Here is a 57671-nt window from a genome sequence, read left to right on the forward strand (position 1 = left end):
GTTTCGTCAACATCAGCCACTAAAGGCATAGCGCTTGGCGGAGCCACATACTACTGGGACTACTATCCTGTAGCCACTACTAACACCGTACCTTATACGATGTCTATCGAAACCGGTAATGCACCTGTCGGTAATCACCTTCTTCAGATTGAGTGCCCGGTATTTGCCGTTGACTACAGCGCAGCTGTAGCTGTATTGACTTATAAAGTTAAGATTGTTGAGTCGGCCGATGAGATTCCTTCGCCTGATGCACCAGCACCCGAAACTCCTGAGGTAAAGGCTCAATAAGAACTGATTGCTACTTAATTAGACTATAATGTCACAGAGGGTCGGCATAATGATTGCCGGCCCTTTGTGTTATATGGGGAGTTGCGACTTTATTTCGTCGAGTTTCCCGGCCCTTTGTGTTATATGGGAAGTTGCGACTTTATTTCGTCGAGCTTCACAAGTTTGCTTACTATTGCGTAGATGGTAAGGCCCGCCGGAGAGTGAATCTGCAATTTTGAAGCAATATTGCGGCGGTGGGTCATGACTGTATTTACCGATACATTCATCTCGGTGGCAATCTCCTTGTTTGACAACCCTTTGACGATGCCAGTCACGACATCCTTTTCACGTTGGCTGAGAACCTTTTGTCCTTCATCGCTTTCATCCTCAAGAAGTTGCGACAGGGTGGCCGTTATCGTGTCGATTGAGTCGTAAATCGATATGGTCTTGTCGTAGACTCGGGCTGTGCCTATGGGGAGGGCCGTGGTGTAGACGGCTATGATGAACATTCTCGATGGTGATGTCGATTTAAGCTCCTTGACTTTTTGTGCGTCTATCGTCAGCGGATCGACTATCAGAATCAAAGGCATCAGTTTACCGAGCTGCTCATCAATCCTTTCCGGATCGATCTCCTTTGCGGTTACATGTATGTCACGCAGCTTGGCGAGAATTGCGGCAAGTCCGGTCGTGACTATGACCGATGATGATGCTATGGCTATGTCAACGTGCTTCATCGCGGTTGTGCTGTTGTTGCAGTTCAATCATTGTCACCAACGGTATGAGTATGTGGTTCTCAATGTCCTTGTGAGTGTCCAAATCCTCCTCGGCGTTGTATATGTCGACAAGCACATCATACATTCGGTTAGGCATCGAAGTGGTGTAGAAGCGGAGTATGATGTTTTTCAGCTCGCTTAGCTTTTCACCCACTTCGTCGTGGTTACGTTGAAATGTGTGTATGCTGTAGTTTGATTTTTCCCCTGCCATTAGAGCCTTTATGTGGGGGAAAACCTTGGTTTCTTCATATTTGAAGTGCTTCTTCACCTCTTCGATATAACTGTCAAAGAATGAAATAATGGCAGGGTTTATGTCATTATGACACTCGTCGAGAGCGTTGAGCAGATTCTGCCTGATGTGCGGGAACTTGTAGCCGAGGAAATAGTCGTGACTGTTGTGCAGAAAATCGACAATTGCAGTGGGCGACACCTTTTCAAGTCGCTCCGAGTCAATTTTGCCGGTCATTATGAAGTTGATTATGAATAGAAAGACATCGGTGTCGATGTCGTTTTCACGGCACACTTCGTCAATGTGCTTGCTTTGGAACCCGAGCGGAATTCCGAATCGGCTTAGGATGGGCAGGATGTTGTAATCTTCCTTGACAAGGTCTATAACACTGTCTTTTCCTGTAAATTGTCTTACGAGTTTCATAACGGCTCAAAGTTAGCAATAAATCATGACCGCAGCAAATTTTATTAAGAAAGATTCTAAATAACGGTGAAGGCCGGGAATGTCGTAAAAATGAATTATCTTTGCTTTAGCAATTTATATTTAACAGTCATGGTCGAAGATAAGTTAAGTGAACTTTATTGCAGTTATTCGGGGCATCGTCCCGACTCGGTAGTGCTGCTTCCCGGTGCCGGATCCAATAGGCGTTACTATCGTCTTGGCCCTGATCCGTCGCTTATAGGAGTGGCCGGAACTTCGAGGGATGAGAATGAGGCGTTCATATATCTGAGCAAACACTTTTCGGAAAAAGGATTGCCGGTGCCGCGTGTATATGGTCACAGCGACGACATGATGATCTACATTCAGGATGACCTGGGCTCATCCTCGTTGTTTGATTTCATCGCCCCGGGACGGTTAAACGGAGAGTGGAATGACGGGATTGTGTCGCTTCTTGAGAGAACCGTAAGGGTTCTTCCCGATTTTCAGTGGAAGGGTGCCGAGGGACTCGACTTCAGCCGATGCTATCCTGTAGACTCAATGAACAAGCGGGCTGTAATGTGGGACTTGAATTATTTGAAGTACTATTTTCTAAAAACCTCGGGAGTAGAGTTTGACGAGGACAAGCTTGAGGACGATTTCGACCGATTGGCATCCTATATAGTTTCACTTGATACCGGCACGTTCATGTATCGTGACTTTCAGTCGCGCAACGTGATGACTCTTGACGGTCAACCATGGTTTATTGACTTTCAGGGAGGCCGACGGGGGCCGTATCATTACGACATAGTGTCGTTCCTTTGGCAGGCCAAGGCCAATTTCCCCGATTGGCTTCGCGAGCGACTGCTTGATGTCTATATTGAATCGGCGTCGCGTTACATCGCGATTGACAGGCGTCGTTTTGATGAAGAGTTGCGTTACGTGAGGTTGCTGAGGATTCTTCAGGTGCTGGGCGCTTACGGATTCCGTGGGCGTATAGAGCGCAAGCCTCATTTCCTGCAGAGCATTCCCAAGGCTCTTGAAAACTTGCGTGAGCTGTTGACCGAGCCGCTTGATGAATATGCTTATCTTAACAGCGTGCTTAACGAGCTGGTAAAGGAGGAAGCGTCAGATGAGGCTTGCGATGGATTGACAGTGAAGGTGGCGAGCTTCGGATTTCGCAAGCATGGCATTCCTGAGGATAATTCGGGTAATGGAGGCGGATTTGTGTTTGATTGCCGAGCCATCCACAACCCCGGCCGTTACGATGATTACAAGTCGTTGACAGGTCTTGACCGAGAGGTGATTGAGTTCCTTGAACGGGAGGACGACATGCACCGCTTCCTGGAGCATGCTTTTGCACTTGTCGATGCATCGGTTGAGCGTTACATCAAACGTGGCTTTCAACATCTGATGGTGAGCTTCGGATGCACCGGCGGCCAACACCGTTCGGTCTACAGCGCCGAGCGCATGGTCCGTCATCTTCATGAGAAGTATAATGTCAGGGTTGTGGTCGACCATGTAGAGCAGAATATGCATAAAGTGATAAATCCGAAACAGATTAATCGATGAAAGCTATGATATTTGCGGCGGGGCTTGGAACACGCCTGCGTCCGATCACCGATAATAAGCCCAAAGCTCTTGTAGAGGTTGGGGGAGTGCCCATGTTGCGTCGTGTAATTGAGAATTTGAAGCGTTACGGAATTGATGAGATTGTAGTCAATGTGCATCATTTTCCCGATCAGATAAAAGAGTATCTTTCAGTTAACGATAACTTTGGTGTCAAGTTGCACATAAGCGATGAAAGCGACATGCTGTTGGATACCGGAGGCGGCATATTGAAAGCTCGTGAGTGGCTTGACGGCGATGAACCTTTTCTTGTACATAACGCCGACATATTGACCGATGTCGACCTGGGAGAGATGATTCAGCGTCATCGCGAATCGGATGCTGATGCAACGCTCCTTGTCGCACAACGCACGACATCAAGATATTTGTTGATGGACAATGTTATGAGGATGCATGGATGGACCAATGTTAAAACCGGCGAGGTGAAGCCCGCCGGAATCGATATAGCCGATTACAGGGCCTATGCATTCGGAGGGATACACATTGTGTCGCCGTTGCTGTTTGACGACTTGGAGCGATACGGGCGCAAAGCCGATGTTTTTTCAATAATGCCTTTCTACATCGAAGCTTGTGACACAAAAAAAATAGCAGGTTATGAACCTGCTATTGACCATAATTGGTTTGATATAGGCAAGCCTGGAACATTAAAGGCGGCTTGCGAATGGGTCAAAGATTCTCTTTAAGATATTTGGCCACTTTATCGGGAGTGGGGTTCACGGCAACAATTATGCCGTTGGCATCGATGAGATATGTGCCTCCGGCCGCATTGGAGATGCGATACTTTGTCCATATCTGATTCTTGTCGTTGAGCTCGACGAGATTGATCCACGGGTAACCGTCCTTCGCGATAGCCTTTTCCATATCCTCGGTGTTATTCTCCTCGCGGGCTACTCCCACAACAGTGAAACCTTTGTCCTTATAAGCTTCATATAGTGGAATTATTTGCTTTGAGTTTACGCGACAAGGACCGCACCATGAAGCCCAAAGGTCAAGCAATGTGACTTTGCCTTTGGCAAGCGAGGAGAGTGTCATCTCTTTTCCGTTAAGGTCGGGTGCCGAGAAGTCGATGAAATGCGTTCCGGGGTTAATGCTTCCGGCCGATGCGATTGTAGCCAGTTCCAATGAATAGGGATGTTCGGGTTCCCATCCGGCATAGCACTCATTGTAGGCCTCGACTATATCGTCAATTTTGTTTCCGCTATATATCGCGAGGCTCTTCAATATGCTTAGTCCGGGAATCGACTTATGTGTTTTGGCATAGTCGATCTTCCATTTGCGAATATTGTCACTGATGGCAAATGCTTGGTCATTGATTGCATTGCCTTCGGGGGTGTACTGTTTCTTGATGTTTTCCAATGAATCACGTTTATGATATAACGCATTACGCATCTCAGGCGTTGTGTCATCCCGCGACAGTTGATTCATAAGCTCCATGTATTCGTCGGTGAACAATTTATTCTCATTGAATAATGAATCCATCAGAGCGTTTGTAGAGTCAAAGGCATTGGCGAAAAGAGTGTGGCGCTTATTATTATAATCATTCAGGATTTCGTTCATTTCGCCTCCCTTTATATCTATTTTAGGCTGTTCGCCATCATGGGTGACAGCTATGTCGATATCGTTGTTCTCGGCAATGAAATCGAGGCTGTGAAAAGCGGATTGACGGTATTCATTACCATCGATAAGATTATATGTTTCAGGCCAATCGCAATACAGGTCATAGTGGAATTTGCCGTTGTTGACGGGAATTACTACAAACATTGATATCGGCATTTCTCCTTCTTTCTTCAATATGAAGTTTGAGCAGTTGGCGTCGTCGGTTGTGCCGGATATGTGGCAGTGTATTTTGCTCTTGATCGGATTTTGGCCCAATTGAATTCCCGATATTTTGAATCCGTTTTCACTGCCCTCGGCAAAATTTATTATTGAATCATTGGCTTCAAGAGGTGCAAATTTCAAGACCAATGGAACGGAACCGGATTCAGGCATATAACATTCTTCGCCGAGTGTATATCCATAGGACGCCAATACCGGATATTCCCGACCCGATTGTTGTCCGATTATCTTAGTGCCTTTATCAAGCGCCACCCAGTAATTGGGTCGGCTATAGAAGCTTCCGTTTATTATAGTAGCCGTGTCGCTCAATAATATCGAATTTATATTGAATGACATTGTATTCTTTTCGGAATATCGCGGCTGATCAATCAATTTCGTTTCAGCAGATGCATTTGCTGTTAATGACGCCAAGGCCAGTGAAATCAATAATGTTTTCATTTGTGATGATATTAATGATTGGGATTATATTATTGTAGACGCATACTCAGGCATAATGTTACAGAGATTTTTACATGCGAGGGATTTTTAACAACATTTAACTCTATTATCTTACGACCACTTTGTTGCTTGTGCCGTCGACAATTACAATGTATATTGTTGCCGGAAGCCCCGATGTGCCATGAATGCGTTGTCCCGAGATGTTGAATATGTCAAGCTCCCGGTAATCGCCTTCGATGATTATTTCTCCTATTCCGCCATAGACATTGATTTGCGGCGTTACATCATCGATTATATCTTCAATGTCGGTCATGCCCGCTGTTCCGTATACGGCGTATGCTCCGGCGGGTAGCGTAACGCTTTTGCCCGACAGTGACGGTTCTACACCATAGCTTGCGCTGAGCAGATGATATTGAGCCGCATCCTTGGTAAAGGGTACCTCGATGGCCTTGCTTCCCGAGATGTTGGGGTTCACTATGCAGTAGAGCTCATCGGTGCCGTTGGATAGTTTTATGGTTCGTCCGTTGGCCCAATTACTTTCGTCGCATGACATGACTGTGGTTACGCCTTCTTTAAACATCTGCGGGTTGCCGTTGCGTATTGCACACAGTTCGCTGTAGGATTGCTTCAATCCGGCACGGTCGGGGTCGTTGAGATAGTTCCACACCACTTTCTTGGGTGATGTGTTGTTAGAGCCGTCGCCGTTCTTGGTGGTTTCATCGGCTCCGAACTCCTGGAACTGCCATATCATGTGTGCTCCTGGCGACATCAGCATCATTGCCGCCACCGAGCCGAGTCTTCGCATTGTCATGGCGACATTGCCTTTTATGCCGGTGTTGCCCCATTGTGCGCACTTGTAGGCCATGCGCTCTTCGTCATGGCTTTCGGAATAGGATACGGTTGAGCCCCAGATGCGGTTATCGTCGAGCGGAGCGTAGAATCGGTTGAGATTGGAACCGCTTTGCCATCCCATTGCAAATTGACATGAGGCATTGTTGATATTGGCCCAGTTGGTTTCCTTGTCCTCAGCCATTTCATTCTCCTCCTTAGCTCCTGCGAGATCCTCGTTGATGAAGTAGGCGTCGGGCTTTACTGTTCGCATTGCATCGTGAAGCTCCTTCATGCGTGCTACTCGGCTGGCGTTGTAGGCATTGGTCTTATCTTCAGTTACGCCCGACCATGTGTTGGTCGACTGATTGTAGGTGGCGTTGTAGCTTTGGTTGGAGCCAAGACCCTTCACGAGGTCAAATCGGAATCCGTCGACATTATAGCTGGTGAGCCAGTAGATGAGCGCATCCTTGAATTGCTGCTGCACAAGCTGATTGTCCTGGTTCCAGTCGTTGAGAACACTGTAGGAGTGGGGTGCAGTTCCGTTGTAGAACGGATTGCGGTCTATGTCATACATGCGGTACCAAGGGTGAAGTCCGTCACTTTGATTGAACACGACATCGAGAATCACCGCCATGCCACGTTCATGTATGGCGTCCACGAGTTTTCGATAGTCATCGGGTGTCCCGTAGGCTTTGTCAGGAGCGAAATAGAAATTAGGGTTATATCCCCAGGAGTTGTTGCCGTTGAACTCCATTACGGGCAGAAGTTCTATGGCATTCACGCCAAGCTCCTTAAGATAATCGAGCTTTTCCATGACTCCGGCTATCGTGCCGTTGCCGAGCGATTGACCTTCCGAGCCGTTGAAGTCGCGAATAAGAAGCTCGTATATGACCAATGCGCTTTGGTCGACGCCTTTGAAATTCTTTATCTTCCATTCATAGTCGTTTATTGACGAATTGTAGACGGCAAGAGGCACATCGTTAACTTTGTCCGATGGATAGGGCGGCATGTCGGGAAATACGGTAGGGGAGATGTAACGGTCGTTCCACGGGTCGAGGACAAGATTGGCATACGGGTCGCCCACCTTGTATTGTCCGTCGACAAGATAGTAGTAGGGATAATCGGTGTCGGCGGCGAGTCCGCTTACGGTAGCCCAGAAGTAGCGATTACCGTTATAGTCCTGATAGTGCATCGGTAAGGAAGTGGCTATGTCGTAGTCGTTCCACGAGCCAACGATCAATACATTGGATTTGTCAGGTGCTGCAAGACAGAATGTCACGCTGCCGTCAGAGTTGGCTTTTGCTCCCATTTGCGGTATGCCGCCTGGATAATCGGTTTGAGTAGATTGACCGAGATAGGTTATCGTGGAGGTCTGCGTTGCGGTCTTTGTGCCTGAAGTTGCGCGGGCGATTATATTATATGTGCCCGGAGTGTTTATTGCAATCGTTTTAGTCAGTGCCGTAGTGCTTTTTGCCGACGCTACGGGCGTGGATGTCATTGAATTCAGGTATATGTCGATGTCGGCCGACGATGTAGTAGTTGCCGTGAATGTTATGTCACGTGCCTGTGTTATGTATTCACTTTCGGCCGATGATGTAAGTGTAAGCTCAAATTCATTGTCTTGAACCACATTTACAAATATGTCACCGCCGTCGGCCGTTTTTCCTTCTTTTGAGCCGTTGGCGTTACGGAACACAAATGCGAGTTTCTCTACCTCAACGGCATCGGTTATTCCGTAATACTCGTTGATTCCCGGTATTGTCAGCTGCCATGTGTTGGCCGACACATAGGATAGCTTGTATTTGGCGCTATTGTCAAGCCATTGTGGAGCGTATTCCCATTTTGTAGAGCCTTTTCTTATAATTCCGGTGTGGGCATATACAGGCGTTGACGAAGTGAGTCCCATCAGGCCTTTGTTGCCTTGATCGGCATGAAATGTGATTACAATCGGATTGCTTGAACGTTGCACGATTGCCGGCGAAGTGGTTATGAGCTGAGCGTTTGCAGCATGGCAGGGCAATAATATTATTGCCAGAAGCAGATAGTAGAGATGTTTCATTCAAAAAAATCGCTATAAGAAAATAATTTACAAAATTGCACATATTTTTTGACTTGTCAAGACCAATGCGATGTGTTATTGAGCATATAAGGCATGAAAAAAGGAGGCAACCATAGGCGCCTCCTTTATATTTATCAAGTTTGTGTCGTTGTTACAGAAGATTTATCGAGCGTTTTATGAATTCGCTCAAGTCATGACCCTTCAGAAGTCCGTTGCCGAGCAGGGCAAGGTCGATAAGCTGCTTTACTATCGGTTGAGTTGCCGCATATTGGCCTATCATTTCGGTTTCCTCTTTGCGCAGTTTGTCGGCTTCGCCTTCAAGTTCCGAAACCTTCTTGTTGTCATCGTCGCTTAATTTGCCATCCTTTGCAGCTTCACGTATTGTCGTGATTTCGGCATTTGTCTTGTCGATTGACGAGGTTATCGGGCTAATCTTTTCGGCGATTGATTTGTCGGCATCGTCACGAATCTGCTTGATGAGCTTATGCTCGGTGTTGACAATCAGGTTGTAGCTGTCGGGGAGTTCGCTGTAGAAACTCATTCCGGGCTGCATTGCCGCCATGTCCTTCATGCGTCGCATATACTCGTTCTGAGTGATGACGAGCGGAGCAGCGTCGGCTGAAAGCGATTCAAATGAAACGAGGAATTCAGCCTTGTCGACAGCGGGAATCTGTGAACGGAATACATTTGTAAGGATGTTGCGTTGTGCGGCTGTCAAGTCATCGGCCTTCTTATCTTCCTTGCGGATAAGATTGTCGATTACATCAGAGTCGACACGCACAAAGTGTGACTTCTCAAGCTTCTGCTCAAGCAATCCTATGAAGTGACTGTCGAGCTGTCCGTCCATTAGCAATACATCGTAGCCCTTGTCGGTTGCTGCAGTGATGTAGTTGTACTGAGCCGTCTTGTCGGTGGCATAAAGGTAGATGATGTTACCCTCCTTGTCGGTCTGGTTGGCCTCGATGAGAGTCTTGTATTCGTCAAGGGTGTAGTATTTGTCGTCGGTGTCCTTGACGAGGACAAATTTCATAGCGGCATCGCGGAACTTTTCATCAGTCAGCATGCCATACTCGATGAATACCTTTATATCGTCCCACTTGCTTTCGTATTCTTCACGATTGTTCTTGAATATCTCCTCAAGGCGTTGAGCGACTTTCTTGGTGATGTAGGATGATATCTTCTTCACCGCAGTGTCACTTTGCAGATAAGAACGTGAAACGTTCAGCGGTATGTCGGGAGAGTCGATCACACCCTGCATCAGCATCATGAATTCAGGAACTACGCCTTCAACCGAGTCGGTCACAAACACCTGATTGCAATAGAGCTGGATGCGGTTGCGCGAGATGTCGATGTTGTTCTTGATTTTCGGGAAGTAGAGTATTCCAGTCAAAGTGAAGGGGTAGTCTACATTCAGGTGAATCCAGAACAGAGGATCGTCCTGACCGGGATAGAGCTCGCGATAGAAGTTGCGGTAGTCATCGTCGGTAAGGTCGGCCGGTTTTTTAGTCCATGCGGGTTCGGTGTTGTTGATGACTTTGTCGCGGTCGGTGTCGACATATTTTCCGTCCTTCCACTCCTGTTCCTTTCCTGAAATTACGGGCACGGGCAGGAATCGGCAGTACTTCTTCAACAGAGTGTCGATGCGTGATTGCTCAAGGAACTCCTTGTTTTCGTCGTCGATATAAAGCACGATGTCGGTACCGCGCTCCTTCTTCTCAATCGGCTCCATTGAGTATTCGGGAGAACCGTCGCATACCCAGCTTACGGCTTCGGCACCTTCCTTATAGGAGAGTGTGCGTATTTCCACCTTCTTGGCCACCATGAAAGCCGAATAGAATCCGAGTCCGAAGTGTCCGATTATATTTTCGGCCTTGTCCTTGTACTTGGCAAGGAACTCCTCGGCTCCCGAGAATGCTATCTGGTTTATATATTTTTCGATGTCGTCGGCTGTCATGCCTATACCGTGGTCGCTTACGGTCAGTGTTCCGGCTTCCTTGTCGACAGTCACTTTTACATTCATATCGCCAAGCTCGCCTTTGAATTCACCGAATGACGACAGTGTTTTCAGCTTGTTGGTGGCATCGATGGCGTTGCTCACGAGTTCGCGGAGGAATATCTCATGGTCGCTATAGAGAAACTTTTTGATTACGGGGAAAATATTTTCGGTAGTTACCCCGATTTTACCTTTCTGAGTACTCATATATAATTATGATTTAAAACAATTCTATTACAATAACACATTACAAATAAAATGCCACTTTTATAATGTGACATTTTATCATATAAATTGTTAAGTGATGTGACATTTTTGCACTGTCACTATGACCGGTTTATCATTGCTGTGGTGAAATTGAGTGTTTAAATTCATAACGGCGACTGTTAACGATGCATTGAAGCTATTGTAAATCGGTTTTTATGTTTATCTTTGTACGGAAAAATGTAAACAAAGCTCAAAAATATCTTATGAAAATTTATTCAGCCATAGTGCTTGCTGTCGGTATCGTGTTCGGGGGAGCTGTCAATGCCCAGACGAATGCGAATAAAATGATGATTGATGCGAATAAAAATCTTGACGCCAAGGAGTATGTAACGGCACGTTATAGATATGTCCAGGCCTGCAATGCCTACCTGACATCCAATAATATGCCCGGGGCTGTGAAGGCGGCAGTGAATGCCAGCGCGTTGTATCACCGTGAAAATTATTACAAGGAGGCGTTTGAACTGCTCGGACGAGTGGAGATGTCGCTTAACAAGCTTGAACAGGACAATGGTCGGCCGATGCCTGCCGAACATTATGACTTGAACAAGGAGCGGTTTAAAATGTACATGAAGCTTAAGAATTCGGCCCGTGCACGTGAGCAGCTCGATAAGATGGAGGGCAACCTTAAGGGACTTTCCAACGACTCTCTTATGACCGACCTCATGTCGGAGCAGGCCGGATACTACTATACATTCGGACAGAATGACCGAGGTGACGCTGCAATGAAGAAACTGATAGCACGCTATCAGGGTCAGAAGGATTATGACAAGATTGCCGAGTGCTACCGAAATCTGATTGGCACGGCATTGAAGTCGGGCAACTCGCGGCTTGTGGCACGAAGCTACGACAATTACATGCTGTGGACCGATTCGGTCAATAAGATCAAGTCAAATGAAGAGCTTGCCGAATTACAGGCAAAATATAACAGCGCACTTGAAGAGATAGATGAGAAGGAGAGTGCCATAATTTCGCGCAAGGCCGTTATCGTGACATTGTGCATAGCGCTCGCCATTCTTGCCGCAGCACTTGTTTTCGGTGCCATAATCCTGTTGCGTTACATTGCGCTTACCCGCAAGCAGAAGAAAGCTATAATTGTGGCAAATGAACATAACGAGCTGAAGACCCGATTCATAAGCAATATATCGGCACAAATGGAGCCTACACTCGACACTCTTGATCAGAAGCAGCCCGGTGTCAAGGCTCTACATGAATTCTCGGAACACATTCAGGAGTTGTCGTCGCTTGAATCATCACTTGGCGAGGCCTACGAATTGCAGGATGTCAATATATTGAATTTCTGTGAGGAGATAATGGATGGAATTCGTGACCGCATTAAGCCCGGTGTAACACTTAGCGTCAATGCTCCTAAGATGAATATCAAGATCGCTCTGGAGCCGCTGACCCATGTGTTGAATCACCTGCTTAACAATGCCGCTCTTTACACTCCCGAGGGAGGCAAGATATCGCTTGAATTTAAAAAGCGCGGTGCTCACACCCATCAGTTCATCGTAACCGACAACGGTGCCGGAATTCCCGAGGAGATACGCCAGCAGATTTTCCGCCCGTTCAGCGAAGTGCGCAATCTCACCGAAGGCGATGGACTGGGTCTGCCCATCTGCTCGTTGATGGCAATAAAGATGAACGGCAAGTTATCGCTTGACGATTCGTTTAACCATGGCGCAAGATTTGTGCTTGAACTCCATTCATGATGAAGGCCGGTGAAGCGGGGCGATTCCTGCAGTGGAGTCTTGTGGTGCTATTCTGCACACTGACTCTAATGACAATGGGGCTCACGGAGCTTGTCCCGCTCTCCGATTGGATGATAAGAGCCCTCGGCATAGTTGCTTTAGTGGCATTGCCGGCAACAGCTTACGGATTTGTGAGGGTATATAAAGAAAAACGCGATTCTCGATGACGGGAATCGCGCTTTTTATGCAGGATTGTAATGTACTATTCGTTTGTCGAGTCAGATGACGACGGTTCTTCGGTGCGAATTTCGGTTACAATCTTGTCATTGTCTTTGTCGTAAGTGACATAGATGAGATTGCCCGGATTGACCGATGCGTTGATTATCATCTCGGCAAGTTCGTCTTCAAGATATTTCTGGATGGCACGCTTCAGCGGACGAGCTCCAAACTGAGTGTCGTAACCTTTTGAGGCGATGAAATTCTTGGCCTCCTCGGTAATCATCAATCGGTAACCCAACGATTCGACACGCTTATAGAATCCGGCGAGTTCGATGTCGATAATCTTGAATATCGCCTCCTTGTCGAGCGCGTCAAACATCACAATGTCATCGACTCGGTTCAGGAATTCAGGCGAGAAGGCTTTGTTCAGGGCTTTCTGTATTATGCCGTGTGAAAACTCCTTGTCGACTTCGCGGGTTGTGAATCCTACGCCCGAACCGAAATCCTTCAACTGTCGGCTTCCGATGTTGGAGGTCATGATGATTATTGTGTTCTTGAAGTCGACACGGCGGCCGAGGCTGTCGGTAAGACGACCTTCGTCAAGAACCTGCAACAAAAGATTGAACACATCGGGGTGTGCCTTCTCGATCTCATCCAGCAGGACGACAGAGTAGGGGTGTGTGCGAACCTTCTCGGTGAGTTGTCCGCCCTCCTCGTATCCAACGTATCCCGGAGGTGCTCCCACGAGTCGTGACACAGTGAATTTCTCCATGTATTCGCTCATGTCGACGCGAATCAGCGTGTCGGCTGAATCAAACAGATATTCGGCCAACTTCTTGGCAAGGTGGGTCTTTCCGACTCCGGTGGGGCCAAGGAACATGAACGTGCCTATGGGCTTGTTGGGGTCCTTGAGGCCTACGCGGTTTCGCTGTATCGCTTTTACAATCTTGTCTATAGCGGCATCCTGACCGATGATTGCTCCTTTCAGTTTCGGACCCATTTCACGTAATCTTATGCCTTCAGCCTGAGCTATGCGCTGCACCGGTACACCGGTCATCATGGCCACAACTTCGGCCACACGCTCCTCATCGACAGTTTCGCGCTGAGAGTTCATCTGGGCTTCCCATTTACGCTTGGCTTCATCAAGCTCAAGCTTTAGGCGATGCTCCTTGTCGCGGAATGATGCTGCATTCTCGAAGTTCTGTGACTGTGCGGCCTTAAGTTTGTTGGCATTGGCCTCGGCAATCTGCTCTTCAAGACGCTCTATCTCCTTGGGCACAACGATGTTGGTGACATGCACGCGTGAACCGGCCTCGTCAAGCGCGTCGATGGCCTTGTCGGGGAAATTTCGATCGCTCACATAGCGGTCGGTTAACTTTACACATGCCTCGATTGCATCGGGTGTGTAATTGACATTGTGATGCTCCTCATATTTATCCTTAATGTTGTTGAGGATGGTCAATGTTTCTTCGGGCGAAGTTGGTTCAACCATCACCTTCTGGAAACGACGCTCAAGAGCACCGTCCTTTTCTATGTTTTTGCGATATTCGTCAATTGTCGTCGCACCTATGCACTGGATTTCTCCTCGGGCGAGGGCGGGTTTCAGCAAATTGGCGGCATCCATCGAGCCCGATGCGTTGCCAGCACCCACTATAGTGTGCAGCTCGTCGATGAACAGGATTATGTCCTTGTTCTTTGAAAGCTCGTTGAGTATCGCCTTTATGCGCTCCTCAAATTGTCCGCGGTATTTCGTGCCTGCTACGATTGACGCCATGTCAAGTGATATCACACGTTTGTCAAACAGGATGCGTGACACTTTACGCTGCACGATGCGCAGAGCGAGTCCTTCGACGATGGCTGATTTACCCACACCGGGTTCGCCTATAAGCACGGGGTTATTTTTCTTGCGGCGGCTGAGAATCTGGGCGAGGCGTTCAATCTCCACCTCTCGTCCGATTACCGGATCAAGACGGCCCTCTTCGGCGGCGCGTGTCATGTCATTGCCAAATTTGTCAAGGACAGGGGTGTCATTTCCACGCTTTGGTGCTGATGACGGGCGCTGCGGAGCCTCGGGGCGGTCGCTGCTGAAGGGCTCTTCCTCGTCATCGTCGTCATCATCGGTGAACGATGCTCCCATCTGAGGCGCATCGGCCACATTGGCGAGAAGACGGTAGAGAGCCTCATAGGTTACGCCCGCGTCGCGGAACATACCCATGATTTCAAGATTCTGAACTTCACTGTTGTGAAATATGGCGAGAAGCAAGTGCTCCGAATCGACTATGTTGCTTTTCAGCATTCGAGCTTCAAGTACGCTCAATTTGATTATGCGGTTGGCCAAGTCGCTGACTGTGAGCATCTCGGTGCTGCCCGGTTGCTCGTAAAGGCTGTTGTCGAGAGCATCGCGCAGCTGATACATCATGTCGGCGCTCAACAGCTTCTGGAGCGTCTGGAATGCGTGGCTTTCATTCTTGGACATGATTGCAAGCAAGAGATGCTCGGCCTTTATCATTGAGCAGTTGTGGCGTGTAGCTTCAATGCGACTTTGGTCAAGCACGTACTTTAATTCATTAGAAAAATTAGTGTCCATGTAATAAATCAGTATATTTTCATTAAAGTTACTACAATAATTGTGCCAAAAACGACTACTTCAGGCAAATTATAGCACTTCAACATAATTTAAACAATCACTGAATTAAAATTACTCATTTTCTCGTAAAAAATATTTATCTTTGTATAAAATTTAACGTATATACCCTTAACGGGCGTAAAGCGATTCTATTCGTTGTGGCTCGGGTATTATGCATATTATTAATAAGACTTTTATATGCTGGACGAAGACAGAATTCTGAAAATTGATATCGAAAGTGAAATGAAGTCGGCCTACATTGACTATTCAATGTCGGTGATTGTGTCACGTGCGCTGCCCGATGTCAGGGACGGCTTGAAGCCGGTACAGCGTCGTGTGCTATATGGGATGAACGAGATGGGTAATACATCGGATCATCCTCATAAGAAGTCGGCCAACTGTGTAGGTGAGGTTATGGGTAAATATCACCCTCACGGTGACTCATCAATCTACGGTACGGTTGTGCGAATGGCTCAGGATTGGGCTATGCGTTATCGATTGGTCGACGGTCACGGAAACTTCGGCTCCATCGACGGTGACGGAGCGGCCGCAATGCGTTACACCGAGGTTAGGCTCGAGCGCATAGGCGAAGAGATGTTGAGTGACATAAATTCGGAAACGGTAGATTTTCAGCCAAACTATGACAATTCACGACTTGAGCCTACAGTGCTTCCTACACGTATCCCCAACTTGCTCGTAAACGGAACATCGGGTATTGCCGTAGGTATGGCTACCAATATGCCGCCTCACAATCTTACCGAGTCATTGAATGCGGCAGTGGCATTGATTGACGACCCCGAGCTTTCAATTGAGGGACTGATGCACTACATCAAGGCTCCCGATTTCCCCACCGGCGGTACGATATACGGATACAACGGTGTCAAGGAGGCTTTTGAAACGGGTCGTGGACGAATCGTGATTCGCGCAAAGGCTGAAATTGAGTCGGAGGCCAATCACGAGGACATTATCATAACCGAGCTTCCTTATAATGTAAACCGCGCCGAACTTATTGAGTATATAGCCAATCTTGTCAATGAAAAGAAGATTGACGGCATTGCCGATATAAACGATGAGAGCGACTATAAGGGAATGCGCATTGTGATTCGCCTGAAGAGCGATGCCAACTCAAACGTTGTCCTTAATAAGCTTTATAAGATGACGGCTTTGCAGTCATCGTTCAGCGTCAACAATGTGGCAATTGTTAACGGTCGCCCCAAGACATTGAATCTTAAGCAAATTCTTGAGGCGTTCATTGCCCATCGTCACGATGTGGTAATCCGTCGCACAAAATTTGAACTCCGAAAAGCCGAAGAGCGCGCTCATATATTAAAGGGCCTTATTATCGCATCGCAGAATATCGATGAGGTGATAAGCATAATCAAGGCTTCGGCCAATCAGGATGCGGCTCGACAGGCTCTTGCCGAACGATTTGACCTTTCGGAACCCCAGACTGCTGCAATCGTCGCCATGCGACTTGGCCAGTTGAGCGGACTGGAGCAGGATAAGCTTCATGCCGCCTATGATGAAATCATTGCCCGCATCGCTGAATTGAACCTTATATTGAGCGATGACCACGTGTGTCGTGAACTTATAAAGAAGGAGCTCATAGAGATACGTGACAAATACGGTGACAAGCGTCGTACCGATATTGACTACATGGCAGGTGACTTCAATGCCGAGGATTTCTATGCCGATGACGACATGATAATCACCATATCGCACATGGGTTACATAAAGCGAACCGCATTGAGTGAATTCCGCGCACAGAACCGTGGCGGTGTGGGTTCACGAGGCAGCGATACACGTGACGAGGATTTCATTGAGCACATATATCCTGCTTCGATGCACAATTATCTGCTGTTCTTCACGCAGAAGGGACGCTGTTACTGGCTTAAAGTTTACGACCTGCCCGAAGGTGCAAAGAACGCCAAGGGTCGTGCCATACAGAATTTGCTCAACATCGAGCCTGATGATGCTGTAAATGCTGTAATCCGAATCAAGAAGCTCGACGATAAGGACTACGTGACATCGCACAACCTCGTGTTTGCGACAAAGCGCGGTATAATCAAGAAGACAAGTCTTGAGGCTTACTCCCGTCCGCGTGCCAATGGCGTGAATGCAATCATAATCCGTGAAGGCGACCAGCTGATCGGCGTTGAATTGACCAATGGAAATTCGGAAGTGCTTCTTGCCAACAGAAACGGCCGTGCGATCCGATTCCCGGAAAATAAGGTGCGTGAGATGGGCCGTATGTCGACCGGTGTAAGAGGAATGACCCTTGACGGTGATGACGATGAGGTTGTAGGCATGATTTGCATGAACGCTGACACCACTAATAACGTTATGGTAATATCGGAAAAGGGCTACGGCAAACGTTCGCCTCTTGAAGATTATCGCGTTACCAACCGAGGTGGAAAGGGTGTAAAGACTATCAACGTTACCGAAAAGACCGGTAAACTTGTAGCCATAGATGCTGTTAATGATGATAACGACCTTGTTATTATCAACAAATCGGGAATAACACTCCGCATCAAGGTTGCCGACATCAGAGTTCAGGGCCGTGCCACCCAGGGTGTAAGGCTCATAAATCTTGAGAAACGTAACGATGAGATAGCTTCGGTGTGCTGCGTTGACTCTGATCCTGAGGAGGAGATAAATGAAAACGTACTTGTCGACGAGTCGGAACAGACTCCGATTCCCGTCGATATCGAGGAGATAACCGATATCGATGAGCCGGTTGACGACGAGGACGAGTTCACTGAAGAACTTCCCGATGACGAACAATAAAAATGAATACTTTTTACTAACAAACCATTAATACAAGTATGAAAAAATTAAGTATCTTAGGTCTTTGCCTATTAGCCGTTGCTTCAGCATCGGCTCAGAAGAGCCTTGTAAAGGAGGTTGAAGGTAAGGCAAAAGGTTTCAATGCCGATTATGCCGCAGCTCGCGATCAGTTGAAGCCCGCTTTGACTAACCCTGAATCCAAGGATGAAGCTCAAACATGGTATGTAGCTGGTACAATTGAGTTTGGCGATTATGACGCTATGCTCGGAAAGAAAGCCGTAGGTCAGCAGGTTGATGAACCGAAGATGGGCCGTGCGCTTCTTGACGGTTACAAGTATTACATGACTGCATTCCCTCTCGACACTGTAGTTGAAAAGGATAAAAACGGTTCTCCGAAACTTAACAAGGACGGAAGCCCCAAGACCAAGACCAAATATTCCAAGGACATGGCCAAGAAGCTTGCCGCTCACTATAACGACTATGTAACAGGCGGACAGCTGCTTTGGGATGCCAAGGACTATGCAGGCGCTTATGATGCATGGAACATATACACAACAATGCCCGAAAATAAATCGCTCGGCGAAGAAGCTCCCAAGGCTCCTGCCGACTCGATAGTAGGTGAAATCCTCTATTTCCAGGGCCTTGCAGCATGGCAGGCTGAAAAGCTCCCCGTTGCTCTTGAATCGTTCAATGCCGCTCGTGCAAAGGGTTACAATACACCTTCCCTCTATGACTATGCAATCAGTGTGGCTGCTCAATCGCAGGACAATGATGCAGTAGTTGCTCTTGCACAGGCTGCCAATGACCTTTATGGTGAAACCGATTCAAAGTATCTGACAATCATCATCAACGACAAGATTAACAACGAGAAGTATGATGAGGCTCAGACTCTGTTGGAGAAGGCAATCGCAGTTTCTCCCCAGAATGCCGAACTTTACGATGTTATGGGTATTTTGTATCAGAGCAAGAAGAACTATGACAAGGCTCGCGAATATATCTCGAAGGCTGTTGAACTTGCTCCCGACAATGCAAAGGCTCACCTCGACCTCGGACGAGTTATCTATGCTCAGGCTGTGACAATCGACGAGGAGAACCAGAACCTCGAGCAGGCCGAATACAACAAGCTTAGAGCCGAGAAGATCGACCCGATGCTTAAGGAAGCCGCTCCCTATCTTGAAAAGGCTCTTAGCGACGAGAACACCGAGAGCGAAGCTCGCCGTCTGCTCCGCAGCCTCTACTATAGCCTTGGTGACGAAACCAATCTCAAGCGTATCGAGGCTATGTAATAAGCGTGTCATTGATTGACATTATAATATCAGGGGAATCGCAATCGTGCGGTTCCCCTTTTTTATTTCGTGATGTTGCGAATAAATAGTAACTTTGTGCTTAAACAATATCATATTAGAATTATAGAGAGATGGCTGACACTATTGCACAATTTGACAACGCTTTGGCTATGTGCCGCGATGTATTCGTCAAGAAACTCAAGGACTACGGTGCTTCATGGCGCATAATGCGACCCGAATCGGTGACCGATCAGATATTCATCAAGGCTACACGTATACGCTCGCTTGAAACCAAAAAGACTTCAAAGGTGGGTGAGGGTATTTTGCCTGAATTCATCGCAATCGTTAATTATGGAGCCATTGGCCTTATTCAGCTTGAACTCGGTTACTGCGACACCGACGACATGGATGTCGACAAGGCCATAGCATTGTATGACCGTCACGTAAGGCGCACGCGCGAACTGATGATTGCCAAGAATCATGACTATGACGAGGCCTGGCGGGGAATGAGGGTTCACTCCTATACCGATATAATACTACAGAAACTTATGCGTACCAAGCAGATTGAGGATAATAACGGTGTCACCATCATGTCGGAGGGCGTCGATGCCAATTACCAGGATATGATGAATTATGCAGTGTTTGCAATAATTAAGCTTACTGAAGATTAATGGTTATGGACATCAGGACATTCTTTGATCGGCACAGGACCGCAATTGTATGGATTTTCCGTCTGATTGTCGGCGGCACGTTTATCATTTCAGGTCTTGCCAAGATGATAGATGTGTGGGGTTCCATCTACAAGATTGAGCAGTATCTTAATGTGTGGGGAGTGCCTCAACCGCGTTCGATAGTATTCTTTGTGGCGTTGATGCTGTCGGGTGTCGAATTCATACTCGGATGCATGCTTGCGACAGGAAGCTACAAGCGGGTTTCCGTTTGGGCCATGACTGCACTTATGGCATTCATGTTGCCGTTGACGCTCTACATTGCCATTGATGACCCGGTGCCTGATTGCGGATGTTTCGGCGACTTCCTCGTAATATCCAACACGGCTACGTTCCTGAAAAACGTATTGCTCGTAGCCATGTTGGTCTATCTGCTGTTCAACAATAATAAGGTTAGCGGCCTCTTTTCCACCTATACGCAATGGCTTGAAGGATTCTTGTGTGTCATATATGTGGCTGTCATAGGATTCTTCGGTTACTCGGTTCAACCCCTTGTCGATTTTCGACCTTATAAGGTGGGAACATCATTGGTGGTTGATGAAGAGAGCGACGACACCGGGCTTGATATTATTTTCGTATATGAGAAGGACGGAAATAGACAGTCATTTTCGGCTGACAATCTGCCCGACAGCACATGGACATTTGTCGACCGTGAAATCGGCTCAAGCAATCTTGTGCACGAGCATGGCGATGGCATAGTGATATATGATGGCGATGACGATGTGACAAGCGAGGTGATACTCGGTGACGGTGAACAGATACTGCTGCTGATACCCGAGATGAACAATATCGACATATCGTCGACCTATCTAATTAATGAAATCGAGCGTTACATCGTTTCTCGCGGAGGTGAGATGATAGGCGTGCTTGGAACCAATGATGACGGTCTTGAACAGTGGCGTGACCTGTCGATGGCCACCTATCCGCTATATACGGCCGATGACACATCGATAAAGGAGCTGGCACGCGGTAATGTCGCCATGGTATACCTTAAGGATGGTATAATTCAATGGAAGCGCACGCTTGTGTCGATTGACAGCGACCTGTTTGCAAGTCCCGACGACAATACACTCGACAACCTGCGCTATTCAGGAACAACCTACTTCTGGTTGTTTACGCTAATTTTCATCGGTCTTGAATTGATTCTGTGGGGAATCGACCGTAGCGGTCACGCAGTTAAATTGCATTTTGCGCGACGGAATCGAAAAAAATGAGTAAATTTGCACAATCATATACCAAAATACTTCAAAATATAATATAACAATGAGAAAGAAAATCGTAGCCGGAAACTGGAAGATGAACACAAATCTCCAGGAAGGTGTGGCTCTTGCCAAGGAAATCAACGAAGCTCTCAAGGCTGCACAGCCCAAGTGTGATGTAATCATCGCTGTTCCTTTCACCCATCTTGCATCTATCAATGCAGTAATCGACCCCGCCAAGCTTGGCCTTGGTGCTGAAAACTGCGCAAATCACAAGTCAGGTGCCTACACAGGTGAAGTTTCAGCTCCCATGGTTGCTTCTACCGGAGCTACTTACGTTATCCTCGGTCACTCGGAGCGTCGTCAATATTACGGTGAAACTTCCGAAATCCTGAAGGAGAAAGTTGCTCTTGCTCTTGAGAACAATCTTACTCCCATCTTCTGCATCGGCGAGGTGCTTGAGGAGCGCGAAAACGGAACTTACAACGAAGTTGTTAAGAAGCAGATCGAAGAGGCTCTCTTCAATCTTTCGGCTGAGGATTTCGGCAAGATCATCCTTGCTTACGAACCCGTTTGGGCAATCGGTACAGGCAAGACTGCAACCGACGACCAGGCCGAGGATATGCACGCATTCATCCGTGGCGTGATTGCCGATCGTTACGGAAAGGAAGTTGCTGAAAACACTTCAATCCTTTACGGTGGAAGCTGCAAGCCTTCAAATGCTCCCCAGCTCTTTGCAAAGCCCGATGTTGACGGTGGTCTTATCGGTGGCGCATCACTTGAATGTGGCTCATTCATGGGCATTGTAAATGCTTTCTAATCGTTGACGCGATAAACTTTATCAAGCCTCCTGTAGAGCACCGCTTTGCAGGAGGCTTACTTTATTCCCGAAACTGTGCCGTAATCTCGCGAATTCTCCGTATATTTGCAACCTAATTATAATTGAGAAATAAAGTGAAGCTACGCACTTACATATCAATGATTATGCTTGGCGGAATCATTACGGCGGCAAATGCCGACAATGATGCTCCGGTGAACCAGGCGCCTATTGTCGGTCACATAGTTTCCGACAGTACCGTAACTCTTACCATGCCTGACGCGCTTTTACAGCGGTTGCAGCCGGTTGAGTCACATGAAAGCGAAACCGTGCGTCCCGTTAACGGGAAAATGGGTGGTTATCGTATTCAGGTGTTTTCCGACAACAATGCACGCACGGCTAAGAGTGAGGCTCGTACCCGAGCCAGAAATGTGAATGCCCGCTTCCCACAGTATCCTACCTATGTCGTCTACAACTCTCCGTTCTGGCGATTGAGGGTGGGGAACTTCCGCACGCAGGAGGAAGCCAACGAAGCGGCTCGGGAACTGAAGGAAGCTTTTCCGAGCTACATGCGTGAAATCCGTGTGGTCCGTGACCGCATAGTTGTATCGTCGGGCGAATAAATATTGTTTCAATGGACAAGGAACAAGTCATCAGTGCTCTGGCTGAGCATTACAGGGCAATTATTGAGCTTATCGGAGAGAATCCTGACCGTGAAGGATTGGTGAAGACTCCCGTTCGTGCCGCCAAGGCTCTCTATTATGCCACTCAAGGTTATCGTGAAAGTGCCGATGAAGTGATGAGGTCGGCTATATTTGATTATTCAGGTTCACAGATTATAATCGTAAAGGATATTGAGTTCTATTCATTCTGTGAGCATCACATATTACCGTTTTTCGGAAAGGTGTCGATTGGTTATCTGCCAAACGGCAATATGATCGGTCTTTCAAAGTTGGCCCGTGTCGTCAACATATATGCACGCCGTCTGCAGGTGCAGGAACGATTCACCGCTGAAGTGTGCCGTGAGGTCTATGACACGCTTAGCGCACATGGTGTGATGGTTGTGTGCAATGCCGAGCATCTGTGCATGAAGATGCGCGGTGTGGAGAAGCAGGATTCATCTACAACAACTATGGAATATATGGGGCGTTTTGCCGAAGATGCCTCGTTGAGAGCCGAATTCCTGTCGTTGCTGAAATCAATGTAAGTCATTTAATGCCGGCTACAACCGATTCGATTACTTGGGGAAAGTGAGTTTTCTCAAGTGAATGTATTTTGTCTTCTATCGATTCGGGAGTGTCGTCGGCTGTCAGCTTGACGGTGGCTTGGAATATTATTTCTCCCTTATCATACTCCTCGTTGACATAGTGTATTGTTATGCCGGTTTCCGGTTCTCGTGCAGCATACACCGCTTCGTGAACGTGACGGCCATACATTCCCTTGCCGCCATATTTGGGCAGTAGCGATGGATGCACGTTTATTATCCTGTCGGGGTAGGCTTGTATAAGGAAATCAGGAAGCATCATCATGAATCCGGCAAGGATTATGTGGCTTATTCCATATTGGCGCAGTGTATTGAGCATTGTGTCGCGATCGTTTATTTCAGCTCTTGTCATCATGGCCACGGGGATGTCGTGATTTTCTCCCCGCTGTATCACCTTTGCCTGAGGGCGGTTGCATACTATCAGGCTCACTTTGACAGGTGCGTGACCGTCACTGAAATGCCGTATTATATTTTCGGCATTTGAACCATTGCCTGATGCAAATATGGCGATGTTGTATATGGTGGATTGCGTCATAGCGTAAAGGTAATAAAAAATCCCGACTATGACAAGCCGGGATTTCAATGTTATAGTGTTGTGACGATTAACCGTATTGTATTGTTCCGTCGGGATTGCGATACAGGTCGAAGCTCTTCTCATACTGGTCCATGGCGCGAAGGCTCATACCCATGCTTGAGAATCCGCCGTCATGATAGAGATTCTGCATCGTTACCTTGCGGGTCAGGTCGCTGAACATTACAATGCAATAGTCGGCGCACTCATCGGCGTTTGCATTGCCGAGTGGCGACATGCGGTTGGCGAAGTCCATAAGCGATTCCATGCCTTTTACGCCGCTTCCGGCTGTGGTGACAGTGGGTGACTGCGATATAGTATTGATGCGCACGTGCTTCTCTCGACCGTATATGTAGCCGAAGCTGCGGGCTATTGATTCGAGAAGAGCCTTTGCATCGGCCATGTCGTTGTAGCCGAACATAGTGCGTTGTGCTGCGATGTACGACAGTGCGAGTATGCTTCCGTAATCGCTTATTGCATCGAGCTTCTTAGCAACCTGAATCATCTTGTGGAACGACACTGCCGAAATGTCGAGTGTCTTGTTCAGCAAATCGTAATCAAGGTCGTCATACAGGCGTTTTTTGCGCACATTGGGCGACATGCCTATTGAGTGAAGTACGAAGTCTATTTTACCTCCCAGAATCTCCATCGACTTGGTAAATACCATTTCGAGGTCTTCGATGTTGGTGGCGTCGGCAGGAATTACTTCAGCGTTTAGTTTCTCGCCGAGTTTGCTCACGTCACCCATTCTTACAGCAACGGGGGTGTTTGACAGAGTGATGACAGCGCCTTCTTCAACAGCCTTCTCGGCGACTTTCCAGGCGATACTCATGTCGTTAAGCGCTCCGAATATAATACCGCGCTTACCTTTCAATAAGTTATAACTCATTAGAATCTATAAATTGTGATTTATGCCTGCAAAGTTAGCTATTTTTTCCGAAATATATAGACATTCAGGGCCGTTACATAGCATTATTGGCGTTATTTGGCCTTTTTTAGCTTGAATCCGGCCTGCAATCCGTCGTAGCTTTGGAGCATTGAGTTGATGCTGTTTAGTGTCGAGTTGCCCGAGAATGACGCAAGTCGGTCGACAATTGTCATCAGTTTTGAAATGTCGAATGTCAATGTCAACTGGTTGCCTGCGAGTGACACGGCTGTGTTCGTGCTGCCTATGTTCACCTTGCCGGCGGCCTTGAACTTGAATATCAGAATACCTTTTTCAGTGCCTTGAGATATTGAACCCGATAGTGATCCGCGTTTGAGCTTCATCGTGAAAGTGCTGTCGCTTGCCACTGTCAATACGAGATTCTCAAGTCCGGCACGTTGGTAGTAGGGCTTTATTTTGTTCTCTATGGTTGCTGACGCAGCGGCGCCTCCGGCTTTCTTCAATAGATTTTCGCTCTTGAAAGTTACGGCAGGGGCGGTGTAGTTCCAGGTTCCTTCAAGATCGGCCGGTGTGACATCCGATTTTCCGAGTACATTTCCGAGAATCGAACCAAGAGCCGAGCCGGTTGAACCTTTGTCGGTATTGGTCGTGTCGTTCTTTGACGCAAGTCCTCTCAACGCCTCTTTCAGGTCGAATGACTGAGCTGAAAGTGACATGGAACACAATAATAATGCAACAATAGTGTAAATAGTCTTCATTTTCGATCAAATAATTTATGATAGTATAATATTCCCAAACGATTCGGGCTGGTGAAATGTTCTTTTTGTCGTGTCAAGCGGCATCCAGCTTAGGAAGTGGGGTTGCGATGTGCCTGATGCGCATTTGTAGAAGTTGCCTTTTATTGTCAGGGGAGTTCCGTCATACTTCAGTCCGAGCATATCGAGAGGAATGGCAATGAGTACATTCCAGGTGAAGAGTCCCTCCAGTTCGCGGAACGGACGATTGCCGCACGATGCGTAACACTTGATGCGTCCTATTGTCGACTCATCGATAAAAGAGCAGGCATTGTCACCGTCGCCCTCACAAATCATGCCTGATATGGTCCCGATACAATTTATCTCAAATGCATAGTATCGGTTGCTTTTGCTGTCAGGCTGCAGATATACGGCTACGCACGAATCTTCATGGACCGGTGTGTTGGGACGGTCGTTGATTGCACGCAGATAATTGCACCTGACGAAGAAGTCGATATAGAGCATGTCATCGGAGTGGGCCATCGAGAAGGTTGTCAAGGGATGGTAGGGAAACTCCTTGTAGTCGATATTGTCGATTGGACGGCGTACACCGTTATCATCAAGAGCGTTTATAATTCCGTCGGTGCTCATTTCCCCCAAATTATCGATGCGGGGTACGATTAGATTGTCGATATTGCTGTTCATTGTATAACGGTTATATAGTCTTTTATGCCCATGATTAATCCGATTATTGCCATGATCAACAGAATGCCTCCTATGATGCGGTTTATCAACCACAGTGAACGCACATTGAAGTGAGAACGCACCTTGTTTACGAAAAATGTAATGGTGAACCACCACAACAAGGCTCCCGAGAATATGGCGATATATCCCGAAATGTAGTGATAATACTTAAATTCAGGCAACAGGAAGTTGAAGCGGGCAAAAAGACCGATTATGAAAAATAGAATAAGCGGGTTGGAGAATGTGAGAAGGAATCCGGTTACGAAGTCCTTCCAGTAGGTGTTGGCTTGTTCGCTTGGAGTTGAAAGCGAGCGAGCGGGATTCTTGCGGAACAGGTAGAATGCAAATGCCGCCAGCACCAGCGAGCCGATTATCTGGAGCAACAGTTGATTAGTTTCAACGAAGTCGGTTATGAACGACAGGCACAATCCCGTGAGCAGGCAATATATCAAGTCGCTGAGTGCGGCTCCGACGCCTGTGAAGAATGCCGGCCACCGTCCCTTGTTGAGCGTACGTTGTATGCACAGCATGCCTATAGGCCCCATCGGTGCCGATATAAGTACACCGATAGCCATTCCGCGAAGCACTATGTATAGGAATGATGCCATATCTCATTCTTTTATCATTCAAAGTTACACGAAATGAATGTAAAATGAAAGAGATTAGGGTAAAAATATATTCACATTAGTAGCTCATATACTCGCGGCGCGCGGCGTCGATGCGCAGCATTATGAACAACAGGAACGTAAATCCCCATAATGAGGAGCCTCCATAGCTGAAAAAGGGCAGAGGAATGCCTATCACAGGGCATAGCCCGATCACCATTCCCACATTGATGGCGAGGTGGAAAATGAAATATGATGCGACACAGTAGGCATATACGCGCCCGAATGTAGTCGGCTGTCGTTCAGCGATGGAGAGTACTCTCAATATTAGAATCAGGAACAGCAGCAGTACGGCTGTAGTGCCTATGAAGCCCTCTTCCTCGCCGATGGTGCAGAATATGAAGTCGGTGTGCTGTTCCGGAACATATTTGAGCTTGGTCTGCGTTCCGTTCAGGAATCCCTTGCCGGCTATTCCGCCCGAACCTATGGCTATCTTGGACTGGTTGACATTGTATCCAGCACCTCTAAGGTCTTCTTCGATACCGAGCGACACCTTGATTCGCTGCTGCTGATGAGGCTTGAGGATGTCGTTGAACACCATGTTGACCGAGAACAGGAATCCTACTGCTACGATGGTGGCTCCGATGGTGACCAATATTTTTCGCGCAGGGAATTTTATCATGAGGATAAGACAGTAGGATATAGCTACACCTATAGCCGAAAGGAAATACACCAATCCCGGTATCTCTACTTCGGCCAACGACAAAATCCATGCGGCTATTCCTGTCACGAGAAACCATAACAACACATTTCGTGCTCCTATCATGTTTCGACAGTAGACAGCGAGCATTCCGGTCATGATCATCTCAATCATGATGAACACCGCTACTTCGCCCGATGGAATGCCGAGTATTATTGTTTCGGTATATTTGACCGAAACGACGAAGAATACAACGGCACATAACGCGGCGGCAAGTACAAGACCGCTCATGCCTTCACGATACAGGACGAAAAACAGTGCGAGGTAGGCAAGAGCCGAACCGGTTTCCTTCTGTGCAAGTATCAGGATGATAGGCAGGAATATTATAATCAGAGCCTTGACATAGTTGCCCGCGCTGAAATTCAGATTGAAATTGTAGGATGAGAATAGTTTGGCGAGTGCAAGAGCGGTAGCGAATTTTGCAAACTCGGCCGGTTGAAGACTCATTGGGCCGAGTACCAGCCACGACCGTGAGCCCTTGATGTCGGGGGCTACGAATATCGTGACGATGAGCAGTAATATCATTAGCCCGTATATAGGATAAGCGTAGGCTTCATATACACGGAAATCTATCAGCAGTATTACCAATCCGGCAAAGAATGCGAGTCCGACCCATCGCAGCTGCTTGCCCGAAAATTCATCAAAAGAGAAAATGGAAGCGTTGTCGAAGTCGTAGCTTGCTGCATATATCGATACGACACCGCCCAATACAAGCAATGCATATATGACGACCGTTACCCAGTCGACATAACGTAGTATTGATGTATTAGTGTTTCTTGACTCCACTGCTTATTATTGTGTTAGATTGTAACATTCGTTCCTCAAGATACTTTCGTTCAGGCGATATCTCTCCGTTGAGATACTTTTCCATCATCAGTGAACCGATGGGAACACCATAGGTTGCTCCGAAGCCGGCATTTTCGACATAGACGCATATCGCGATTTTCGGGTCGTGATAGGGTGCGAAACCTATGAATGCGGAATGGTCCTTTCCATGTGGGTTCTGAGCAGTACCTGTCTTTCCGCACACTTCTATTCCCGGAAGATTGGCAAGACGACATGTACCGCCTGTCACTGCCATGCGCATTCCTTCGGCCACATCCTCGAAGTGCTGACGGTCAATCGTCGGTATGCGCTTCTCCAGATATTGCGACGGCATTACAGTGTCCTGGATTGCCTTGACGACATGGGGAGTTATGAACCATCCTCGGTTGGCTATTGTGGCACACAGGTTGGCTATCTGCAACGGAGTGGCAAGGATCTCACCTTGACCTATGGCTATTGATATGATCGTATTTGCGCTCCATCGTCCTTCGCCGTAAATCTTATTGTAGAATTGAGCGTTGGGGATGAAGCCTCGGCTTTCACCGGGCAAGTCGACTCCGAGCTTGTATCCGTAACCGAGTGACACGAGATGCTTTTTCCACACCTCAAATGCTTCAGCTACCGACCCGTATTTTGCGCGCTTACCGTCAAGCATGCCTTTAAGTCCCCAACAGAAGAATGCGTTGCACGATGTCTGAAGCGCCGGTTTAAGCGCTATGGGGGAGTAGTGGCCGTGACATCCTACACGCAATCCTCCTGAAATGAATCCGTGATAGCAAGGGTAGGTGGTCGACAGCGTGATTATATCCTCTTGTCGCAATATAAGACCTTGCGACGGCTTGAATGTGGAGCCGGGCGGGTAGGCACCCATAAGGGCTCGGTCAAAGAGCGGCTTGTAGAAGTCATCCTTCAGAATACCGTAATTTTTTCCGCGCTCTCGGCCTACAAGCATCTTGGGGTCGTAAGTGGGACTGCTCACCATGGCAAGTATCTCGCCTGTTGCCGGCTCGATTGCAACTATGGCTCCGATCTTGTTGGCCATAAGTTCCTCGCCGTATTTCTGCAGTTCGATGTCGAGGCTCAATGTTAAGTCACGACCCGAAACCGGTGCTACATCATGGGCTCCGTCCTCAAATTTTCCCTGAATGCGTCCGTAAGCGTCACGTATGAGTATCTCCACACCTTTTATGCCGCGCAGATACTCTTCGTAACTTTTCTCGACGCCGAGGTCGCCGCAATAGTCACCCGATGCGTAGTAGTTGTCACGCTCGATGTCACGCGCCGACACTTCACGAATGTTACCAAGCACATTTGCAGCGGCTGAATACATATATTGTCGCAATATGCGCTGCTGGATGAAGAATCCGGGATAACGGTAGAGCTTCTCCTGCAGGCGTCCGTAATCCTGGGCCGATATGTGGGTGATGAAGCGTTGCGGTGTATATGCCGAGTAACCGGGGTTCAATCGGCGGTCCTTCATGTCAAGCAACCGTTTCATGAACTGCTCCTTCGTTATATTCAATGTATTGCAGAAATCAACGGTGTCAAATTCCTGCACATTGCGTGGAATCATCATGACATCGTAGGCCGGCTGATTATACACAACCAGCTCGCCGTTGCGATCGCGAATCATGCCGCGTGACGGATAAAGGGTCTTGCGCATGAATGCATTGGAATCGGCAAACTCCTTATAGCGACTGTCCATCACTTGCAGGCTGAAAAGCCTGATTATGAAAATGATTACAATCACTACTATGAATCCGCCTATTATATATTTGCGTTTCTCGAGGGTGTAGTCTTTTCTCATAGTTTATACACTAACGGCTTTGCGACATAATGCTGTCGAGTCCGAGCAAAAGCAAGAAAGATAAAAGTGTGCTGCACAGAATGCGAAGTGCGAGTTGCAGTACATTGAAGAATGAGAAGGCCTCGATAAGGAAAATAATCGTGCAGTAGAGCAATACGAGAGTAAACAGATACTTGACATAGACTTCCATGCCCAACGACCTGATTGATGGTTCGGGTATTGTCAATTCATCCTCACGCGGGAAATAGAGGTGGAGTATCGAACGGCGTGACATGGCGATTAGCGTGCATGCCAGGGCGTTCATGCCTTGAGTGTTGGCAAAGATGTCGACACTCAATCCTGCAAGGAACGAGAGAGTGAGTACCCAGTTGGTCGATAACGTGATCGGAAGGCTTATTATAAAATAGATGAATACAAAGGGCACGGCTACATTGAACAGGCAGATGTTGTTGAACACAATTGCCTGTGCCAAAACCAGAATGACGAACAGTAATGAAAATTGTACTATGGACTTTGTCATTGCCGATATTGTGGTTGTTAGTCGTTTTCCTCACCTGCGCTTATCGCATTGAGTTCATCTTTTATTTCATTGGTTATTACACGTACAGTGCTCAGTCGACTGAAGTCGGTGAACAGTTTTATACGCAACGCATAGAAGTTGTCGTCATGCTCCTTTTCGTGGCTTATGATGGTTCCCACCGGTATGTCGGGGGGAAACACTGCCGAATATCCGCTTGTGACAATAGTGTCGCCTTTGCGGAATGTTTCATGTCGGGGCATCTCTTCAAGCAATGCTTCATCGGGGCTTTTTCCGTCCCACACGAGCGAGCCGAAATATTCGCGTCCCTTTACCTTACATGACAATCGCATCTTCGGGTTAAGAAGTGAAATCACCCTTGCCGTGTGATCGCCAACAATATTGACCATACCCACGACACCGTTCTGGTCGACTACTCCCATTTCGGGTCTTATAGAGTCGAGGGCTCCTTTTTCGATTGTGATGTAGTTGTGGGTGCGCGATATGCTGTTGCTGATTACATGCGCTATTATGAAGTCATAGGGCATCAATGCGCTGTCCAACTCAATGTCGGCCGCAGTAAGAGCCTCCTGATACTTCTGTATCTGCTTGCGGAGGTCGATTACTTCAAGTTCAAGGCTTGCATTGCGATGTTGCAGATCCTCGTTTATATCGTGAAGATAAAAATAGGATGTGACATTGCTTGTGGCATTGTAGACCATTGAACTGACTTTGTTGGCCGATGTCAGATATATGTAGTGCTGATACGGGTTCTTCTGGAACAGCAGTGTGCAACTGATGACCACATAGAACAGGAATACCAGCCATGAGCTATAGCGTAATATGAAATCAAGTAGATTGCGCATCGATACGTTTTACGCCCGCAAGGGATGTCGCCCGTAAGCGGCATCCCTCATAGGTCGTTATGATTTATTGATAGCGTTCTGTAATTGTAGTAGGCGTGACTATCGAATAAGGAACTTGAACTTGTTGATGTTCTTAAGTGCCACACCTGTACCGCGTGCAACTGCAAGAAGGGGATCCTCGGCTATGTGGAAGGGAATACCGATCTTGTCAACAAGACGCTTGTCAAGACCGCGCAACAATGCACCACCGCCGGCGAGCCATATTCCGTTACGCACGATGTCGGCATACAGTTCGGGAGGTGTCTGCTCAAGTGCGCTAAGCACGGCTGCCTCGATCTTGGATATCGATTTCTCGATACAATGTGAAATTTCCTGGTAGCTTACAGGAACTTCCATAGGCAGTGCCGTCATCTGGTTGGGGCCATGTACGATGTAATCCTCAGGCGGATTCTCAAGTTCGGTCAGTGCCGAGCCTACATTCATCTTGATGAGTTCGGCTGTGCGTTCACCCACTCTTAGGTTGTGGGCGCGACGCATGTGCTCCTGAATGTCGTCGGTGAGGTCGTCACCTGCAATCTGTATACTCTTGTTGCTCACGATGCCGCCGAGCGATATAACTGCGATTTCGGAGCTTCCGCCGCCTATGTCGACAATCATGTTGCCTTCGGGGGCCTGTACATCAAGTCCTATACCGAGGGCTGCTGCCATCGGCTCATATATCATGTATACATCGCGTCCGTCGGCGTGCTCCGATGAGTCACGCACGGCACGTATCTCTACTTCGGTCGAGCCTGAAGGGATGCCGACTACCATGCGGAGCGACGGTGAAAACCAATTGCTCTTGGCGCTTACCTTCTTTACAAGACCGCGAATCATCAATTCAGCGGCGTTGAAGTCGGCGATTACGCCTTTGCGTAACGGACGCACGGTGCGTATGCCGTCGTGCTCTTTGCCTTGCATCTGCTGTGCCTCGTGACCTACGGCAATCAGTTTGCCGGTCTTTGAGTCAAGGGCCACAATCGAAGGCTCGTCGATTACGATTTTATCATTATGGATTATAATCGTATTGGCGGTACCAAGATCGATGGCTATTTCTTTAGTGAAAGAGAAAAGTCCCATTTTAAGTTTTTAAGATTTGCAATTAATGAGGAGAGGGGATGGTGTACTTATGTTAATGCTTGAAGTGACGGATTCCAGTGATGACCATTGCCACACCGTTATTGTCACAATACTCTATGGTTTCGTTGTCGCGAATTGAGCCGCCGGGCTGGATTACAGCATTGATGCCGGCTTCATGCGCTATCTGAACGCAATCGGCAAACGGGAAGAATGCATCCGAAGCCATCACGGCACCGTTGAGGTCAAATCCGAATGACTGAGCCTTTGCGATAGCTTGCTTGAGTGCATCGACGCGTGATGTCTGTCCCACGCCGCTTGCATAAAGCTGACAGCCCTTTGCAAGAACTATAGCATTGCTCTTGGAGTGCTTTACGATTTTGTTGGCAAACAACAAGTCATCGATTTGTGCCGGGTCGACGGGAAGTTTTGTAACCTGCTTGAGGTCGTCCACAGTTTCTACACGCAAGTCACGTTCCTGACCGAGTGCTCCGTTCAGGCATGAGCGGAACTGCATTGTCGATGTGTTGGGACAGTGCTGAACCAGAACTATGCGGTTTTTCTTTTGCTCCAATATGGCAAGTGCCTTGTCATCGTAATGAGGAGCTATTATTACTTCAAAGAATATCTTGTTGATCTCCTCGGCTGCTGCTTCATCGACTGTTCCGTTGGTGATGAGCACGCCGCCAAATGCCGACACGGGGTCGCCGGCGAGAGCGTCACGCCAAGCTTCGGCTATGGTTGCGCGGGTAGCGATGCCACAGGCGTTGTTATGCTTCAATATGGCGAATGTGGGCTGCTCGAACTCGGCAATCAGACTTACTGCCGCATCGATGTCGAGCAGATTGTTGTAGGATATCTCTTTGCCGTGAAGCTGTGTGAACATCTTATTGAAATCGCCGAAGAAGTAGCCGCGCTGATGGGGATTTTCGCCATAACGCATTGCCTTGGCCCCGTCGATTGCAACGCGAAGTGCCGACGGACCGTTTTCTTCGTCAAAGTAATTGAAGATGGAGCTGTCGTAGCTTGAGCTTACGGCAAAAGCCTCTTTTGCAAACCAACGGCGTTGGTCGATTGAAGATTGTGCGCCGTTCTCACGAAGCAGGCTTGCAAGAGGTGCATACTGAGCCTTTGATGCTACGATGATGACGTCACGGTAGTTCTTTGCGGCTGCGCGAATCAGCGATATGCCGCCTATATCTATTTTTTCGATAATATCCTCGTGCGATGCTCCTGAAGCAACTGTGTCGACAAAAGGATAGAGGTCGACTATTACGAGGTCAATCGATGGAATTTCATATTGCTTTATCTGCTCGCGGTCGCTTTCATTCTCACGACGGTTAAGGATACCGCCGAATACTTTGGGATGAAGTGTCTTTACTCGTCCGCCGAGTATCGAAGGATAACCTGTAAGGTCCTCAACGGCTTGACACGGGTAGCCAAGACTTTCTATAAATGACTGAGTGCCACCTGTTGACAGGAATTGTACACCTTCTTTGTTGAGCAACGCAAGAATCTCGTCAAGGCCGTCCTTATGATAGACAGAAACGAGAGCAGTTTTAATCTTCTTTATGTCCGACATGCTGTAAAAATCTTTATTATGCGATTCAGACTGCAAAATTATTAAAAATCTGCTTAACTACCTATCTATTTGTTCAATATTATTTACAAAAATGTTTAATACCGATTAATGCTGTGTTTATCTGTACATAAGGACGGCCTTGCCATGATTCGGGGGTCTTAGACGGGGTCTTAACCGCAGTGGAAATAGCGTGTTACGAGTTCCTGCATTATCTTGGGATTGTTATTGGCATGTTTCAGCAGCTCTGTGTCATTGTATTCACGGAGCTTCTGTATTATGCCGCCGATCATGCGCGGACTGAATACATCATATTTTTGATATATGTCACGTTGCTTCTGAAGCATGTCGGCCGATTCGGTGCAGTTGGCCGGCAGCTGGGCGAGTGACGTTAGCTTTTCTGAGTTCTCGCTGTCGTGGATGTTTACGTTTACGCAGGTCTTATCGGCGATTTCAAGAGCTTTCTCTGTCTCGAATCCGTGACGACAGGCCACTGCAAGTCCGGCGAGGAGCTGATATATGTCGGCCGATCCGTCGGGCGAGCGCATCTCCACGGTCTGTTTCTGAGTAGTGTCATAGTGGCTTGAATTGCCCTTGTGGTTGGCTATCGCGCACATGTCGACCGATGTGTTCCATCCGAGCGGTACTCTCACGAGAACTGAGCGGTTGCGATCGCCCCAGCATATATTGGTGGGAGCCTCCTGATGCGGCACGAGTCGGAAGTAGGAGGTGGGGTTGGTATTTCCGAAAGCCGTTATCGACGGTGCAAGTGTCATCATGCCGGCTATCGCCTTGCGTGCTTCTTCTGAAAGTTTTCCGTCATTCAGCATCATGTTTTTTCCGTCACGCATCAGTCGCATGTGTACATGTAGTCCCGATCCGGCTTTTCCTGTGGTGATCTTGGGCGAGAAGGTGATGTTGAATCCGTTTTTGTAACCGAGATTCCTGATGACCCATTTCGCCAACATGAGTTGGTCGGCGGCGTCTTCGGCGGGTACAGGAAGGAATTCAATCTCATTCTGCTCGTAGATGGTGTTGTTGAGCGTGAAATTTCCCACTTCTGAGTGTCCGTACTTTATTTGTCCGCCGGTCTGTGCTATGTATGACATGCACTTTGTGCGCAGGTCATTGAATTTGGCAAAGGGTGCCGATTCGTGATAGCCTTTTTGGTCGGTAGCAGGGTAGGCTCCGTCGCGCGGGGCGATGACATAGTATTCAAGTTCGCCCATGGCTTCAAATTCCATGCCCGTGACATCGCGGAATGCCTTGCACGCTTTGTGAAGGGTGTATTCTGGGGAGCTTTCAAGCGGCTTTCCGTCTTTGTCAAAATACGAACACAACATCGTTACCGTAGGTATCTCGGCAAACGGGTCGCGGAACGCGGTGCTGTATCTCGGCAATACGTAGAGGTCGCTGCTTCCCGCTTCGATGAAGGGGAACAGGCTTGAGCCGTCGACTCTTTCGCCACATGTCAGTATGGCGTCAAGATAGCTGAGGTTGTTGATTACGAAATTAAGTGTTTTCAGCCTCCCGTCACCTGCGGGATACATGAAGTTCACCATTTCGATTCCTTCGGTTTCGACATAATGGATTATGTCGGCTTTGGTAAACTCCTTGTTGCTTTTTTTTAGGGTCGCAACGAGATGGTTGCGGCTCATGATTATGCTTTTGTCCATGGTAAAATTAATAATAGATTAACAACCTAAAATTACTAATAATATTCCAAATCCAAAAAGCATATAGTTAAAATTAACACTAAATATAGGTAATTGTCATCAATTGTATTATTGCAATGACTGATACACGGCATCGGCGCAACGCTCTCCGTCGATTGCGGCTGAAACTATTCCACCTGCATAACCTGCGCCTTCACCGCAGGGGAACAGCCCGTTGAGGCGTATGTGCCGCAGACTTTCAGGATCTCGGCTTATCCTGACAGGCGATGATGTTCTCGTTTCACAACCGATGAGCACTGCATCGTTGGTGAGGAAACCGTTGGCTTTGCGACCGAAATCAATGAATCCTTTTTGGAGCCGTGACGCAACGGGGCGGGGAAGCAAAAGGTCGATTCGGGCCGTATGTATTCCCGGAGCGTAGGATGTCGGAGGCAGGTCGCGTGACGGCTTGCTTTGGGTGAAGTCAATCATGCGTTGTGCCGGAGCATTCTGTGTCTTTCCTGCATCCTCGAAAAACCGTGTTTCGATATCCTCCTGATATTTCATCATCTTCAGCGGGTCGTCGGCTTTTCCGTTGTCGATGTCTTCGGGAAGAATCTCCACAACCATTCCCGAATTGGCCCATCGGGTGCCTCGCGATGAAGGCGACATGCCGTTCACTACCAATTGGCCCGGAGAACTTGCTGCCGGAATTATGAATCCGCCCGGACACATGCAGAATGAATATACACCGCGATTGTCGACGCGTGTAAGCATCGAATATTCGGCAGCCGGGAGATACTTTCCTCGTCCGTTAGGATTGTGGTATTGTATGCTGTCGATCAATTGCTGCGGATGTTCAAGGCGCACGCCCACGGCTATGCCCTTGGCTTCCATGTCGACATTTCGATCTTTTAGCATCATGTAGATGTCACGTGCCGAATGTCCGGTGGCCAGAATGACAGGCCCTGCATATTCAGTGCCGTCGGCGGTGGTGACACCTGTTACGGTATCGCCGTCGATATTGAGGTCGGTGACGCGTGTGTTGAAGTGGACTTCGCCGCCGTGTCGTATTATTGTCATGCGCATGGCCTTTATGACATCGGGAAGCTTGTCGGTGCCTATGTGGGGGTGTGCATCCACGAGTATCTCCTCCGATGCTCCGTGACAGTGGAAAACCGACAGTATCTTGTCGACCGATCCGCGTTTTTTGCTGCGGGTATATAGTTTCCCGTCGGAATATGCTCCCGCTCCTCCCTCGCCGAAGCAATAGTTGGAGTCGGGATTCACTATATTCTCACGTGCAATCTTTGCCATGTCCTTGCGTCGTTCGTCGACATCCTTTCCGCGTTCAAGCACAACCGGCTTTAGTCCGAGCTCGATAAGTCGCAGTGCGGCAAAAAGTCCGGCGGGACCGGCTCCTACCACAATCACCTGTTGTGCATCGTCTACATCATGGTAAGTCGGCTTGATGCCTAATGATGTGTTTGACGGCATCTCGTCGATATATATACGCAGGGTTATGTTGACCATCACCTTGCGCTGTCGTGCATCAATCGACCGTTTTACTATTTTTGCGCCTTTTATGCGCTTGCGGTCGATGCGTGACTTAATGGCCGCTTGTGCTATCAGTGTATTCATGTCGGCCGCAATACGCGGTTCGACACGTAAGGCTATCTCTTCAATCATCTTTTTATACAGCCTGTTCTATTGGTTTTATATTCAAGAAACGCTTGTTAAGTATTCTGATTTCAATAATCAGCGTTACGATTGCGGTTACAAATGCTACCAGGTCGGAGCCGCACATGCTTGCCCACACACCGTCAATGCCGTAATACTTTGGAAGTATTATAAGGAATGGTATGAGGAATAGCAATTGTCGGGTCAGCGACAGGAATATCGACAGTTTCGGCTTTCCGATTGACTGAAAGAAGTTTTGTATCACAATCTGGCATCCTACGACAGGATAGAATATGAAGTATATCCTGAATCCGTTACGTGCCATGTCGATAAGGGTGCGGTCCTTGGTGAAGAACGAACTGATTGTGTCGGGAAACGACTCGGTTACAGCAAATCCCACGACGGTTATCGCTATGCCTATCCATATTCCCATGTAGAGCGTGTTTTTAACACGGTCCCATTTGTTGGCTCCGAAATTGAATCCGAGTATAGGCTGCATGCCTTGCGTGACACCAAACACAATCATGACGAAAAACATCGTGGTGCGGTTGATTATTCCGTAAGCACCTACAGCAAGGTTGCCGTCGGCTCCGGCATAGTCAAGGAGTGACTTGTTGATAAACACTACGACAATGCAGGCGCATACATTCATCAGGAATGGCGACAGACCTATAGCGTATATGCGTTGTATTATGGTAGGTGTGAACCAGCGGTTGTTCATCTTGAAGTGGATGAAGCTGCTCTTTGACATGAAGTGAAACAGTACCCAGATGAATGCCGAGAATTGTCCGCATATAGTGGCAATTGCAGCGCCTGAAATGCCCCAGCCAAGTTTGAAAATGAAGATGGGGGCGAGTATGACATTTACAAGCACTGACAGCAGTGCCGATATCATGGCCTTCTTTGGATAGCCGGTAGCTCGCATCAGGTTGTTCAAGCCTATGAATACATAGGAAATCGGTGTACCGTAAAGTATTATTCTCATGAACTCCCTGGCATAGGGAATGGTTTCGGATGTTGCTCCGAAGAAAATCAATATATCGTCGAGGAATATAAGAGTGAGTCCTCCGAACAGTATCGAATGAATAAGACACAGCACCATTACATTGTTGACGACATCGGTTGCACGTGATTCGTTTTTCTGTCCGATGAATATTGAGCTTATCGTGGCGCCACCAACGGCAATCAGCGTACAGAATGCAACGACAAGATTCATCAATGGAAATGTGATGGCAAGTCCGGCTATGGCCATTGGACCCACGCCTTGTCCTATGAATATACTGTCGACTATATTGTATAGCGATGTAGCCACGCTTGCAATGATTGCGGGCACGGAGTATTGAACCAAAAGCTTGCTTATGGATTTTGTTCCTAATGTAAGCGGACTCTCTATTTTAGCCATATACTAATTTTGGTTTTTGCAAAATTAACAAACAAAAGTGCAAGTGAGAGATGTTTTCATATTAAATTTGCATAAAATAATATTTAAGATATAATGAAGAGAAGAGGTGTTTTGTTTGACCTTGACGGCGTTTTGATTGACAGTGAACGCTTATATAGTGAATTTTACGACGGTATAGCCGAGTTATATGATACCGGTGAGGAGAATTTCTCCCTTGCCATAAAAGGTTCTACCATAGAGAAGATTCTTGCCAAGTATTTCCCGTCACCTGAGGCGAGTGCCGATGTGCTTGAGCGTATAAACCGGTTTGAGGCCGAGATGCAATATCCTATATGCGAGGGAGTCATTGAGTTTATAACTGAACTCAAGAACCGCAACATCCCTATGGCCATCGTGACAAGCAGCAGCGAGAATAAGATGCAGCGACTTTATGCACAGCATCCCGAACTCCCTGAATATTTTGATGCAATAGTTACCGGTTCCGATGTTACAAAGTCCAAGCCTGATCCTGAAAGTTACATCATAGGAGCTGAAAGCATAGGTTGCAATCCTGAGGATTGTTTTGTATTTGAGGACTCTATATCGGGTCTTGCTGCAGGTATGGCTTCCGGCGCCACTGTAATCGGTCTGGCCACTACGCTTCCTGCCGATATGCTTAAAGGCAAAGCCCACGAATTGATTGATGGTTTCGCAGGCTTTACCGTTGATGCAATGCTTTCAATCGTAAAATAGACGCTTTTTCAGCATGCCTTGAAACTCATGTCAAGGCCTTTGACTGAATGGGTGAGTGCGCCTACCGATATATAGTCGACGCCACATTCGGCATAGTCACGCAATGTGTCGTAGGTTATGCCGCCCGATGATTCGATTTCGGTGCGACCGTTAATCAGTTTCACAGCCTCGCGTGTACGCTCGGGAGTGAAATTGTCAAGCATTATGCGGTCGACACCGGCTTCAAGCGCTTGATTGATTTCGTCGGTGTTGCGCACTTCCAGCTCTATTTTCAGATCGCGTCCCGTTTCCTTAAGATATTTCTTTGCCGCATCTACGGCCTCCTTTATGCCTCCTGCAAAGTCGACATGGTTATCCTTTATAAGAATCATGTCAAACAATCCTATGCGGTGATTGCAGCCTCCGCCTATCTTTACGGCTTCTTTTTCCAGCATTCTCATGCCGGGTGTGGTTTTGCGGGTGTCAAGAACTTTGGTCTTAAGCCCTTTGAGCTTGTCCTGATAGCGTGCTGTAGTGGTTGCTATTCCACTCATTCGTTGCATTATGTTGAGCATGGTGCGCTCGGTCTGAAGCAGTGATCTTACCGATCCTTCAACCTCAAATGCTATGTCGCCCGGCTTTACTCGTGCTCCGTCCTCGATGAATACGGTCATCTTCAATGACGGATCGAATTTTTCAAATACTTTTCGTGCAATCTCTACACCAGCAAGCACTCCCGGCTCTTTTATTATAAGGCGCTGTTTGCCCATCTCATCGGCGGGAATAGTGCTGAGGGTGGTGTGGTCGCCGTCGCCTACATCCTCGGCGAATGACAGTGTCAGCAAATCATCAATCAGTTCATCTCTCGTTTTCATATCTTATATAATTTGTAACAATGCAAAATTACAAAAAATTCCTAAATAAAGGAGCGATAAGCACAAACTCCGGCCAATCGATGTAATCAATGATTCCGCAAATGATTAAATTTTTTCATTCGCGACATTATGGGGTGAAATATTGCATGATTTTGTTGTAATTTTGCGGTATAAACACTCCATGACATGAAAATAGAACTGATGGTTATAGGCAAGACTTCGGCGCGTTATTTGCAGGAAGGCATTGACAATTATGTCAAAAGGACCAATTATTATATGCCGTTTGACATCCGATATATTCCCGACATCAAGTCGACCAAGGCAATGACCGAGGAGAAGCAGAAGGAGAAGGAGGGCGAGCTTTTCCTTAATGCATTGACTCCCGGTGATGTGCTGGTGCTTTTGGATGAACGGGGAAAGGAGATGACTTCACGTGAATTTGCATCGTATATCGACCGCAAAAGCGTTACCGTGTCAAAGCGGCTTGTGTTTGTCGTCGGCGGCCCATACGGATTTTCTCCTGCAATGTATGAGAGGGCCGATGATAAGATTTCATTGTCCAAGATGACATTTTCGCATGAAATGGTGCGCTTGTTTTTCGTTGAGCAGACCTATCGTGCCATGACGATATTGCGTGGCGAGCCCTATCACCATGATTAGACTATGAGGTCGCGGAATATTGAATCGGATATCAATATTGCCGTTTCCGACAAGCTTAACGATTCATCGGTTTTTATGAGCCGACCGCCGGCGATGTACCGCTTTGCCGATGACAGCAGGTTTTCTACGGTATCGGAGCCGAAACGCAGTCGCATATCGTTGAGGTTGATTCCCTCGCGGGTACGCAATGCCGTTATTATATAGTCATTTAATATGTTTTCGGGCGACTCTTCTTCGACTTCATAGTATGTGTTTGTGCTGTTGATCGACTTTATATAATCTTTTATGCGGTTGCCGTTGGCGCGTCTTATCTTTCCATCAAAGCTGTGGGCCGATACGCCCACCCCTATGTAGGGGGTCATATTCCAATAGTTGCTGTTGTGGCGTGCGCGATGGCCCGGCTTGGCAAAGTTGGAAATTTCATAGTGCTCATATCCGTTTTTACGGAGTGAGTCGGTTAACAGGGCATACATCGACTCGATTGTTTCATCGGAGGCTTCGTTTACCTTGCCGCTTATAAGCTGCGCGTAGAGTCGTGTGCCGGGTTCGTATGACAGATTGTAGGCCGATATGTGAGTCAGTCCGTAACCGATGAGCTTGTTGAGTGAGTAGTTCCACGATTCAAGCGATTGTCCGGGAAGCCCGTATATCAGGTCGCCGCTTATTTCGGTTATACCTCCTGACTTCAGTGTCATCAATGCCTCCTCGGCTCGGGCCGCCGAGTGTCGTCGGTTTATTGCTTTAAGCTCGCTGTCGACAAGCGATTGAATCCCTATGCTTACGCGGTTTATGCCCATGCGGGTTATTGCGTCGACCCATTCAGGAGTTACATCCTCGGGATTGGCTTCAATGGTGAACTCTTCCAATACCGGATGGCCTAACGATTCAACCAGCCTTGACAATGTCGTCACGGGTAGTATTGAAGGTGTGCCTCCGCCTATATATACAGTGCTCAACGGCTCGTTGACTTCATCCTTGCGCAATCGGTATTCTCCGATGAGGGCTGTGACATAGTTTTCGACAGTTTCTATATTGGGTGTCGAACAGAAGTCGCAATAACTGCACTTTGAGTGGCAGTAGGGAATGTGTATGTATAGTCCGGCCATCAGTTTTCTACTGCTTGTCCGCATATAAGCTTGAACTTGCAATACTTGCAGGTGTCACTATGCGGATTGGGGGTGAATGGAATTTCGGGATTGAACAGGTCGCTCAGTTTCGCTGACAATCTCTTCTTGAACTCGTCGTTGTAAATCAGGTAGTCGGTCAACGGCTCTTTCGCTATCTTTACCGGTTGGATGCCGTTGATGCTGAATTGTCGGAAGCAATAGAGCATCGGTTGCAAAGGCCCGTGGTAATTGTTTTTTATCGCGTAGACATTGCTGTAGATGAATAGCTGGAGCACAGCTTTTGCGCGTTTGTTGCTGTCGGTTTTTTCAAACAGATTCACGAAATCCTTGACATCGGTATTGTCGCCGCCGGTTTTATAGTCCACTATGCGCACCCGTTCTATATTGTTGTCGACGATTCGGTCGATACGGTCGATAGTTGATGTGAGATTTACGGTTACTTCATCATTCAGCTTATAGGCGCAACGATATTTCTTTTCTCCCTCCACAAAGTAGAATGGAGTCCACTGTTTTTCAAGTTCAAACAGTTTCTTCATGAAATGCACTATTGTGCGGCCTATAACCAGTGCCTGACCGAATAACGGCGTGTCATTGACATATTCCGAATCGGGATTCGGCGAGCTGTTGGGGAGTTTGTTGTAAACTTCGTTGATTGAGCGTGTTATGAGCCTTTCGAGCTCCACCTTCTCGTTCATGAGCGAATCCAGCAGCTCGGAAGTGATTTTTATTTCCGGTTTGTCGCCTCGACAGCGCTTATACGACAACTCGGCTACACGATGGACTATGGTTCCCAACGTGCTTTCATCCATATAGTCGACGATATCGTCATCAATGTAGAGGTCACACACATATTGCAGATAGAATTGCAGGGGACAGTTTATGTAGCAGTTTATTGATGACGGCGACAGGTAACGCTTTTCATCGCTTGACGCGAGGTATCGGTTGATACGGCTCATTATGTCAGGTGACTTCTTTATCTCAAGCGGTTTGTTCCTGCCAGTGGCGGGTATGTCGAAAAATGCGTTGCGATGACGCACATTCCCGTCGGGATATAGATAAAGGAGCTGATACAGGTAGCGTGACATTTCGCTGCTGCGGGCTCCGGTTGTGCGTGCGTCATATAACAACGTTACGTGCGACGCTCTCGAAATCAAGCGATAGAAGTAGTAGGAGTATATGCACTCCTGAAACTCGATGGTGGCCATGCCGTAGCATCGCCTCAACAGATCGGGAATGAACGATCGTGTATAGTGCTTGCGCGGAAATATGCGCTCGTTCATCGACGGAATTATGATGTTGTCAAAGTCAAGTGCACGGGTTTCGAGTACACCCATGATTTGCAGTCCGTTCAACGGTTCTCCTATGAAGTTTACACTTTCCCCCGAAACTGTCCTTTCAATCAGATGAAAGAATGTGTTCTCCTTCATCGTTATGTTGTATTTTGCGGCAACTCGTGCGAGTTGTTCCACCGATTGCCTGTAACGTGTCAGGAATCCGTGCTCGAGTGCATGCCGCTCCTTGTCGTCGGCTGTATGCTGTAGTCCATCATCGATAAACTGAATCAATGACAATGTGTATTCAAACACTTTACCGGCCTCTTTCAGGTCATCGACAGGATAAAATATTGTCGACAGTTCGGGGAAACGCTCTCTGATGTCCTTTGCCGGTGCTGTAAACAGTCGATTGACATTCAGATACTCCTTTATCGCCTCACAACTCTTGCCGGCTATCGCTGTCAGGAGGGAGTGAGATATGACATCTTTTATGTCCTCATGGAAAAAACACCATTCGCCGCGTATTTTCTTGGCGCGCAGGTGCATCGACACGATGTTGCGCAACAATGCCGCCATGGGAGTAAGTTTTAAAGGATAACCCATGGTGATGTTGACTGAGGTGTAAACCGGAGGCAATGAGTGCAGCAACTCGATAAACAGCTCCTCCGAAGGCAGCACAACGGCGGTGTCGATAGCGTTGGCGGGATTTGACACTGTGCCATCGGCAGCCATGTGTTCAAGCATACGCCCAATGAGCTTCACCTGACCCACATTTGACGGAACACCGACGATCTCTATTTCGGGCAGTGTCGTGACTGGCTCCTGATTCAGGTCGTAGCGTGACGGGAATTTCTTGATGTATTTTTTTACGAAGTGTACCGCTGAGTTGGTTTCGCGGATGAATTCGGGGAAGTTAAGGTCCCAATAGAAATCGGCGATTCCGAGATTCCGCAGGCGCTCGAATATTTTTACCTCAGCAATCGACAGAACATTGAATCCCACGATGACTACACGGGAGTAGGGGATGTCGTCGCGGGTAAGGTGCTTGAGATTATCGGCGGCTTCACGATATTGCATACCTGAATAGCATAGTCCGCGATTGGCAAGGCTTGTCCGGAAGTTGTCGTAAAGCGGAGCCAGCACCTGCCACAGCTTCATGAAATCGTCACGATTCTTGTGAGGCTCTCCGTCATTTGTGACATGAGTCCAGAATCGTTCGCTTGAACCGAGAGGCAGGTTTTCACCCCAATATTCGTTTATTATCTGCTTTTGCTCATCGGTTAGATAGTCGGAGTTTATCTCTTTGAGATGCTTGACATTGGCAAACAGCTCGTGTGCGTCGACCATGTATTTGTCAACATCGTTGAAATCATTGATGAGCATATCGCCCCAGAACACGAAACGGTCAAAATCCTCAATCTCATCGGTCAGCCGGTTGTATTCATTGTAGAGCGTGAAGAGGAGGTCGTAACGTGACGCCTCTATCTTATCGGAAAATTCGGCGATGAAATCACTGATTGTCGTTACTTCAGGTTCAATCATCGGTTGTCCGGCAGGGGTGTGCTCGGTCAGGAATTTGCGAAAGAATGTACCGCTACGCTTATTGGGAAATATGAAGCAATAGTCGAGCATTGCGTCACTTTCGCGGGCGCAATACACTTGTGCTATTTTACTCAGGAACGATTGCATTTTGGGGTCGAGGCTCAACGTTTAAGCAGCAGAATCATCTTTATGGCAAGGTCAAACATCACAATCTTGCCGTTGCCGTTTCCGGCAATGTCCTTGGAGGCGTTGTCAAGTTCAGTCACAATGTCGATTACATTGCGCTCGTTGATGAACCGGGCGAAATTCTTGCTGAATGAGGCCTCCTCGCGATTCAGATAGTTGAGCTGCGGAACGTTGAGATTGTAAATGAAATTCTCGCGTATAAGCCGTTGGCAATAGTCCAAAAACCGCAACTCCTGTTCGCGACCGAGCGATGCTACATCGGTGGCCCATGCTTTAAGCTCCTTGACATGGCGCTGATAGGATTGGCGCATGAGTTCCATGAAGAGTTCAAGGAACCGATGACTCTCCTTGCTTAGGCTTATGCTGTTGATTGCCTTTATCATGTTGCCTTCGGCATTGTGGGCGAGAGCCATTGCATCGGTTTCATCGATTGAGTAACGCGTTATGAGGCTGTTGGCTATCACATCGTCGGGCAGGCGCTTAAGCTCTATTCGCTGTGTGCGTGAATATATCGTGGGGAGTATCGCTTTGGCATTATTGCTGACCATGATGAAGAGAGTATCGCCAAACGGCTCTTCGATTTGCTTCAGCAGCTTGTTGGAAGCGTCGACATTGAGTCGTTCAGGCAACCACAGCAGCACTACCTTGTAGCGTGCCCTGTGAGCCGTGAAGCTCAACTTGTGGACAAGTTGCTCACTTTCGCTTACATAGATGGCGGGCTGTGCATTGGGCGAGTCGAGCGACACAAGCCATTGCTGGAAATCCATGTAGGGATTGTCACGCAGGAAATCACGCCATTCGCCTATGTAGTCGTCCGAAACTACGGCTCCGCTGCTGTTTTTGCGCTTTACGACAGGAAATACGAAGTGAGTGTCGATGTGGTTGAATGACTGATGTTGCAGGCAAGCGGCACACTTTCCGCAACTGTCACCGTCGATGCGGTTTTCGCAGTGTATGTATTGTGCGGCAGCACGTGCCAACGCAAACTTACCTATTCCCGCAGGGCCTTCAAGGAGCAGTGCGTGAGGTATGCGATTGTTGTCAATCATGTCGCGAAGGCGTTGCTTTGCTGATTCGTGTGACGGTATGTCGCTGAATTTCATCGTTGGTATCGTTAGGAGAGATCGGTTAATATATGGAAGCTGCCACGCGCTCCACGCTTCGGGTCGAGTTGAGCGAGTAGAAATGGATGCTCGGAACGCCGTGAGCCATTAAGTCGAGGCACTGGGCCTTGCACCATTCCACACCTACTTCCTTGGCATCGTTGTCGTCCTTGCATTTCATAAGTTCCGACACAAGTTGCATGGGCATGTCGACATGGAATACCTTGGGAAGGATGTTGAGCTGCCCGATTGTGGTGATGGGACGCAGTCCCGGGATTATGGGCACGTTTATTCCGGCTTTGCGACAGCGGTCGACAAAGTCGTAATACTTTGAGTTATCGAAAAACATTTGCGTCACCACATATTCGGCTCCGTTGTCGATCTTCTGTTTCAGATAGGCTATATCCATGTCGAGATTGGGCGACTCGTCATGCTTTTCGGGATAGCCGGCCACGCCGTAACTGAATGTTTCGCCGGTTATGATGTCCATTTTGGTTCCGTCGATGAAATAGCCACGGTTGAATTCATTTATCTGAAGCTGCAACTCCGATGCGTGGGAATATCCGTTTTCATTGGGAATGAAGCGGCTTTCATGCTTGGCCTTGTCGCCACGGAGAATCAATATATTGGTTATGCCGAGAAAATTAAGGTCAATCAAGGCATATTCGGTTTCGATTTTGGAAAATCCGCTGCATATAATGTGGGGTACGGCCGGTATGTTGTATTTCTGTTGTATGGCCGCGGCCACAGCCACAGTCCCGGGACGGCTTCGCTCGCTGACTTTCTGGTAGAGTCCGTCGGGCGTATTTTTATATACCATCTCGCTGCGGTGGGTGGTTATGTTTATAAACAGAGGGTTGAACTCCTTGAGAATGTCGATGTTGCGAAACAGTTGTGCTATGCCTTTGCCTTTCAAGGGCGGAAGCACTTCAAAGGAGAATCCCGTCTTACCATGTGACGCGATTAGTTCGGTAACTTTCATTGATGAATGATTTTATTACAAGCCTAATTTTGATTTTGGCACGGTCGCCTGAAATTCCTTCAGATATTCAGGGGTGGAATAGGCGAGATCAAGGAAGTCGCTGCGCATGAAAGCCCTGTCGGCTAGAGCCATCATTGATGATGCGAGAGGTTTTACTCCCTTGACAAAGGAGGCATTGGGGTGGTTGATTACATCACGCGCTTTGTCGCTTCCGTTGCCGAAAAATACCACGGGACCGCGATTTAGATATTCAATATAGCTGTCATTGTCGAGAATCAACGGACGGGGCGACATGAGTGCCTCAAGAGCGTAGTCGTAGACTGCTGTATAGACCTCCATTCGACGGGCATCGATCATGGGAGCAAACATAACGTTCTCGTCGTAAAATTCACGGAACATGACATCGGCAGTCAACAGCTGCAAAGTGCTTACGCCGATAAGAGGCAAATCGAGCGCGTAGGCAAGACCTTTGGCTTCGGAAAGACCGATGCGCAATCCCGTATAGCTGCCCGGACCGATGCTCACGGCAATCGCCTCAAGCTTTATGTCGTTGAACTTTGCCTGGTCGAGAGCGTCCTTTATGAAGCCGCTCAGCATGGTTGCATGATTATGTCCCGACTCATCGTCACGCTGCATGACAACGAGTCCGTTGTAGGTGAGAGCAACCGAACACACATCGGTTGAAGTTTCAATATTTATTATGGCTGCCATTGTCTGAAAGAAAAATTTACTTACAAAGGTACGATTTATTCTGCTAATACGGGGATTATTTGTAAATTTCCCATCTTTTACAGTCCAAAAACGAGCAAACCCTTTTGTACATTGGCGTGAAGCCATGTGCAAAAGGGTCTATATATGTAGCACTGGAATGGGGTTATCTATATTTAACCTTTTTTAATATTAGCAATAATCTGTTTGATTTTCTGACGAGTAACAATCTCGGTGTCGAGTCTGAAGCCGGCTTTGGCATGTAGGTCATCGGTAAGATCATCCCGTGTGAAGTTAGGCTTGTAGCCTTCTCCCTTGACTATGTTCATAGTCATTGACCGTAGTTTCTCAATTATAGCGGAGGATGTGTATTTATAGTTCAGTTCCTTTTCCATTATTCTGAAGAGCAGTAGTGTGATAAAGCAGACAATGAAGTGGGCCCTTATGTGTTCCGCCGTCCAGACGAAGACGGGTCGACCCTTGAAGTCAGTCTTGATGACCCTGAAGGCATCCTCCGACTCCCAGCGGTTATGGTTCAGTTCGATGATTTTCGTCACATTGTCAGACAGATCCGTACATATCGCATAGAAGCCGTCATATTTTTCTTCTTCTGATATGGCGTCAAGATTCAGGGAGACGGTTCTGAATACCGCAACCTCGCCGTCTTCTGTGGCGTAGGTCTCGGAAAGGAACCTGTCAGGGCTCTTATAAGATTTGGTCAATGTCCTGTTTCCACGTGCATTGCTGTCAGCCTTGTCAATCTCGCGTTGACGCAGGAATCGGAGGTAGTCGCGGTATTTGTATGAAAATGTCACAATCAATCTTTGAGAGAACTTTGTCTTTTCATTGACAATCCAACGCTCGCGATAAAAAGTGCGGTCTCCGTAATAACGGGCAGTATCGGCATCAGTCAGGTCAAACTCCAGTTCATCCTCGTCTGCATCCCGGTACCGCTTGTCTTTTTGTACCGTGTCGGACTTTACAAGTTTCCATCCTGTCGGTTCCAGACACCAGTCCCTGAGATTATCCTCCAGTTTCTTTATTGACTGCACCGTTATGAATGATCTTTCTGCTGTGGAGTTATATGACCGGTTGCCTTCAGAAGAGAGACCTCCGTCTGTACAGACTACAATCTTGCTGACCCCCATCTTCTCAACTATAATCTTTTCAGTTGGAATCAAGGTAGTCTGTTCGTTGGCATTGCCGGGATTGATGCACATCGCAACCGGCATGCCGGAGTTGTCGATGAACATACCCATCTGTACGATGGGGTTCGGTCGATGTTCCTTGGAGACTCCGTACTTGCGTATACGTTCATGAACGTTCCCTTTTTTGTCTGTCACATAGTCCGGATCGGCAGATTCTCTCTCGAAAAAATAGTTGGTGCAGTCATAGTACATGACGGTCGTATCCCGTTCGACAACCTTTGACGAATTAAGGAAAAGTCTCTTCTGGATGTATTCACCGTGTCTGTCCAGGATATCCAGACTCCTGTAGATATGCTGTTTTTCTATATCAAAAGGCTCGATATAGCTTCCGCTCCTGCGATAATTACCTAGTTTTGAAGCCGGTCTCAAAAGCCGTTCGTAGACCATCAGCTCCAGAACTTTGTTGAAATCGAAGTCGAACTTATGTTTACGTGAGATTGCCTCGCATATCCTGTCCATCCCGACCTTATGGTACAGCCGTTTAAGAAACAGATATCCGCTCTCGCAACTCTGAGCCTCGCCTTTTTCAATAAGCTTTGTGGGCGACAGACGTGATATTATCACCTGCCGGCCCTCCTTCTCCTGTGCCGTAAGCCTGGCGATATATTCCCTGGCCCATTCAACAGGATCTCTGTCTCCGCATCTCTGACGAACTTCCTCAAGCGTTCCAAGGCGCTCATGGATTCTTGAGGTACTTTTGCCGTTCTTGTCCCTGTATGCCTTCTGTACATAAAGGATGGAAGTCTTTTTTGTCTTGGTTATTTTCAGCTTCATATTATGCCGCCCTGCCGTTGATTGCTACACAGTGCTACAAAGATAGTAATAAAATTTGACACGTGCAAGCGTGCCAGCAAAAAAGATTCATGAAAATGCAACTGTCAAACTACCGCGTTCTCGTCGTAAAATTCACGGAACATGACATCGGCAGTCAACAGCTGCAAAGTGCTTACGCCGATAAGAGGCAAATCGAGCGCGTAGGCAAGACCTTTGGCTTCGGAAAGACCGATGCGCAATCCCGTATAGCTGCCCGGACCGATGCTCACGGCAATCGCCTCAAGCTTTATGTCGTTGAACTTTGCCTGGTCGAGAGCGTCCTTTATGAAGCCGCTCAGCATGGTTGCATGATTATGTCCCGACTCATCGTCACGCTGCATGACAACGAGTCCGTTGTAGGTGAGAGCAACCGAACACACATCGGTTGAAGTTTCAATATTTATTATGGCTGCCATTGTCTGAAAGAAAAATTTACTTACAAAGGTACGATTTATTCTGCTAATACGGGGATTATTTGTAAATTTGTGGAAAATATATTAGAGTATGTTATTATCGATGACAGGATTTGGCAAATCGGTTGTCACAATCCCTAACAAGAAAATCACAGTTGAAATCAAGTCGTTAAACAGCAAGCAGCTGGATATATCAGCGCGAGTTCCGGCAATATTCCGGGAAAAGGAGCTGGAACTGCGCAACCTGATAGCCTCTGTTGTCGAGCGTGGAAAGGTTGATTTCCAGATATATTCGGAATCAATAGGCGCGGAAACCACCGTGTCATTGAACATTCCTCTTATGGCTGCATACAAGGCTCAGGTCGAAGAGATGGCGCGTCAGCTCGGTATACCTTGGCCCGATGACTGGTACGGCGTGCTTTTGCGTTTCCCTGAAACGGTCAAGAGCGAGCTTCCTGCGGCTTTGACCGACGAGGAGTCGGAAGCGTTGTTCAACGCAACCCGTGAGGCCATTGACGGACTTATGCAGTTCCGAGCCAAGGAGGGCAAAAAACTTGAAGAGTTCTTTACCAAGAAAATCAGCAACATACGCGAGCTGTTGTCATCGGTCGACCCCTACGAAAAAGAGCGTGTCGTGAAGATACGCGCACGCATTGAGGAGAACCTGTCAAAAATCGATTCCGTGACATTCGACAAGAACCGATTGGAACAAGAGATGATTTTCTATATCGAGAAGCTTGACATAAACGAAGAGAAACAGCGCCTTGCCCAGCATCTTAATTACTTCATGGAAACGATGGAGCATGGCAACGGTCAAGGAAAGAAACTCGGATTCATCAGTCAGGAGATGGGACGAGAGATAAATACTCTCGGCTCAAAATCCAATCATGCCGAGCTTCAGAAGATCGTCGTAAAGATGAAGGACGAACTTGAACAGATAAAGGAACAGGTACTTAACGTGATGTAATCGATTACGACATGGACGGTAAGATCATAATCGTTTCAGCTCCTTCGGGATGTGGCAAGTCGACAATCATAAACGCCCTGCTTGAGCGTGGCGACATCGACATGCAGTTCTCAATATCGGCGACGAGCCGACAGCCTCGTGAAGGTGAGGTTCACGGCGTGAACTACTACTTCCTTACCGAGGAGGAGTTTCGCAATCGCATAAACCTCGGTCACTTCGTGGAGTGGGAGGAGGTATATGCCGGACGATATTACGGAACATTGAAGAGCGAAATCGACCGAATCATTGCAGGAGGACACAATGTAGTGCTCGATATAGATGTCAAGGGCGCGATGAACGTGAAGTCGATATACGGCGACCGCGCTTTGTCGCTGTTCATCATGCCTCCGTCGATAGAGGAGTTGCGTCGTCGTCTTGAATCACGTGCCACCGATGCTCCCGAGGTCATCGACGAACGTGTCGCCAAGGCCGCTTATGAGCTCACGTTTGCTCCGCGATATGATGCCAAGGTGGTCAACGATGAGCTGGCTACTGCCATCGATGAAACTCATGATGTAATAGCCGAATTCCTTGCAAAGTGACTCGTCGTGTTATAGGCATATTGGGCGGTTCGTTCAATCCTGTGCATAACGGGCACCTGATGCTTGCATCATATATAGCTCAGTTCGGACCGGTCGACGAGGTGTGGTTGAACCTATCGCCGCAGAATCCATTTAAGGAACAATCGGAGCTGCTTGACGACCGTCATCGTCTGGCAATGCTCGACAAGGCTGTCAACGGCTCAACTACGGTTAAGGTGTGTGACGTGGAGTTGTCCTTGCCTCAGCCGTCCTACACGATAAACACCATGGAGAAACTCGAATCGATGTATCCCGATTGCGATTTCCGTATAATAATAGGCAGCGACAACTGGCCGCGTTTCCCCGAATGGCGCGATAGCGAAGCTCTTATCGAGCGATACGGACTTATCGTATATCCGCGTCGCGATTATCCGTTACCCGACATTGTTCCCGATAACGTGACGGTTGTAGATGCTCCGATGGTGGATATTTCATCGACATTCATAAGAGAATGCATAGCCGAGGGGCGTGACATGAACTTTTTTATGCCTCCGCAGGTATATGAATATATAGAACGAAACAAACTCTACAAAAATGATGGAAAGCAGTACGGTATTGAATAATAATTCTCTTGCCTTCATAGGGCTGTGCAATGAATATTGCCAGACTCTTGAATCGGCTCGTGAAACGGAGTGTGACGATTTCATCGCCGCCATGTTGCGGTTGCTCCCTCGCATCTACATCACGGCAAGCGACCTCAAGATAGATGATTTGGGTCTGGAGGAGCCTTATATCGACGGTCGACTTGATGAGGATTATTATGATTCAATAAGACGAAGCATCGAGAATCTTCTCGGACCCGATGACACCTATCTTGAAGTTTTTGAAGAGGATATGAAGTATTCCGACACGCCTATCGCGGCATCGGTTTCGGAAGGTCTTGCCGATATATTCCAAGTACTCTACAATTTCCTTGAGGCGATAAAGGATGTGCCCAATGAATTGATTGATCAGGCATTGATTGCCGTCAAGGATGACTTCCAGTCCTATTGGAGCCGAATACTGTGCAATGTGATGAGAGCGTTGAATCACATTCGCTACAACGCTTTCAACGAGCGTGATTAAGAGCCGGCTCTAATAGTTGATTATTGTCTTTCCGAACGGAGTGAATGCGAGTCCTGCAAGCTTGAAGTGCTGGATACCAAACGGTATGCCTATTATCGTTATGCAAAACAGCAGGCCGAATCCGAGGTGAGTCAATGCAATGGGAATGCCGCCCACAAACCACCATATAACATTCATGAGAAGACTTATGCAGCCGTTGGAAGTAGGCGATGATTCGACTCTGGTTCCGAAAGGAGTCAGTGCCACAAGCGCAAGTTTAAGTGTCTGAAGTCCGAACGGGATGCCGATAATTGTCAACATCATGGCTACGCTCGACACAATATATTCGATAGCAATCACAAAGCCTCCGAAAACAATCCAGATTATGTTAAGGAACAGATTCATTTTGATAATTTAAAGGTTAAAATTACAATAAGCTATTAAGCCAAAAACACAAATATAGCGAATAAAATTCATGTTGCAAGCAATATCGCGCAATAATTTGCATCACCGTTTTTATGACTTAAAAAGTTTGGAATATTCAACAATATCGCTTATCTTTGTGTTATAAGACAAAGGGCAAGAGAGTCCGAGATTGATTGAAATAAACTTATACCACATCAAAGTAGATTGGGAAACTCATCAATTACAAATGAAATACCGAGACAAGCTTAGCCGACTAATGGCGGGCCCCATCCGCTCCTTGGAGCGGAGGCTAATAACCCAGGCGGATTACAAAGGTTGGCGAGCACTCAAATCCTGTCATTCGGAGTTTCATCGCATCCTTTGATGTGGCTTTTATAAAAGTAAGCCGTTCGGGAATATCCCGAGCGGCTTATTTTTATCGATTATGGCTGTAACGTATTACTTTGTCACAATCCAGCCTTCCTTGTCAAATGCAAGAGGACGGATGAAGAGTTTTGCTCTTCCGTTCTGATCCTTCTCATAGGCATGTGAGATGAAGTAGGGTTGACCGTCAAATTCATAGGCTGCACAGTGTCCTACTCCGAAGTATGTGTCATCGGGGCCATAGAGATAGGAGCCTCCTCCGAGTTCCATGCGCTTGCCCTCCTTGTCGATATAGGGACCTTCGATGTTCTTGGAGCGTCCGTAGACGGTCTTGTAGGTCGAATTTTGTCCTCGGCAGCAGTAGTCGAAGCTTACAAATAGGTAGTAATAGTCGCCGTGCTTGAATATGAACGGAGCTTCAATGGCGTTTTCGCCGGCTTCGATCACGTTATTTCCCTCGGTGGTGAAATTTTCGGGGTTGTTCATCTCCTCGACAGTGACGGCACGATTGAGTCGTCGAGCTATTGTTACCGGCTTGTTTACCGGAGTGGTAAAGTCGTCTTTTGAGAGCTTTACAAGCTGTATGCCGTCCCAGAATGAGCCGAATGTGAGATAAGGAGTGCCGTTGTCGTCAACTATAAGGTTGGGGTCGATGGCGTTCCAATTATCCTGTTTGCGATGTGACGCTATGACCATTCCCTTGTCAATCCACTTGAAATCGGGTGAAGATGGGTCAAGTGTCCTGTTGACTGCATGTCCGATTGCGCTGCCGTTCTTGCCGAATGTAGAGCAGGAGTAGTAGAGGTGCCATTCATTGTTGTGGCGGCTTATGTCGGGAGCCCATGTGTGACCATGATAGCCCTTTACAGTGTCGACAGCCCATGCGGGAGCTTCTTTAAACACTGACGGCTCTATTTTCCACTCCTTCATGTCATCGCTCGACATGACTCCGACACCCATTCCGGTTGCGAAGATATAATAACGGCCGTCCTCTCCCTTGGCCATTACAGGATCGTGCACATCGGGATGCGTTGCATCAAATTGTGGACGGCGTGGTGCATTGTCGTCGGCCACAGCTTTGTTCTGTGACATGAGCGTACAAGCAACCAAAGCATAATAGATTAATGATTTGTTCATGAGTAAATACTGGTTTTGGTGGTATATCTGGTATTCTGCAAATTTAAGAATAAAGGATGAATCGAGCAATAATTGTGATGTCATTCTATCATAAACAAATAATCCCGGATGATTCCGGGATTATTGTTTTAGTCACATTTCAGGAAGTATCTTTACATTTCCTCCTGCATTTATTCGGTAACGCGCCGAAGTGCCTGTCGTTAGGTTTATAACCTTGAATACGTAGTCTTCGATATTCATTTCACTACGCACGCCGTCAAATGCGTTACGTATGGCTTCATCGACTGTGTGATAACCTGAACCTTGATAGGCATCAACCATGCCATTGTCATCATAGAGCTCTATGCGAATGTCGTCTATGGGCCTGATTCTGTTTTCCGTCATATATGTCATGCAGAGTTTATCGACCTGCTCCGGTCGTATTGTCAAGTCTATGACATAACAACGTTCCTGAATGCAAAAAGGTTAAGAGCCATTAACATTTATTGTCGAACCGGCTCTAACGCTTTGCGTTGCAGTTTTTCAGTTGGCTGAGGTGTTCACAACGGGCTGAGCAGCATCGTCGGCACACAGAACGACAAGCAGATTACCGATCATGGCTGCCTTGCGCTCATTGTCAAGCTTTACAACCTCTTCCTTCTCAAGACGATCGAGAGCGAGTTTCACCATCGTGACGGCACCCTCTACAATCTTTTCGCGTGCGGTAATGATTGCCGAGGCTTGCTGGCGTCGAAGCATCACCGCTGCAATTTCGGGAGCGTAGGCAAGATAGTTGATGCGGGCCTCCACAACTTCCATACCGGCCATGGCAAGGCGCTCATTCAGCTTGTGTTCGAGCTGCTCGTTTATCTCTTCGCCTCCTGAACGGAGTGTCAACAGATGCTCGTTGTCGTTCTCGTCATCGTAGGCATATTTTCCGGCAACCTCTCGAAGGGCGGCATCACTCTGGATTGACACGAATGTCTGGAATGCGAGGTTGTGCACGTTGTTGCCGCGTGACTGTGAGTCGAGATCAAACACTGCTTTATAGGTGTCCTTTATGCGCCACACGAGCACAAGTCCTATCAAAATGGGATTGCCCACTTTGTCATTGACTTTTATAGGCTCTATATCAAGGTTACGGATGCGCAACGATATCTTGCGCTTGGTCATGAAAGGATTTATCCAGTGATAGCCTGTGCGGCGGAATGTTCCCGAGTAGTTGCCGAAGAATATCAGCACGAATGATTCGTTAGGCTCCAGCATTACGTATCCGCAGGTCATGATGACCCATAAGATACCGAGCACTATTGCTGTTACCACGGCCATTGTAGAGGCATCGATGATGAGCAACACGATGCCGGCCATTATCAACAGCTGGATGAAAAGCATGACGAATCCATTGACAATAGGTCCATGGTATTCAAATTCTTTGTTTGCCATATTTAGGATGTATTAATGATTGTGTAGATTACAAATATATGTATTTAGACAATATATTCAAAACAAAATCAAATAAAAAGCACGGTATCGTGAATGATACCGTGCAACTGATTTATATCAATGGAAGCCTTGTGGTGTAAAATTCTAAATGTAGTACTCCTTCAAGACGCTGAACCGGTCGTCGAGTTCAAATATCCACGGGGCACCGGTAGGAATCTCTACTTTCATTATCTCATCAGGCGTCAGGTGCAGCAACATCATTGCAAGTGCCCGCAAACTGTTGCCGTGAGCCGCCACGAGTACGGTGTTGTAAAGATGGAGTTTCGGAGTTATTCTCTCCTCCCAGCATGGATTTACACGCTCGATGGTGTCCTTTAGCGATTCGGTTAGAGGAAGCTCTTCGTAGGCCAGTGTGGAATAACGCTCCTCATTACCGGGATATCTCGGGTCGTCGAGCGTCAGGGGCGGGGGAGCGGTGGCATAGCTTCTGCGCCAGATGTGTACCTGTTCTTCGCCATACTCTTTAGCCGTTTCGGCCTTGTTGAGTCCCTGAAGAGCGCCGTAATGGCGTTCGTTAAGATGCCAGTCCTTGATTACGGGAACCCATGCAAGGTCGAGTTCGTCGGCGGCAATCTGCAAGGTGTGGATTGCACGTTTCAGGTAGGAAGTGAAGAAGAATTGCGGCATTATTCCGGCTTCACGGAGTTTCTTGCCTGCGTTACGTGCCTCTTCGCGTCCTTTGTCGGTAAGTTCGACATCGGTCCACCCGGTGAATCTGTTCTCCAGATTCCACTGGCTTTGTCCGTGTCTTAGCAATACGATGCGTTTCATGTCAGGTGTGGTTTATCAGTGAGAACTCTTCTGGCGTGACATGCGCAGCTTGTACATAGGCAGCATGAACATCCATGTGGCGACACAGAACGGAGCTGTCAGTGTGGCAAGTCCCACGGGAGCGAAGAATGCATCCATACCCACCTGTACGAATACGGT

52 protein-coding genes (2 of these 52 only partly in view) are annotated in these 57671 nt (G+C 47.6%); 18 read left to right on the top strand and 34 right to left on the bottom strand.

Features of this window, described 5'->3' with window-relative positions; translation table 11 throughout:
- Window positions 1-288 carry the 3' portion of a hypothetical protein gene (locus E7746_RS05025; protein ID WP_135946188.1) on the top strand. It extends 171 nt beyond the left edge of the window, so 288 of the gene's 459 nt are visible here — the last part of the coding sequence; its start codon lies off the left edge, out of view; its stop codon occupies window positions 286-288.
- Window positions 289-407: 119 nt separating this feature from the next.
- Here the strand turns inward: E7746_RS05025 and E7746_RS05030 are convergent, their stop codons facing one another.
- Together E7746_RS05030 and E7746_RS05035 are read right to left on the bottom strand one after the other, a co-directional pair.
- Window positions 408-1001, bottom strand: a complete 594-nt coding sequence (locus E7746_RS05030) for a helix-turn-helix transcriptional regulator (protein ID WP_136410047.1) — start codon at window positions 999-1001, stop codon at window positions 408-410.
- Window positions 988-1692, bottom strand: coding sequence for a hemerythrin domain-containing protein (locus E7746_RS05035; protein WP_136410048.1), 705 nt, complete (start codon window positions 1690-1692; stop codon window positions 988-990). The genes E7746_RS05030 and E7746_RS05035 overlap by 14 nt, the downstream gene beginning before the upstream one ends.
- Before the next feature lie 129 nt (window positions 1693-1821).
- Here E7746_RS05035 and E7746_RS05040 point away from each other — a divergent pair, with 129 nt between their 5' ends.
- A complete protein-coding gene (locus E7746_RS05040) occupies window positions 1822-3258 on the top strand; it encodes a RapZ C-terminal domain-containing protein (protein ID WP_136410049.1) in 1437 nt (478 codons plus the stop codon).
- Window positions 3255-3998 (top strand): nucleotidyltransferase family protein, encoded by a 744-nt coding sequence (locus E7746_RS05045; RefSeq protein ID WP_136410050.1) that lies wholly within the window; start codon window positions 3255-3257, stop codon window positions 3996-3998. The genes E7746_RS05040 and E7746_RS05045 overlap by 4 nt, the downstream gene beginning before the upstream one ends.
- Here E7746_RS05045 and E7746_RS05050 read toward each other — a convergent pair.
- The 3 genes from E7746_RS05050 to htpG form a co-directional block, all read right to left on the bottom strand.
- Window positions 3982-5487 (bottom strand): TlpA disulfide reductase family protein, encoded by a 1506-nt coding sequence (locus E7746_RS05050; RefSeq protein WP_168184301.1) that lies wholly within the window; start codon window positions 5485-5487, stop codon window positions 3982-3984. The two genes, E7746_RS05045 and E7746_RS05050, sit on opposite strands and share 17 nt — an antisense overlap.
- Window positions 5488-5695: 208 nt before the next feature.
- Window positions 5696-8479: an alpha-amylase family glycosyl hydrolase gene (locus E7746_RS05055; protein WP_136410052.1), complete on the bottom strand. Its 2784-nt coding sequence runs from the start codon at window positions 8477-8479 to the stop codon at window positions 5696-5698.
- A 151-nt stretch (window positions 8480-8630) separates the two neighbouring features.
- Window positions 8631-10679: a molecular chaperone HtpG gene (gene htpG / locus E7746_RS05060; protein WP_136410053.1), complete on the bottom strand. Its 2049-nt coding sequence runs from the start codon at window positions 10677-10679 to the stop codon at window positions 8631-8633.
- A 263-nt stretch (window positions 10680-10942) separates the two neighbouring features.
- On the opposite strand from htpG, the gene E7746_RS05065 reads away from it, so the two are divergent.
- Window positions 10943-12448 carry a sensor histidine kinase gene (locus E7746_RS05065; RefSeq protein ID WP_136410054.1) on the top strand — a complete coding sequence of 502 codons (1506 nt, stop codon included), beginning with the start codon at window positions 10943-10945 and terminating at the stop codon, window positions 12446-12448.
- Window positions 12445-12654, top strand: coding sequence for a hypothetical protein (locus tag E7746_RS05070; RefSeq protein WP_136410055.1), 210 nt, complete (start codon window positions 12445-12447; stop codon window positions 12652-12654). The genes E7746_RS05065 and E7746_RS05070 overlap by 4 nt, the downstream gene beginning before the upstream one ends.
- A 35-nt stretch (window positions 12655-12689) precedes the next feature.
- Here E7746_RS05070 and E7746_RS05075 read toward each other — a convergent pair whose 3' ends face one another.
- Entirely contained in the window at window positions 12690-15233 is a 2544-nt protein-coding gene (locus tag E7746_RS05075) for an ATP-dependent Clp protease ATP-binding subunit (RefSeq protein WP_136410056.1), read from the bottom strand.
- 237 nt (window positions 15234-15470) lie between these two features.
- On the opposite strand from E7746_RS05075, the gene gyrA reads away from it, so the two are divergent.
- The 7 genes from gyrA to folE all read left to right on the top strand — a co-directional run bounded on the left by gyrA (window position 15471) and on the right by folE (window position 23296).
- Window positions 15471-18059, top strand: a complete 2589-nt coding sequence (gene gyrA / locus E7746_RS05080) for a DNA gyrase subunit A (RefSeq protein WP_136410057.1) — start codon at window positions 15471-15473, stop codon at window positions 18057-18059.
- 38 nt (window positions 18060-18097) lie between these two features.
- On the top strand, window positions 18098-19345 hold the full coding sequence (locus E7746_RS05085) for a tetratricopeptide repeat protein (RefSeq protein WP_136410058.1): 1248 nt from the start codon (window positions 18098-18100) through the stop codon (window positions 19343-19345).
- 131 nt (window positions 19346-19476) lie between these two features.
- Window positions 19477-20016, top strand: a complete 540-nt coding sequence (locus E7746_RS05090) for a DUF1599 domain-containing protein (RefSeq protein WP_136410059.1) — start codon at window positions 19477-19479, stop codon at window positions 20014-20016.
- 5 nt (window positions 20017-20021) lie between these two features.
- The gene (locus E7746_RS05095) at window positions 20022-21287 is read left to right on the top strand and encodes a BT_3928 family protein (protein ID WP_168184302.1); all 1266 of its coding nucleotides are present in this window, start codon (window positions 20022-20024) and stop codon (window positions 21285-21287) included.
- Between the two features lie 49 nt (window positions 21288-21336).
- Window positions 21337-22092: a triose-phosphate isomerase gene (gene tpiA / locus E7746_RS05100; RefSeq protein ID WP_123396613.1), complete on the top strand. Its 756-nt coding sequence runs from the start codon at window positions 21337-21339 to the stop codon at window positions 22090-22092.
- A 134-nt stretch (window positions 22093-22226) separates the two neighbouring features.
- Window positions 22227-22712 (top strand): SPOR domain-containing protein, encoded by a 486-nt coding sequence (locus tag E7746_RS05105; protein ID WP_136410061.1) that lies wholly within the window; start codon window positions 22227-22229, stop codon window positions 22710-22712.
- Between the two features lie 2 nt (window positions 22713-22714).
- Window positions 22715-23296 (top strand): GTP cyclohydrolase I FolE, encoded by a 582-nt coding sequence (gene folE / locus E7746_RS05110; RefSeq protein ID WP_202877178.1) that lies wholly within the window; start codon window positions 22715-22717, stop codon window positions 23294-23296.
- Window position 23297: 1 nt separating this feature from the next.
- On the opposite strand, the gene purN is transcribed toward folE, so the two are convergent.
- From purN to E7746_RS05180, 14 genes are all read right to left on the bottom strand, one after another.
- Window positions 23298-23888, bottom strand: a complete 591-nt coding sequence (gene purN / locus E7746_RS05115) for a phosphoribosylglycinamide formyltransferase (RefSeq protein WP_136410062.1) — start codon at window positions 23886-23888, stop codon at window positions 23298-23300.
- 67 nt (window positions 23889-23955) lie between these two features.
- Window positions 23956-24813 (bottom strand): enoyl-ACP reductase FabI, encoded by an 858-nt coding sequence (locus E7746_RS05120; protein WP_136410063.1) that lies wholly within the window; start codon window positions 24811-24813, stop codon window positions 23956-23958.
- A gap of 92 nt (window positions 24814-24905) precedes the next feature.
- Entirely contained in the window at window positions 24906-25526 is a 621-nt protein-coding gene (locus E7746_RS05125; RefSeq protein WP_168184303.1) for a lipocalin-like domain-containing protein, read from the bottom strand.
- A gap of 57 nt (window positions 25527-25583) precedes the next feature.
- Window positions 25584-26249: a carbohydrate-binding family 9-like protein gene (locus E7746_RS05130; RefSeq protein ID WP_136410065.1), complete on the bottom strand. Its 666-nt coding sequence runs from the start codon at window positions 26247-26249 to the stop codon at window positions 25584-25586.
- Window positions 26246-26896, bottom strand: coding sequence for a LysE family translocator (locus tag E7746_RS05135; protein ID WP_136410066.1), 651 nt, complete (start codon window positions 26894-26896; stop codon window positions 26246-26248). Before E7746_RS05135 ends, E7746_RS05130 begins: the two co-directional genes overlap by 4 nt.
- A gap of 76 nt (window positions 26897-26972) precedes the next feature.
- Complete coding sequence (rodA, locus tag E7746_RS05140; protein WP_136410067.1) at window positions 26973-28439, bottom strand: rod shape-determining protein RodA; 1467 nt, start codon at window positions 28437-28439, stop codon at window positions 26973-26975.
- Window positions 28420-30285: a peptidoglycan D,D-transpeptidase FtsI family protein gene (locus tag E7746_RS05145; protein ID WP_136410068.1), complete on the bottom strand. Its 1866-nt coding sequence runs from the start codon at window positions 30283-30285 to the stop codon at window positions 28420-28422. The genes rodA and E7746_RS05145 overlap by 20 nt, the downstream gene beginning before the upstream one ends.
- 10 nt (window positions 30286-30295) lie before the next feature.
- Window positions 30296-30757, bottom strand: coding sequence for a rod shape-determining protein MreD (locus tag E7746_RS05150; RefSeq protein WP_238337337.1), 462 nt, complete (start codon window positions 30755-30757; stop codon window positions 30296-30298).
- Window positions 30758-30822: 65 nt separating this feature from the next.
- The gene (mreC, locus tag E7746_RS05155) at window positions 30823-31668 is read right to left on the bottom strand and encodes a rod shape-determining protein MreC (RefSeq protein WP_136410070.1); all 846 of its coding nucleotides are present in this window, start codon (window positions 31666-31668) and stop codon (window positions 30823-30825) included.
- Between the two features lie 99 nt (window positions 31669-31767).
- Window positions 31768-32787 (bottom strand): rod shape-determining protein, encoded by a 1020-nt coding sequence (locus E7746_RS05160; protein ID WP_123396625.1) that lies wholly within the window; start codon window positions 32785-32787, stop codon window positions 31768-31770.
- A gap of 52 nt (window positions 32788-32839) precedes the next feature.
- Complete coding sequence (gene purH / locus E7746_RS05165) at window positions 32840-34366, bottom strand: bifunctional phosphoribosylaminoimidazolecarboxamide formyltransferase/IMP cyclohydrolase (protein WP_136410071.1); 1527 nt, start codon at window positions 34364-34366, stop codon at window positions 32840-32842.
- Between the two features lie 170 nt (window positions 34367-34536).
- Entirely contained in the window at window positions 34537-36039 is a 1503-nt protein-coding gene (locus E7746_RS05170; RefSeq protein WP_136410072.1) for a glutamine synthetase family protein, read from the bottom strand.
- A 108-nt stretch (window positions 36040-36147) separates the two neighbouring features.
- Window positions 36148-37707, bottom strand: a complete 1560-nt coding sequence (locus tag E7746_RS05175) for an NAD(P)/FAD-dependent oxidoreductase (RefSeq protein ID WP_136410073.1) — start codon at window positions 37705-37707, stop codon at window positions 36148-36150.
- 4 nt (window positions 37708-37711) lie between these two features.
- A complete protein-coding gene (locus E7746_RS05180; protein ID WP_136410074.1) occupies window positions 37712-39100 on the bottom strand; it encodes an MATE family efflux transporter in 1389 nt (462 codons plus the stop codon).
- 93 nt (window positions 39101-39193) lie between these two features.
- Between E7746_RS05180 and E7746_RS05185 the strand changes: the two genes are divergently transcribed.
- A complete protein-coding gene (locus E7746_RS05185) occupies window positions 39194-39832 on the top strand; it encodes an HAD family hydrolase (protein WP_136410075.1) in 639 nt (212 codons plus the stop codon).
- Between the two features lie 8 nt (window positions 39833-39840).
- Here E7746_RS05185 and nadC read toward each other — a convergent pair whose 3' ends face one another.
- Window positions 39841-40686 carry a carboxylating nicotinate-nucleotide diphosphorylase gene (nadC, locus tag E7746_RS05190; protein ID WP_123396631.1) on the bottom strand — a complete coding sequence of 282 codons (846 nt, stop codon included), beginning with the start codon at window positions 40684-40686 and terminating at the stop codon, window positions 39841-39843.
- Window positions 40687-40872: 186 nt separating this feature from the next.
- Between nadC and rlmH the strand changes: the two genes are divergently transcribed.
- Window positions 40873-41346: a 23S rRNA (pseudouridine(1915)-N(3))-methyltransferase RlmH gene (gene rlmH, locus E7746_RS05195; protein WP_123396632.1), complete on the top strand. Its 474-nt coding sequence runs from the start codon at window positions 40873-40875 to the stop codon at window positions 41344-41346.
- On the opposite strand, the gene hemW is transcribed toward rlmH, so the two are convergent.
- The 7 genes from hemW to tsaB (E7746_RS05230) form a co-directional block, all read right to left on the bottom strand.
- Entirely contained in the window at window positions 41343-42452 is a 1110-nt protein-coding gene (gene hemW, locus E7746_RS05200; RefSeq protein ID WP_238337338.1) for a radical SAM family heme chaperone HemW, read from the bottom strand. The two genes, rlmH and hemW, sit on opposite strands and share 4 nt — an antisense overlap.
- On the bottom strand, window positions 42452-45436 hold the full coding sequence (locus E7746_RS05205; protein ID WP_136410077.1) for a PD-(D/E)XK nuclease family protein: 2985 nt from the start codon (window positions 45434-45436) through the stop codon (window positions 42452-42454). The genes hemW and E7746_RS05205 overlap by 1 nt, the downstream gene beginning before the upstream one ends.
- A 14-nt stretch (window positions 45437-45450) precedes the next feature.
- Entirely contained in the window at window positions 45451-46578 is a 1128-nt protein-coding gene (locus tag E7746_RS05210; protein ID WP_136410078.1) for a DNA polymerase III subunit, read from the bottom strand.
- A gap of 25 nt (window positions 46579-46603) precedes the next feature.
- Window positions 46604-47560 (bottom strand): methylenetetrahydrofolate reductase [NAD(P)H], encoded by a 957-nt coding sequence (gene metF, locus E7746_RS05215; protein ID WP_136410079.1) that lies wholly within the window; start codon window positions 47558-47560, stop codon window positions 46604-46606.
- 15 nt (window positions 47561-47575) lie between these two features.
- On the bottom strand, window positions 47576-48271 hold the full coding sequence (gene tsaB / locus E7746_RS05220; RefSeq protein ID WP_123396637.1) for a tRNA (adenosine(37)-N6)-threonylcarbamoyltransferase complex dimerization subunit type 1 TsaB: 696 nt from the start codon (window positions 48269-48271) through the stop codon (window positions 47576-47578).
- A 173-nt stretch (window positions 48272-48444) separates the two neighbouring features.
- The gene (locus E7746_RS05225) at window positions 48445-50250 is read right to left on the bottom strand and encodes an IS1634 family transposase (protein ID WP_107681949.1); all 1806 of its coding nucleotides are present in this window, start codon (window positions 50248-50250) and stop codon (window positions 48445-48447) included.
- A 104-nt stretch (window positions 50251-50354) separates the two neighbouring features.
- Window positions 50355-50705, bottom strand: coding sequence for a tRNA (adenosine(37)-N6)-threonylcarbamoyltransferase complex dimerization subunit type 1 TsaB (gene tsaB / locus E7746_RS05230; protein ID WP_136410080.1), 351 nt, complete (start codon window positions 50703-50705; stop codon window positions 50355-50357).
- An 88-nt stretch (window positions 50706-50793) separates the two neighbouring features.
- On the opposite strand from tsaB (E7746_RS05230), the gene E7746_RS05235 reads away from it, so the two are divergent.
- From E7746_RS05235 to E7746_RS05250, 4 genes are read left to right on the top strand one after another with little or no spacing between them, the layout of a single operon-like run.
- Window positions 50794-51669 carry a YicC/YloC family endoribonuclease gene (locus E7746_RS05235; RefSeq protein ID WP_136410081.1) on the top strand — a complete coding sequence of 292 codons (876 nt, stop codon included), beginning with the start codon at window positions 50794-50796 and terminating at the stop codon, window positions 51667-51669.
- Window positions 51670-51680: 11 nt separating this feature from the next.
- Window positions 51681-52250 carry a guanylate kinase gene (gmk, locus tag E7746_RS05240; protein WP_136410082.1) on the top strand — a complete coding sequence of 190 codons (570 nt, stop codon included), beginning with the start codon at window positions 51681-51683 and terminating at the stop codon, window positions 52248-52250.
- Window positions 52247-52852, top strand: a complete 606-nt coding sequence (gene nadD, locus E7746_RS05245) for a nicotinate (nicotinamide) nucleotide adenylyltransferase (RefSeq protein ID WP_136410083.1) — start codon at window positions 52247-52249, stop codon at window positions 52850-52852. Before gmk ends, nadD begins: the two co-directional genes overlap by 4 nt.
- Window positions 52824-53354, top strand: coding sequence for a DUF5063 domain-containing protein (locus E7746_RS05250; RefSeq protein WP_136410084.1), 531 nt, complete (start codon window positions 52824-52826; stop codon window positions 53352-53354). Before nadD ends, E7746_RS05250 begins: the two co-directional genes overlap by 29 nt.
- A gap of 9 nt (window positions 53355-53363) precedes the next feature.
- Here E7746_RS05250 and E7746_RS05255 read toward each other — a convergent pair whose 3' ends face one another.
- From E7746_RS05255 to E7746_RS05280, 6 genes are all read right to left on the bottom strand, one after another.
- Complete coding sequence (locus E7746_RS05255) at window positions 53364-53738, bottom strand: YccF domain-containing protein (protein WP_123396642.1); 375 nt, start codon at window positions 53736-53738, stop codon at window positions 53364-53366.
- 459 nt (window positions 53739-54197) lie between these two features.
- Window positions 54198-55259, bottom strand: a complete 1062-nt coding sequence (locus E7746_RS05260) for a family 43 glycosylhydrolase (protein ID WP_238337339.1) — start codon at window positions 55257-55259, stop codon at window positions 54198-54200.
- A 132-nt stretch (window positions 55260-55391) separates the two neighbouring features.
- Window positions 55392-55643, bottom strand: a complete 252-nt coding sequence (locus E7746_RS05265) for a hypothetical protein (RefSeq protein ID WP_136410085.1) — start codon at window positions 55641-55643, stop codon at window positions 55392-55394.
- Window positions 55644-55781: 138 nt separating this feature from the next.
- Window positions 55782-56681, bottom strand: coding sequence for an SPFH domain-containing protein (locus E7746_RS05270; protein WP_136410086.1), 900 nt, complete (start codon window positions 56679-56681; stop codon window positions 55782-55784).
- Window positions 56682-56825: 144 nt separating this feature from the next.
- Window positions 56826-57512, bottom strand: a complete 687-nt coding sequence (gene gpmA, locus E7746_RS05275) for a 2,3-diphosphoglycerate-dependent phosphoglycerate mutase (RefSeq protein ID WP_136410087.1) — start codon at window positions 57510-57512, stop codon at window positions 56826-56828.
- Between the two features lie 15 nt (window positions 57513-57527).
- Window positions 57528-57671 carry the final stretch of an urea transporter gene (locus E7746_RS05280; protein WP_136410088.1) on the bottom strand. It continues 846 nt past the right edge of the window, so only the last 144 of its 990 coding nucleotides appear in the window; the start codon falls outside the window, past its right edge; it ends in the stop codon at window positions 57528-57530.

This window comes from Muribaculum gordoncarteri, from assembly GCF_004803695.1.
GTDB classification, from domain to species: Bacteria; Bacteroidota; Bacteroidia; order Bacteroidales; family Muribaculaceae; genus Muribaculum; species Muribaculum gordoncarteri.

What these genes read in the sequence shown, in the direction of transcription:
- E7746_RS05075 (WP_136410056.1), bottom strand. Translation starts at nt 15,233, where the DNA reads ATGGACACTAATTTTTCTAATGAATTAAAGTACGTGCTTGACCAAAGT.
- gmk (WP_136410082.1), top strand. Translation starts at nt 51,681, where the DNA reads ATGGACGGTAAGATCATAATCGTTTCAGCTCCTTCGGGATGTGGCAAG.
- E7746_RS05030 (WP_136410047.1), bottom strand. Translation starts at nt 1,001, where the DNA reads ATGAAGCACGTTGACATAGCCATAGCATCATCATCGGTCATAGTCACG.
- E7746_RS05175 (WP_136410073.1), bottom strand. Translation starts at nt 37,707, where the DNA reads ATGATTGAAGAGATAGCCTTACGTGTCGAACCGCGTATTGCGGCCGAC.
- E7746_RS05040 (WP_136410049.1), top strand. Translation starts at nt 1,822, where the DNA reads ATGGTCGAAGATAAGTTAAGTGAACTTTATTGCAGTTATTCGGGGCAT.
- E7746_RS05125 (WP_168184303.1), bottom strand. Translation starts at nt 25,526, where the DNA reads ATGTCACTTTCAGCTCAGTCATTCGACCTGAAAGAGGCGTTGAGAGGA.
- E7746_RS05170 (WP_136410072.1), bottom strand. Translation starts at nt 36,039, where the DNA reads ATGGACAAAAGCATAATCATGAGCCGCAACCATCTCGTTGCGACCCTA.
- E7746_RS05235 (WP_136410081.1), top strand. Translation starts at nt 50,794, where the DNA reads ATGTTATTATCGATGACAGGATTTGGCAAATCGGTTGTCACAATCCCT.
- gpmA (WP_136410087.1), bottom strand. Translation starts at nt 57,512, where the DNA reads ATGAAACGCATCGTATTGCTAAGACACGGACAAAGCCAGTGGAATCTG.
- E7746_RS05120 (WP_136410063.1), bottom strand. Translation starts at nt 24,813, where the DNA reads ATGAGTTATAACTTATTGAAAGGTAAGCGCGGTATTATATTCGGAGCG.
- tsaB (WP_136410080.1), bottom strand. Translation starts at nt 50,705, where the DNA reads ATGGCAGCCATAATAAATATTGAAACTTCAACCGATGTGTGTTCGGTT.
- E7746_RS05095 (WP_168184302.1), top strand. Translation starts at nt 20,022, where the DNA reads ATGGACATCAGGACATTCTTTGATCGGCACAGGACCGCAATTGTATGG.
- E7746_RS05090 (WP_136410059.1), top strand. Translation starts at nt 19,477, where the DNA reads ATGGCTGACACTATTGCACAATTTGACAACGCTTTGGCTATGTGCCGC.
- E7746_RS05205 (WP_136410077.1), bottom strand. Translation starts at nt 45,436, where the DNA reads ATGCAATCGTTCCTGAGTAAAATAGCACAAGTGTATTGCGCCCGCGAA.
- rlmH (WP_123396632.1), top strand. Translation starts at nt 40,873, where the DNA reads ATGAAAATAGAACTGATGGTTATAGGCAAGACTTCGGCGCGTTATTTG.
- E7746_RS05260 (WP_238337339.1), bottom strand. Translation starts at nt 55,259, where the DNA reads ATGAACAAATCATTAATCTATTATGCTTTGGTTGCTTGTACGCTCATG.
- E7746_RS05050 (WP_168184301.1), bottom strand. Translation starts at nt 5,487, where the DNA reads ATGTCATTCAATATAAATTCGATATTATTGAGCGACACGGCTACTATA.
- E7746_RS05130 (WP_136410065.1), bottom strand. Translation starts at nt 26,249, where the DNA reads ATGAACAGCAATATCGACAATCTAATCGTACCCCGCATCGATAATTTG.
- mreC (WP_136410070.1), bottom strand. Translation starts at nt 31,668, where the DNA reads ATGCGCAATCTACTTGATTTCATATTACGCTATAGCTCATGGCTGGTA.
- E7746_RS05250 (WP_136410084.1), top strand. Translation starts at nt 52,824, where the DNA reads ATGATGGAAAGCAGTACGGTATTGAATAATAATTCTCTTGCCTTCATA.
- E7746_RS05070 (WP_136410055.1), top strand. Translation starts at nt 12,445, where the DNA reads ATGATGAAGGCCGGTGAAGCGGGGCGATTCCTGCAGTGGAGTCTTGTG.
- E7746_RS05265 (WP_136410085.1), bottom strand. Translation starts at nt 55,643, where the DNA reads ATGACGGAAAACAGAATCAGGCCCATAGACGACATTCGCATAGAGCTC.
- E7746_RS05270 (WP_136410086.1), bottom strand. Translation starts at nt 56,681, where the DNA reads ATGGCAAACAAAGAATTTGAATACCATGGACCTATTGTCAATGGATTC.
- tsaB (WP_123396637.1), bottom strand. Translation starts at nt 48,271, where the DNA reads ATGGCAGCCATAATAAATATTGAAACTTCAACCGATGTGTGTTCGGTT.
- E7746_RS05085 (WP_136410058.1), top strand. Translation starts at nt 18,098, where the DNA reads ATGAAAAAATTAAGTATCTTAGGTCTTTGCCTATTAGCCGTTGCTTCA.
- metF (WP_136410079.1), bottom strand. Translation starts at nt 47,560, where the DNA reads ATGAAAGTTACCGAACTAATCGCGTCACATGGTAAGACGGGATTCTCC.
- E7746_RS05135 (WP_136410066.1), bottom strand. Translation starts at nt 26,896, where the DNA reads ATGGCATCATTCCTATACATAGTGCTTCGCGGAATGGCTATCGGTGTA.
- E7746_RS05035 (WP_136410048.1), bottom strand. Translation starts at nt 1,692, where the DNA reads ATGAAACTCGTAAGACAATTTACAGGAAAAGACAGTGTTATAGACCTT.
- htpG (WP_136410053.1), bottom strand. Translation starts at nt 10,679, where the DNA reads ATGAGTACTCAGAAAGGTAAAATCGGGGTAACTACCGAAAATATTTTC.
- E7746_RS05225 (WP_107681949.1), bottom strand. Translation starts at nt 50,250, where the DNA reads ATGAAGCTGAAAATAACCAAGACAAAAAAGACTTCCATCCTTTATGTA.
- hemW (WP_238337338.1), bottom strand. Translation starts at nt 42,452, where the DNA reads ATGGCCGGACTATACATACACATTCCCTACTGCCACTCAAAGTGCAGT.
- E7746_RS05255 (WP_123396642.1), bottom strand. Translation starts at nt 53,738, where the DNA reads ATGAATCTGTTCCTTAACATAATCTGGATTGTTTTCGGAGGCTTTGTG.
- purH (WP_136410071.1), bottom strand. Translation starts at nt 34,366, where the DNA reads ATGTCGGACATAAAGAAGATTAAAACTGCTCTCGTTTCTGTCTATCAT.
- nadC (WP_123396631.1), bottom strand. Translation starts at nt 40,686, where the DNA reads ATGAAAACGAGAGATGAACTGATTGATGATTTGCTGACACTGTCATTC.
- tpiA (WP_123396613.1), top strand. Translation starts at nt 21,337, where the DNA reads ATGAGAAAGAAAATCGTAGCCGGAAACTGGAAGATGAACACAAATCTC.
- E7746_RS05055 (WP_136410052.1), bottom strand. Translation starts at nt 8,479, where the DNA reads ATGAAACATCTCTACTATCTGCTTCTGGCAATAATATTATTGCCCTGC.
- E7746_RS05185 (WP_136410075.1), top strand. Translation starts at nt 39,194, where the DNA reads ATGAAGAGAAGAGGTGTTTTGTTTGACCTTGACGGCGTTTTGATTGAC.
- E7746_RS05045 (WP_136410050.1), top strand. Translation starts at nt 3,255, where the DNA reads ATGAAAGCTATGATATTTGCGGCGGGGCTTGGAACACGCCTGCGTCCG.
- E7746_RS05145 (WP_136410068.1), bottom strand. Translation starts at nt 30,285, where the DNA reads ATGAGAAAAGACTACACCCTCGAGAAACGCAAATATATAATAGGCGGA.
- gyrA (WP_136410057.1), top strand. Translation starts at nt 15,471, where the DNA reads ATGCTGGACGAAGACAGAATTCTGAAAATTGATATCGAAAGTGAAATG.
- E7746_RS05180 (WP_136410074.1), bottom strand. Translation starts at nt 39,100, where the DNA reads ATGGCTAAAATAGAGAGTCCGCTTACATTAGGAACAAAATCCATAAGC.
- E7746_RS05160 (WP_123396625.1), bottom strand. Translation starts at nt 32,787, where the DNA reads ATGGGACTTTTCTCTTTCACTAAAGAAATAGCCATCGATCTTGGTACC.
- E7746_RS05210 (WP_136410078.1), bottom strand. Translation starts at nt 46,578, where the DNA reads ATGAAATTCAGCGACATACCGTCACACGAATCAGCAAAGCAACGCCTT.
- purN (WP_136410062.1), bottom strand. Translation starts at nt 23,888, where the DNA reads ATGACGCAATCCACCATATACAACATCGCCATATTTGCATCAGGCAAT.
- E7746_RS05065 (WP_136410054.1), top strand. Translation starts at nt 10,943, where the DNA reads ATGAAAATTTATTCAGCCATAGTGCTTGCTGTCGGTATCGTGTTCGGG.